Genomic DNA, 43,824 nt, shown 5'->3' with positions numbered 1-43,824 from the left:
TCGGGGCTGAACTTCTTGGGCATGTTCCGATTCTCCTTCAGTTGGATCGGAACGAAACCCAGGGCGCTTCAGTGAGAATACGTAGCCGGTTCGTTCGGTCTGGACGATCTCATCTCGAGAATCGGGGACCTACCTCTAGACCCGGAACTGGACCTGATTATGCAGACGCTGATCGTCATAGGGCGCCAATGGCTCTGCCGTAAAGCTCGAACAGGTGCGCCACGACGTCCTTCTCCTCCAGGCCGACCTCCAGCCCATACGCGCGCTCCACCGCATCGTCCAATGCGGCATGCGCAGAGGTTAGGGCCGGGAACATGAAGTCGAGATCCGGGTCGTACATCTGAGCGATTGTTGAGTCCGGGTACAAATCCCGAGCATTGAGAACATCCTGGGCTCGATCTGCAATGTGTGACTGTTGACTATCACTGGAAGAAGGCCATACAAATGTGTTGTATACGATGCCGCCCGAGTAACGGTAATCAGACTTGAGCCGACCCGCGACAGTGCGCATCCAGGCATTGTGAGCGCGAGAGTGCAGAATACCGAAATGATATAGGGTGGCATTGGGGACAAGCCGCACTAGGTTGCTCGCCAAATCCCCGGGCAGCAGATGCCCCAGCGGTATGTATTTACGGCGTTCCGAGGAAACTTCGGGAATCAAAACGGATTGACCGAGCGGGATGTTCTCTACGTGGAACCTAGTCGGCGTGGCGGCAATTTTCCTGGTTGGCGCGCTTCTGCTTGATGCGCGAAGATCTCGGACCGCATGAATCCTCTTGATAACCTCGGGGAGCTCCGAGAGCTCCGAGGGTGTAGCTTCACCGACCCACAAAACCCAGCGTTCAATGCCCTTAATGAACTCCTGAGACCCATACCACCTATGGAAGAACTGGGCAGCGCCTGGTTCCACGTCCAGGAACGCTTCTTTCTCTGCAGGGGTGAACAGGTAGTAACCACCATCAATCGGCTTGTTACCGATTCCAATGCGGGGGACATCGCTCAGCGGCTCAGATCTGCTCCACACGAACACGTCGGGGGCGTCCTTGAGGTAGGCATTGAGCTGAGCAGGGGCCTCCACCACAGCTTCGTCGTTAACTGTCGGGTGATGAAATAAACGTTTAACTCCACCTTGCTTGGAGAAACCGACGATTACCACATAGACAGCGGCTGCATCATTCGATTCGTTGTGCCACCGGAACGTATCGTGCGCGAAGTCGATTCGCACCCCGAGGTCGTAGATCGGGGACCACACGTTCGCCACTTGCTCCCCCTGGCAAATCGAATTGGTGGCAACAAACGCGGCCCGTATCGGCGAATCACCCATGTACCGAGCAGCCTTCATGAACCAGCCGGCTACGAAGTCAATATTTCCAGCGTTACGGGCGCCGTCGAAGACTGCGACCAGGTTGGCTTTCTGTTCCGGCGTCTGATACCGGGCACCCCGGAACGGCGGGTTTCCGATGAGATATGAGCATTCCCCCGACGGCAATACCGCTGACCAGTCCAGCGTCAGGGCATTGCCGGTTACGATCCGTGCACTGTCAGTGAGCGGAAGGTCCTCGATGGTCTGTGTAACGATGATCTGGGCCTCAGCGTTGGCCTGTAACTCGGCGATCCAAAGGGCGGTGGTAGCCACACTCACCGCAAAATCGTTGATTTCGATCCCGTAGAACTGATCCAAAGACACTTTGAGGGGAGAGTACTCGGTGTCCAGCACCAGCGAGGTCTGATAGTGGTTCAGCTCAGACAGGACCTTGTTCTCAAGGCGTCGCAGACTGATGTACGTCTCGGTGAGGAAGTTGCCGGATCCACATGCCGGGTCGAAGAAGGTTAGGCTTGCGATCTTGTTGTGGTACTGCTCCAATGCATTCCGTCGTTTTCGATCGGTTACTCCAGACAGTGCAACGATATCCTCTAACTCAGTCGTCAGATCGTTCAAGAACAACGGATCGATCACGCGATGAATGTTTTTGGGTGAGGTGTAGTGCATCCCCCCGCTACGTCGTGTCTCTGGATTGAGGGTCGACTCGAAGACCCCGCCGAAAATGGTCGGGGAAATTTGGGACCAGTTGGTACCGAGTGAGACGTCGTGAAGCAGCACTCGCACGATTTCGTCGCTGAAGCCCGGGATGTCCTCATCGGCCTCAAAGAGCCCACCGTTGACGTACGGGAATGCCTTGAGCTCATCGGATTCGTACGGATCCAAGTCCTCGGGCTTGGTTCTGAGATGAATGAACAGGTCCCGCAGCGCCGCTCTCACCTGCCGCGCTGGCAGGTCGTTGAGGTAATTGAAGAACGCATTCTTGGGGAACAAGCCTGCGTCCTCCGCGAACAGGCAGAACACGAGTCGGACGCACAAAACGTTGAGAGCATGACGGGACTCGGGGGAATCCGGGTCCACATATTGCTGCCGCAGCAACTCGTACAATTTACCGACGAGTTGCCCCGCATCCAGAGAAACCTGCTCTTCTCGGCCCTGGCGCGTACGGTGTGGGTCGGTCAGGAAGTCCAACAGATGGAGTTGTTCGGGCAGCTCCGCGAGAGTGAACTCGGTGTAGTTCTCAGCCGGCTTGACTTGATCCAGGTCATGAATCCGGAACCGTCCGAAGTCGGAGACGATGATGGTGTCGGGCCGCTGCGAGTTGGGTAGGGAATCGGCGTAGCGCTTCACCTGCTGGAAAGGTGTAACCATGCTCCCCTGGCGAGATTCTGGCTTATCCAGGTCCACACCGAGCGACTTCTGTTCGATCATCGTCTTGGCGTCGGGGATGATCACGTCGATGAAGCCGCGCTCGGACGTTGACTGTTCGAAACGTACTGCCGTGGTCACGTTCTTCATACCCACAACATCGCGCAAGAGTTCCAGCCAGAACGAGTGTGTATCGCCCTTCTCATACCCTCGGCCGGCCCAGGATTCCACGAACCGTTTCGCTGCCTGAACTCGGGCCCGTTCATTATTTGCCATGGGGATCTGCCAGCCTGTCGTCGGGTGAGCGATGACATGACACCCTCAGGTGGGACATTGCCACTCCGGGTATCAAGCATTCGCATGGACTATGCCACTGTATGCGGTCATCGGCGCGAGGGTGGACTGCTCATTACATAGGACGAGGCGGTTCCTCCCCCGCGTTAGACTGGCTCGGACTTACTCAACCCACCGGGAGTCCTCTGCACGCGGATCCACGGTCCCGGTGGGTGCCGCGGGTGATCGCTCACGGCACAGCCTCCTCGACTCCCCCGCCAGGTGCGAAACGGGGACACGGGATCCGCAGGTTCGAGGGCCTCACGTGGTGGGCGAGACCAGGTGCTTCCCGGCTGAGGGGTCGGCCGGCCGTACCCTGTGCGCGGTGGCCCGAGCCGCGCGACCGGGTGGGAGCGGCGTCGTCGCCAGCCCAGTGACACCTGGACGGGACGGCCGACCGTGAGCGACCCCAAGCCCGTGCACGCCACCCCCGGCGTCCTGCGCCGCGTGAGCGCGTGCGCCGGCGTGGTGCTCGCGCCCAATCCCGGGCCCATGACCCTGGACGGCACCAACACGTGGATCCTCTCCGCCCCGGGGGACGGCCCGGAGCACCCGAACTACGGCCACCACCCGTCCGCGCAGGGCCGGGGCGAGTGGCCCGGACCGGACGTCGTCGTCGTGGATCCCGGGCCCCTGGACGAGGCGCACCTGCAGGCGGTCGCGGCGACCGGGACCGTGGTGCTGATCCTCGTGACGCACCGCCACGCAGATCACACGGACGGCATCGACCGACTCCACGAGATCACCGGTGCGCCCGTGCGTGCGGCCCTGCCCGAGTTCTGCCGGGACAGCGGCGAGCCCCTGCGGGACGGCGACTGCATCCTGGCCGCGGGTGTGAGTATCCGCGTGCTGGCCACCCCGGGGCACACCTCCGACTCCGTGTGCTTCCGGTTGCCCCACGACGAGCCGGAGACGGTCATTACCGGGGACACCGTGCTGGGGCGCGGTTCCACCATGATCGACCACCCGGACGGTTCCCTGGGCGACTATCTGCGTTCCCTCGAACTGCTCGGGCAACGCTCGGGCGCCACGGTGCTACCCGCTCACGGCGCACCCCTGCCGGATCTGCAGGAGGTGTGCGAGGAACTCACGGAGCACCGGCTCGAACGCCTGGATCAGGTGCGGGAGATCGTCGCCGGACTCGGCCGCGACGCGAGCGTCGAGGCGATCACGGACGCCGTCTACGCCGACGTCCCCGCCGGGGTACGGCGCGCCGCGGAGCGCTCCATCGCCGCGCAGCTCGCCTACCTGGGGTACTGACCCGGGGGCACCTCGCCTACGTGGGCTCCCGAGCCGGGGGCACGACGACGCCGCTCGCGCCCTGCTACCGCGCGTTCGCCTCCTCGAGGGCGCGCGCGTCGTAGCCGGGTTCGCGGCGCTTGATCCAGCCGATCACCGCGTACGTGACCGGCATGATCACGACCTCCACGAGGACCTTGTAGACATAGCCCACCAGGACGTAGTTGAAGAACGCGGACCACGAGTCGATCCCGATGATGGGAGCGGCGATCGAGCAGAAGATCACGGTGTCCACGAGTTCGCCCACCATGGTGGAGGAGATCAGCCGCGCCCACAGGTGCTTCTCCTTGGTGCGTTCCTTGACCTTGACCATCACGTATGCGTTGAGCAGCTGACCCACCAGGTAACCCAGCAGGGAACCCGCCACGATCAGCGGAACCGGGCCCAGCACCGTCTCGAACGCGCTCTGGTTCTCGTAGAAGGGCGCCGGCGGCAGGATGATCACGATCCAGAACACCAGGGAGGAGAACGCCCCGAAGAAGAAGGACGTGATGATCGCCTTGCGTGCGGCCCGGAAACCGTAGACCTCGGAGACCACGTCCCCCAACACGTAGGCCAGTGGGAACAGGAAGAACCCGCCGTCCGTGATGATGGGGCCGAACTGCACGCCCTTGGTCGCGCCGATGTTGGAGAGCACCAGGATCACGCAGTACGCGGCCAGGATCACGTCGAAGTACGTCCGGGGGCGGCGCGCGAAGAGGGACTGCCGTTCGCCCTGCGCGAGCGCGGCGGTGCGGGAGGAGGAAGTGTGGGGCGGGGTGGCGTCAGACACGGGTGTCCTTGGGATGTACGGAAGGGTCAGGGACGTCGTCTGCCACCCGGCGTCGAGCCCAGTGTAACGGGGTGGTGCGCCGAGTCGCGGGCACGTCCCGCGCGGGAGCACAATAGCGTGCATGAGCGAAACCACACGTAACCAACCGCCCGTTGCCATGACCGTCGCGGGCTCCGAGGCCACCGGCGGTGCCGGGGCGCTCGCGGACATCAAGACCTTCACGTCCCTGGGAGTCTTCGGATCGCTCGCGCTGACGTGCATCGTGGCGTTCGATCCCGAGAACGACTGGGGCCACCGCCTCACGCCCGTGGACCAGCAGACCCTGGCGAACCAGCTGCAGACCATTTCCGCGGCGTACGACCTGGACGCCGTGAAGATCGGCATGCTGGGTTCCCCGGACACGATCCACACGGTCGCCACGGCCATGAAGGACCTCGCGCCCCGCCACCTGGTGCTGGACCCGGTGCTGATTTGCAAGGGCCAGGAACCGGGCGCCGCGCTGGACACCGATCAGGCGCTCAAGGCACAGATGCTGCCCCTGGCCACGTTCGTGACCCCCAACCACTTCGAGTCCCTGTCCCTATCCGGGATGGAGGAGATCAACGACGTGGAGGACCTCAAGGAGGCGGCCCAGCGCATCCACGACTCCTCCGGGGCCACCGTGCTGGCGAAGGGAGGCGTGCGGCTGTCCGGCCCGGACGCCGTGGACGTGTTCTACGACGGCTCCACGCTTGAGGTGCTGTCCGAACCCAAGGTGGGCGAGGTCCCGGTCTCGGGCGCCGGCTGCTCGTTGGCCGCGGCCGTCACCGCGGAGCTGGCCAAGGGCGCCTCCCCGCTCGACGCCGCCCGCACCGCCAAGAGTTTCGTCTCCGCCGGCATCCGGCACCGGCTGGGATCCCACCTGCCGTTCGACTCCCTGTGGCAGGGCGGGCTCGCTGCCGAGGCCTGACCGAACACCGGCGACGAAGTTCCTGAAAGCCCGCGGGGAATGCCCTGAAGTAAGGGGCATTCCCCGCGGTCATGCGGTGGAATGGGGGAAGAACACACACGGCCCGTCAGCGCCCCGTCCTTTTGCTGACAGAATCAGGTAAGGTGTCGTCATGCCCCGCATCACCGCTTCCAGTAATGCCGCCCAGCGCGAGCGCACGCAGCGTGCCGTTCTCGACGCGTTCGGGGACCTGCTGTACAGCAACGGGCTCACCGATCTGACCATGACCCAGGTGGCCAAGACCGCCGGGGTGGGGCGCACCGCGGTGTACAACTACTTCGCGGACATGGGCGAACTGCTCGTGGCCTACGCCCTGGACAAGACCGAGCGCTTCGTCTCGGACCTGCATCGAGAACTCGCCGCGGTGGAAAACCCCGTAGACCAGTTGGGTGTGTACGTGCGGTTCCAGATCGAGGACCTCAGCCGCCGGCACCTGCCTCCCGGCCAGGCCATGCGCACCGTGTTGTCCCCGGAGGACTTCGCCAAGCTCGGCGAGCACGTGCAGCAACTGCAGTCCCTCCTCGCGTCCATCCTGCAGCGCGCCATGGACGAGGGCTACCTCCCGGAGGGCGACACCGACGAGCTGTCCGACCTGGTCCACGGTTCCCTCACCTCCACCGCGGATCGCAGCAAGTCGGTGCAGAGCGAGCGCGCCCAGCGCGAACGCACCCTGGCCACGGTCCGGTTCATCCAGCGGGGTCTGGGCGCCCAGTTCGACGCCGACTCCCGCCCCGTGCGCCTGCCCTCGCAGCCGCCCGCGCTGAGCGCGGTCTCCTGATCCCGAGCCCGGCCCCTCCGTCGGGTCCGGTCGACTTGCCCAGACGCCTGCCGCCTGCTGCAGCACGGGGAGCCTTCAGCCCGGCCGACGACACCTACCCGCCACGTACGCCCCGGTTCTGCGGACCGGGGCGTACGGCTTTAGGGTGAATCCATGATTTTCAAGGCCGTGGGAGACGATCGCCCCTATCCGGACCACGGTCTGGTCACGCCCTCCGACTGGTCCAAGGTGGCCCCGCAGCAGGTCCGCCTGGGGGATCTGGTGACCACGACCTCCACCCTGAACCTGGCCACCCTCCTGGACTCGGACTGCACCTTCTACGGGGACCTCTTCCCCCACGTGGTGTCCTGGCGGGGAACCCTTTACCTCGAGGACGGTGTGCACCGGGCCCTGCGCACGGCCCTGCACCACCGTTCCGTGATCCATGCGCGGGTCCTGGAGCTCTGACCGCGCCGTCGCACGAGCCTTCGCGGCGCACGTAGCACGGACCACCAAATCTTCACTTTCCCGCCACGACCTGGTCGTTCGGCCTCCCTACCCTCGGGTCATCTCGTTCTGACCTGGAGGTTTGCCATGCGTCTGCGTTCTCGTACCGCTGTTGTCTCGGCCGCGGCACTGGCCGGAGTCCTCGCCGTGACCACCGTGGCACCGGCCGCGGCGGGGGAAGGCCCGCGAGCGGCGTCGTCGTCCAAAGGACACGAAAGCCGGGACAAGCACGGACTGCGCGTGGCCACGTACAACGCGTCCCTGAACCGGGGCGAGCAGGGGCAATTGCTGCGGGACCTGTCCACACCGGACAACCAGCAGGCCCGGAACATCGCCCAGGTCATCCAGGTCAACGACCCGGACATCGTGCTGCTCAACGAGTTCGACTACGTCCCGGGCGGACGCGCCGCGCGGGCGTTCCGCGACAACTACCTGGCGGTGAGCCAGAACGGCCACGCGCCCGTGGACTACCCCTACCACTACGTGGCACCGGTGAACACGGGCGTGCCGTCCGGTCTGGACCTCAACCAGGACGGCACGGTGGGCGGACCGGACGACGCCTGGGGCTTCGGGTTGTTCCCGGGCCAGTACGGCATGGTGATCTACTCCAAGTACCCGATCGCCCGGGATCGGGTCCGCACGTTCCAGCACTTCCGGTGGCAGGACATGCCCGGCAACCACCTGCCCACCGACTACTACACGCCGGAGCAGGCTGCGCAGCTGCGGCTGTCCTCCAAGTCCCACTGGGACGTCCCCGTGCGCGTGGGCCACAAGACCGTGCACGTGCTGGCCGCGCACCCCACGCCGCCTAGCTTCGACGGCCCCGAGGACCGTAACGGGCGCCGGAACAACGACGAGATCCGGTTCTGGGCCGATTACGTCACGGGCACCAAGTCGGCGCGCTACATCTACGACGACGCCGGGCGGCGCGGCGGTCTGCCCCGCGGCGAGCGCTTCGTGATCGTGGGCGACTACAACTCGGACCCGAACGACGGCGATTCCTTCCCGGGTGCCGCGCGGCAGCTGCTTGACAACTCCCGGGTGCGCGATCCGCAGCCCACGTCCACGGGCGCCGTGGTGGCGAGCGCGCGCCAGGGCGGCGCCAACCGGACGCACGTGACGCGCCCGGCACTCGACACCGCGGACTTCTCGGACGATCCCGCCCCCGGGAACCTACGGGTGGACTACGCGTTGCCGTCCAAGAACCTGCCCCTGCTCGACGCCGGTGTTTTCTGGCCCGCTCCGGGCCGGCCCGGTTCCGAGCTGACCGGTGAGTACCCGTTCCCGACTTCCGACCACCGCCTCGTGTGGGTGGACGTCAAGGTCCCGGGCAGGCGCTGATCCCCGCACGACGGCGCGTCGCGGGTCTTCGTGTGAAGCGCCGCCCGCTTCCGTCACCGACTGTCACGCACCCCCTGTTCCCACACCCCCCTGTTTTCGCATCCTCTGTTTGCGTAACCCCGCCCCGGGGCGTGCGATCCCGATCCCCCACCCGACAAACCCTCGACTGGAGACCCCTCATGCCCGTGACATCACCCCTGTTCAGCCTGCGGACCCGCATTGCGGCCATGTCCTCCGGCGCGCTCCTGCTGTGCGGCGGCCTGGCCGCAGCACCCGCGGTGGCCGCCCCCGCGCCTTCCGGTTCCACCGGGACCGTGTCGATCGCTCAGATCCAGGGCACCGGGGACGAGACGCCCCTGAAGGGCCAGACGGTCACCACCGAGCCCTCCGTCGTCACCGCCGTGTACCCGGGTGATCCGGGGACCCTGGGCGGATTCGTGATCCAGACCCCCGGAACCGGTGGGCACGTGGACACCTCCCGGGCCTCGAACGCCGTGTTCGTGTACACGGGCGCGACCCAGTCCACGGTCGCCGTGGGTGACCGGGTACAGGTCACGGGTGTGGCCGGGGAGTTCAAGGGCCTGACCCAGCTCGCGGGCAACGTGGAGGTCACTCCGGTGCGCGACAAGCTCCCCGCAGTGAAGCCCGTGACGAACAACTGGGCGTCCACCGCCGCGAACCGCGAGAACCTCGAATCCATGCTCTACCTGCCCAAGGAGAAGTTCCGGGTCTCGGACACCTATGGCGTGGGCCGCTACGGTGAGCTGGGCCTGTCCGCGGGCAAGGAGCTGCCCGCCCAACCCACTCAGGTGGCACGCCCGAACAGCCCCGAGGCGCGCGCCCAGGCACAGCGCAATGACGCCATCTCGGTCACGTTGGACGACGGCACCAACCGGGGCTTCGCGGCATCGCCCACCCAGGAGCCCCGCCAGGTCCCGTACCTGACCCCCGAGAACCCCGTGGCCGTGGGCGACACCGCGCGGATCACCGCCCCGGTGATCGTGGACTATCGCTTCGACAAGTGGCGCCTGCAGCCCACCGCCCCGGTGGTCCCGGGCAAGGAACCGGCCCGGTTCTCCGGCTCGGCGGACCCCAAGCCGGGGGTGGGTGGACAGGTGCGGATCGCGTCCTTCAACGTGCTGAACTACTTCACCACCGTGGGGCAGGACAAGGGCTGCCGCGGCGGGAACTACTCCACGGACGGCACGTACAACGTGGCGCAGGGCTGTGACGCGCGCGGGGCCTACGACCGCGCGGACTTCGAGCGCCAGCAGGCCAAGACGGTCTCGGCGATCAACAAGGTGGATGCCTCCGTGGTCGGGCTCATGGAGGTCGAGAACTCCGCGAAGCTCGGCGAGCCCAAGGACGAGGCGCTCGCCTCCCTGATCAAGGCGCTGAACAAGGCGGCCGGCTACACCAAGTGGGCCCACGTCCCCGTGGCGGATTCCGAGCTGCAGCCGGTCGCAGAGCAGGACTTCATCACCAACGCGATCATCTACCAGCCCCGCGAGGTCACGCAGGTGGGTCAGGCCCGGGCCCTCGGCTCCGAGGCCGTGGCCGGCGGCGCCTTCGAGAACGCGCGCACCCCGATCGCGGCCACGTTCACCGCGACCAAGGGCGGCGGCAAGCACGGCGCAGCACCCACCACGGTGGTGGTCAACCACTTCAAGTCCAAGGGCTCCGCTCCCCGCACCGGTCCCAACCGGGACACCGGTGACGGCCAGGGTGCCTGGAACGCGTCGCGCGTGGCGCAGGCGAGCGCCGTCGTCGACTGGATCCCCGAACTCACGGCCGCCGGGGGCTCCCAGGACGTGGCCGTGCTCGGCGACTTCAACTCGTACGCGCAGGAGGACCCCCTGCAGGAGTTCTACCGCGCCGGGTACGCACGGGCCGCCGATGAAGACTACACGTACGTGTTCGGGGGCCAGGTGGGTTCGCTCGACCACATGCTGATCTCACCGTCGCTCGCCAAGCGCATGACCGGCGCGGCCGCGTGGAACATCAACTCGGGCCAGTCGCCCTTGCTGCAGTACGCCCAGTACCGCACCACGGCCCTGGACTACTACGTCCCGAACGAGATCGCCTCCTCCGACCACGACCCGTTCATCGCCGGGTTCCGGGCGGGCACGAAGTAGCCCTACCCTCCGGTACGACGACGCCGCCCGGCCCGTTGCGCACGAACGCGGCCGGGCGGCGTCATGCTGCCAGCCCCCGCGACCTCGGAGGCGCGGGACTCCCCGGCCGCCACGGGTGGATCGGGGAACTCCGCGGACAGCAGCGACCCCATCGGCGGGATGGCCGCGGTGACCGGCTCGCTCACGACGGCCGAGACGTGCGAGCACATCGACGCGTTCCGGGCCAACATGCCGGGCGATGTGAGCAACGATCCCGCGGGTGCCCGCGGGGCCGTGGCGCGGCCGCGCTCAGCGGCACCGCAGGAGCTCAGCGGTAACCTGCGCGGCATGAAGCAGGTGCTGTGCAACTTCGAGAACGGCAACAACCCCATGCAAGCGGTCGAGGGCAAGATGACCGGGCTGACCAACCAGTGCCGGGGCCTCGCGAACCGGTGACGGATCCGCGCAGACATGTGCGATCGTAATTATTCGGCGGATATTACTCAGGGGTCATTCCTGTTCCTATGATGTGCTCACCCCCTTGATCGGTGAGTACCGCACGGGCCGGCGGAGCTGTCATCACACGCCCGCCACGAGGTTCCTCACCCTTAACTAAGGATCCGCGCATGTCCGCCGCAACCTCCATCCGCCGCTCGGTCACGACCGGGCTCATCGCATTGTTCCTCGCCTCCGGCACCGTTGCCGTGGGCTCCTCCGCACCGGCGGAGGCCGCCGTGGTCAAGCCGTGCAAGGCCAGCATGTCCGTGACGCAGCCCCGCCAGTACACCAAGACCTCCGTGAAGGTCTCCCAGGTGGGCGCACGCGCCAACGTCACCACCACGGCCAAGTACAAGACCACCACGACCAAGAAGACCGCGGTCGCCTCAACCAAGGGCACCGCCGTGACGACCTACTCGATCGGCCGGGCCACCCTGAACCGCAAGGTGGTCGTGGACGTCGTCGCCACCTCGGGCAAGACCACGTGGAAGTGCTCCACGTCGTTCACGCCGAAGCGCTGACGCCTCGGGTGGTGGGACCCTCTCTCCCCACCTCCGATGGTGAAAATTAAGTGGAGTAAGAGCAGCCTGGCGCACGCGAGGCTGCTCTTACTCCACGAGCAATTCGACACGAGGTTCGACGGGGGGCCCACCCCCACAGGCCAGAGTGCACAAACGAGAAATGCGCCCCGTGCTGACACGGGGCGCATTTCGTCGATCACAGCGCGGAGGATGGGGGATTTGAACCCCCGAGGGCGTTAACCCAACACGCGTTCCAGGCGTGCGCCATAGGCCGCTAGGCGAATCCTCCAAGCAAGCACGAGCCCCACATACGTGGGTAACGTGCGGCCATCAGCATAACGGAACTGGGCGGGCGGACGCGAATCGATGAAGTAAGTGAGCCGCCCGCGGCGGGCCCAGCGACGTCGTGAGCCCCCGAACTACCCCTTCACGGCCCCTCCGGTGAGACCGGAGACGATGTAGCGCTGCAGGAAAAGGAACAGCAGCACCACGGGGATCGCCGACAGGATGGCGCCTGCGGTGAACACTCCCCAGTTCTCACCGAACTGTACGGAGACGAATTGGTACAAGCCCACGGCCAAGGTGTACTTCTGCGGGTCCTGCAACACGATTTGAGCCAACAGGAAGTCCGAGAAGGACGCGATGAACGACAGCATGCCCACGACCACGAGGATGGGTGTGACCAGGGGAAGGATGATCGTCCAGTAGATCTGGGAGTGTGACGCGCCGTCCAGTGTCGCAGCTTCGTCCAGGTCACGCGGAATGGTGTTGAAGAAGCCGTACATCAAGAAGGTGTTCGCCCCCAACGCGCCCCCCAGGTAGACCGCGACCAGACCCATGCGGGAATTGAGCCCCAGGAACGGATACACCTCGGAAATACTGAAGAGCAACAAGAAGATTGCCACGAAGGCCAGCAACTGCGGGAACATCTGAATGATCAACAGGGACATCAGACCGCCCCTGCGGAACCTAAACCTGAACCGGGAGAAGGCGTATGCAGCTGCCGCGCCCATGAGAACCGTGCCCACAGCCGTGATGGACGAGATCAACATGGAGTTTCCGAACCATGTCAAGAACGGGTTCTGTGGATCGTTAAGAAGGTTTCGGTAGTTGGCGCCAGTGATCTCCGCGAAGAGGTCATTGGATCCCAACAAGGACCCCGTGGGCGACAACGAGGCCGATAGCGCGTAGACCAGGGGGAACAGGGCGAAGACGCACGCGATGACTGCGGCCACGTGTTTCCATCCCCCACGGGCGAACCGTTGTCCGGCACTGAGCCGTGACCGGGACCCTGGCTTCCTGGAGGCGACGTTCGAGACTCGTGATGTGGACATGTCAGTTGATCTCCTCGAGTGCCCTGCTGCGGCGGAAGGTCAGTGCCGAGACCACCGCCACCATGATGAAGATGAGGATCGACAGCGCGGAGGCAACTCCATAGTCGTTGGCACCGCCGGCGAAGGCGATCTTGTAGACGAACGAGATCAGGATGTCCGTGGCCCCCACTCCCGTCGTGGATTCTAAGTCCTGGGGCCCGCCGCCGGTGAGCAGATAGATGACATTGAAATTGTTGAAGTTCATGGCGAAGGAAGCGATCAGAAGGGGTCCCACAGCCACCATGAGCATCGGTAGGGTGATCGAGCGGAACTTCTGGACGACTCCCGCACCATCCATGTCCGCGGATTCATAGAGTTCCGACGGGATGGACTGGAGCGCGCCGGTGGTCACCAGGAACATGTAGGGGAACCCCAACCACAGGTTCACCAGCAACAGTGAAGCCTTGGCCAGCCACGGATTGTCCAACCACGGGATGTTCGCCCCGCCCAGCAGCACCTGGTTGATGTAACCGAAGTCGGCGTTGAGCAGCCCCGCCCAGATCAAGATGGAGAGGAACGCGGGGAAGGCGTAAGGCAAGAAGATGATGGCCCGGTAGACGTTACGGAACTTGAGGTTCTTGTCATTGAACAGCATGGCCAGAAACAGACCGAGGAAGAACGTCAGGGCCACCGAGAGGATCGCGAAGGCGAAGGTCCAGAGGGTGACGGAAACGAACGGCCCGCCAAGGATGGCGGGATCGAAAATGGCCGCGAAGTTGTCCAGCCCCACGAAAACCCGCCACCCGGGACGCAGCTCTTCTCCCGCCGGGCTGACGAAGGCTCCCTGCCCGTTGTCCGCGTACACGGTCCCGTCGTCCGAGACCATGGCATTGGCCTGCTCGTCGTAGACCAACGTGGGCGTATAGGGATACGCAGTGCGGCCGTCATCGGTGCGCAGCGCGCCGACGGCCGGATCATCGGAGACCGGGACTCGCAGGTCCATGACCGCTTCGTGCGCCGCGGTGACCTGCCCGTAATCGAGGATGTCGTAACCGGGGACCGCATCGATGGCACCGTTCGTCACGGTCGCACCCTCGACCGGGCTGAGCGCCTGGTGTGCGGAGCCGACGAGAACCCGGCCGTCCTGCACGGTCGCCAAAGCCAGGTCACCGTCCGCATTGAGCACCGAGACCGGATATTCCTGACCACCCGCCACCCGCTGTTCGTACGTACGGGTCAGCTGATTGACGGCCGCTTGTTTCGTGGAATTGTGACCATCACCGTAATTGGTGAACGCGGTGGCCGCGGTATAGAGGACCACGAAGATCTGGAAGACCAGTAGGAAGATCAGCCCGGGATAGAGGTACTTAGCCGGGAGCATCCTGCGGGTCGGTAGGAAGTACACGAGGTCCGCCGCGATCAGGGCCAGGAGCAGGAACACCAGGATGCCCCAGCTCTCGGCCGCCCATGCGGACAGGATGCCGAACAGCCCGAAGGCGTTGATCAGGGCCATGAGCACGAGCTTGATCACGAACCCCATGCCGAAGCCGCGCGAGTGGGAATGCCGGATGCTCGGAGGTGACTCCGGCCGGCCGTCACCTGCTGAGTCCCTCTCCGTCGGAGAGATCACTGGACGGGCGGGGGTCGTGCTCATTGGATCTGTCCTTCGATATTGGCGATCATGCGATCCCACAGCTCGATCGGGTCCCCGTTGCCGTTGACGATTCCGTTCTCGGTGGTTCCCCAGAAAGACCACACTGCGCCCATCGCGGGGATGGCGGGCATGGGCAGTGCCTTGGTGGCGTTCTCTGCGTAGGCGGAACGCAGCGGGTCACCCTGCATACCGTCAATGGCCACTTTGCTGGCCGGTGGCCGCCCCGTGCTCTTGTAGAGCGCAGTCTGTGATTCCGAGCGTGTCAGGTAGTTGGTCGCGAAGTCCTGCGCGGCCACGGGATTCGCCGCGTTCGCATTGACGAAGAACGCCTGGACTCCGGCGAACGGGCGTGCTTCCTTCCCACCCGCGGACGGGACGGGAAGAACGGTCACGTCCATACCCGCGGCTTCGATGTCGCCGAGCTCCCACGGGCCCGCGATGTGGAAGGCGGATTGCCCGGAGATGAAGGATTCTTTTGCGATGTCCGGTGTCATGGACGTCCTGAGGTCACCGCTGCGCCCCAGCTCCGCCAGGTAGCGGGCGAACTCGTGACCATTTTGTCCACCCATGGCCAGCGCGTTCGAGTACTCACCGTCCGCGCCCCGCTGGAACACTTCCACACCGAACGAGGTCTGAAGGGGGTAGAGGTGATAGGGATCCCCGGCATCGGGTGACTGGCTCACCGTGAAGGGGTATTTGATGCCGCGTTCGTCCATGAGCCGATGGCCCTCGGCGCGCAGTTCGTCGAAGGTCGCGGGATCATCAGTGGTCAAGGCATTGTTGCGCACCAGGGCCACGCTTTCCACGGCGTAGGGCACCCCGTAGCTGACTCCGTTGTAGACGACGGCGTCCCGCGCGTTCTTCGTGAATTCCTCACCCCGGTCCCCCAGCTCCACGGGGGCGACCACCCCGTTGGCCGCCAACTGTCCGAGGTTGTCGTGCGGTGACACGATGATGTCCGGAGCTTGACCCGTGGGGCTCTGGGAGATGAAGTTCGAGATGGCCTGGGCGTTGATCTCGCGCTCGATGAACCGGACGTTCACACCCGTGTCGGCCGTGTATTCCTGCGCGATCTCACGCAGCGCGGGGATCTCGTCGTCACCGGCCTGGATGGTGACCTCCCCCGGCCCTCCGCCCAGCCCCGCCACCCCTGTTGTGGGTACGCTCGAACACCCGGCCAGTAGCAGAGCGCAACCAGCCAGAGCGGCTGCCCACCGCGTGCGTCTCATGGGCTTGTCCTCATCTCTCGTTCGGGTCCGTCGTCCGGCACGCCCACCGGGTCGCACGGGGCTCACGAGGGCAACCGGTTTCCGGTCGCGGCATCGAAAAGGTGGATGCGCTCGGGATCGGGAGCGACCCACAGGGTGCTCCCGGCGCTCGGCGGCGTGCGGCCGTCCGTCCGAACCACGATGGGGCTGGCGCCCCCATCGGCCCCTTCCTCCTCGGAATCGATGGAGTGGTCCGCGGCGTGTGCGGACGGATCCACCCGTACCACCGACGTGGCGGCTGTCAGCGGGGCGAGTTGGCCGTACACGTATGCATCGGCGCCGAGTTCCTCAACGACCTCCACCGTGATCGGGACCCCCGTCCCTTCCGCTGCGGGTGACAGGTCCTCCGGGCGGATTCCGACGGTGACCTGATGATCGGTCACCGCCTCCTGCTGGGCGGAGGACAACTGCAGAGAAAGCGTGCCCAACTCCACATGATCGGCGGAAACCGGGGCTCGGAACAGGTTCATGGCCGGGGACCCGATGAAGCCCGCCACGAATTCGCTGTTCGGTCGGTCGTACAGGTTGCGAGGGGTGTCCACTTGCATGAGCACCCCGTCCTTGAGCACAGCCACCCGGTCACCCATGGTCATGGCCTCCACCTGATCGTGGGTCACGTACACCGTGGTCACACCCAGCCGACGGGTCAGGGACGCGATCTGGGTCCGCGTCTGGACACGCAGCTTGGCATCCAAGTTGGACAGTGGCTCGTCCATGAGAAACACCTGCGGTGAACGGACGATCGCGCGTCCCATGGCGACGCGCTGCCGCTGGCCACCGGAGAGCGCTTTCGGTTTGCGATCGAGATACTGCGTCAGGTCCAGGATCTTCGCGGCCTCTTCGACCCGACGATGCCGTTCCTCGGGACTCACCTTGGCGATCTTGAGCGCGAAGCCCATGTTCTCCGCCACCGTCATGTGCGGATAGAGGGCGTAGTTCTGGAAGACCATGGCGATGTCTCGATCACGGGACGGGACATCCGTAACATCACGGTCACCGATCAGGATCGTGCCGTCCGTGACCTCCTCGAGTCCGGCCAGCATGCGCAGAGTCGTCGATTTGCCGCATCCGGAGGGACCGACCAGGACCAGGAACTCCCCGTCCGCGACATCGAGGTTCAGATCGGTCACGGAGGGGCGCTCGGCGCCCGGGTACTGACACGTTATGTGGTCGAAGGTTACGGCGGCCATGGGCTGAGATTCCTTTCAGAGTCCCCGTCTCGGGGAGTTCCGACATGTCACGAGGAGACTGTCGGGCGTCACCACCAGAATGCGATAGTGACAGACCTCACCAATATAAGCGATTACATTCACAGGGGTGGTGATCAGCGTTTTGTTGCGATGACATGTCGGAAGGCAGGAGCAAGCGTTCCCAAAAAGACTGGCCAGGACCGCAGGTAGGGAGGGACCACACGTTGGTCCGAGACCCGTCCACCGTGGAGGGTTTTCGGGCCATAATTGGCGCATGCGGCGGTGGCGGCTCGCATCGCAGCTCATCCACCGCCCCACCACGTGCTCCATGAGGAACCACGCTGGTACTCGCCCCTCGATGCGGAGGCACGCCCATGATCGCCCGAGAACTGTCGGCACCGCGTCGGCAGCAGGGGCCACCCCGCTTGCAGGACGTGGCTCCCAAGGTGGGGATATCCACGGCGACCCTCTCGCGCGCACTCACGGGCCGGAGGCCCGTCTCCCCGGGGACGAAACGCCGCATTGAGGCCGCCGCCAAAGAACTCGGGTTCGTGGCGTCCTATCACGCATCGAGTCTCGCGAGCGGGCGCAGCCGGAATATCGGCGTCGTCCTGCCCTACGTGGATCGATGGTTCTTCGCCACAGTCCTCGACGGCATCGCGAGCACACTGACAGCAGCCGGGTACGACGCCGCCCTGTACAACTTGCAGGGCGAGACCTCCCGCCAGAGCGTGCTCATCGACTTCCTGCTCCGCAAACGCTTAGCCGCTGCCGCCGTGGTCTCGCTGTGATTGACGCCCAGGGAAACCGAACACTTGTTCTCCGCCGGTATTCCTTTGGTAGGGATCGGGGGTTCCCTCGAGGGTGCCCCCACGATCAGCGTGGACGATCTGGATGCGGGACTGCGCGCGACCAATCACTTGATCCAGTTGGGACACTGCCGTATCGCCTTTGTCGGGGGGCCTGCCGAGGCCGGCCGTTCGTTCCCCATGTCCAGTGATCGACGCCGCGGTTTCGAACGAGCGACGTCAACTGCGAGGCTGCCGATCCACGAGCGGAACCAACTCGTTTCGGACTTCACGTTCCTGGGGGCCTATCAGCGGATCAAGAATTTGCTCGCCGAGCCGGAGCAACGACCCACTGCCGTTTTCGCCGCGAGCGACGAAATGGCGACCGGTGCCATTCTCGCGGCGAGGGACCTGGGTCTCGATGTCCCTCGGGACCTGTCAGCCATCGGCATCGACGCCCATCCCATTGGTGGGACTTTCGGGCTGACTACCATCGACCGGCGAGCCCGCCGCCGGGGCACCCACGCCGCGCAACTGCTCCTGCGCCAGTTAGTTAGCCGGGGAACCGGTCACGGCGACCACGAACTGCATCGGGCCCACTTCATCGCACGATCCTGGACGGCACCGCCCGGTTCGAACTCCTCGCCGGCTTGAGCTAAAGTATGGGGCAGCCCCTCGTGTGGCGCCATCTCGTAAAACTCCCCCAGGACCGGAAGGTAGCAAGGGTATATGGGCTCTGGCGGGTGCACGGGGGGTCTTTTCGTACCCGGCTCCCCACCCCCGCGAGCGCGCTGTGCGCGTCCGGGTCCCCGGCTAAGGTTTCATACGTGACTACCGCCCTGTACCGCCGCTACCGCCCGGAGACCTTTCAGGATGTCATCGGTCAGGAACACGTGACCGAGCCCCTGATGACCGCGCTGCGCAAGAACAGGGTCAATCACGCCTATCTCTTCTCCGGTCCGCGCGGCTGCGGTAAGACCACGTCCGCGCGCATCCTGGCCCGCTGCCTCAACTGCGCGGAAGGGCCCACGGCCACACCGTGCGGTCACTGCGAGTCCTGCCAGGATCTGGCCCGGGACGGTGCCGGCTCACTGGACGTCATCGAGATGGACGCGGCCTCCCACGGCGGCGTGGATCATGCCCGTGACCTGCGGGAACGCGCCACGTTCGCCCCCGTCCGGGACCGCTACAAGATCTTCATCATCGACGAGGCCCACATGGTCACGCGGGAGGGCTTCAACGCCCTGCTGAAGATCGTGGAGGAACCGCCGGAGCACGTGAAGTTCATCTTCGCCACCACCGAGCCCTCCAAGGTGCTCACCACCATCCGCTCGCGCACGCACCACTACCCCTTCCGCCTCGTTCCCCCGGAACCGCTCATGCGCTACCTCGAGCAGCTGTGCCAGGAGGAGGGCGTCACCACCGAACCGGGCGTGCTGTCCCTCGTGGTGCGCGCCGGCGGCGGCTCGGTGCGTGATTCGCTCTCCGTCCTGGATCAGCTCATGGCCGGCTCCGAGGACGGCGGCATCACCTACGATCTCGCGGTCGCCCTGCTGGGCTACACGCACGCGGCCCTGCTCGACGACGTCGTGGACGCCTTCGCCGCCGGCGACGCCGCCACGGTCTTCGCGTCCGTGGACCGCGTCATCCAAACCGGGCAGGACCCCCGCCGTTTCGTGGAGGACCTGCTCGAACGCTTCCGCGACCTGGTGGTGGTCAACGCGGTCCCCGATTCCGCCGCGAACATCCTGCACGGGATGCCCACGGACCAGATCAACCGGTTGCGGAACCAGGCCACCCAGCTGGGCGCGGCCGAGCTCTCCCGCTCCGCGGACATCACCAACGAGGCCCTCAACGAGATGACCGGGGCCACCTCCCCGCAGTTGCACCTGGAACTGCTGTGCGCCCGCATCCTACTGCCCTCGGCGGATCACACAACGCGCGGCATCACGTCCCGGGTGGACCGTTTGGAACGCCGCCTGAGCATTCCTCGAGGCACCGGAATTCGTACGACGGCGCACGACGCCGCGTCGTCGTCCCCCGCGGTGGAACCGACCGCACGCGGAAGCCAGGAGCCCACATCTCCGGAGCAATCCGGCACCGCCGCGCCGGCACCCGCGTCGTACGACGCCCCCGCACCGGAATCCGCCGGGGTACCTTCCCCGATGCCACCCGAGCGCGACGACGCCGCGACGGACTCCATTGCCCCGTCGCAGCCCGTGCGCCCGGACGGGTCCGCCGCGGACGGCGCGGACGGTTCCGCAACGGGTCGCCCCGCGGAGGAGACCCCGGACGTCCAGGAACCCACGGACCCGCAGGACGAGTCCGAACAGCCCGAGGGCAGCAGCCACCCCGCCGCTGCGGATCCCGTTCCGGAAGGCGAGCGCGGCCCCGACGCCCAGCACCCGCCCGCGGACGGCACGACCGACACCCGCTCCCCCGCGTCACAGGACGCGGGAGCCGATGTCTCGGCACGCATGCAGCAACGGGAGACGTCGAACCAGTACGGGTCCCAGCGGCCTGACGACGACGCATCCCGCCAGTACGCGCAGGGGGAGCCTCGCCGTGACGTCGCGCCACACGATGACCACCAGCCGCAAGCCCCGCAGGCGTCCGAGGAGCAGGCCGCCCCGAGCGACGTCACCAGCGGTGAACTGGAACTGCTGCGTTCCTCGTGGCCCGAGATCGTGTCCGCGCTCGCGGAGATCCGCCGCGTGGCCTGGGCCATCACCGTGCGAGGAACGCCCATCTCGTTCGAGAACCGCACTCTGCGGATCGCGTTCGAGAACGACGGCGACCTCCTGAACTTCCCCCGCTTCGAGGCGGACGTCCGTAATGCCATCCAGAGCGTGGTGGGGTTGGATTGTGCAGTGGAAGCAGTGCGCCCCGGTGACACACGCGGCCGGCAGGACACCCCGGGTGCGGGTGGTCCGCCGTCGAACGCGGGCCGTGGCACCGGGCCCGGTCCCGGGCGGGACGGCGGCGGTGGACAGGGTTATCGGGGAGATCGCCCCGCGCCCCGGGGCGGCGGGCCCCAGAACGCTCAGGGATCCCGGCAGGATCGCGGATCGCAGCAGGACCGGGGTTATCAACGCGACAATTCCGCCTCGGAGCACGGCCAACAGTACGGCCCCGGACCCCGTCAGGGCTCGGACTCGCATGACGGCGCTGATGCTGGGTACGGATCCGGCTCACGGCGAGACACCGGTGCATCTCGCGGCGACGGACCCACCGGGCGGGACACCAGGCTGAACGCCTCGGGCCAGGCCGGATCCTCCGACCAACCGGACTATTTCCGCGAGCCGGAGGGCTTCGGGGTCAATCGTCGTCGGGGCAATCCTCCCGCGCCCGACCGTGAACCGACACCGGAACGCGAGTCGCGGTCCATGCCCGATTCCGCCTCTCGTTCCACATCCGGCACTGACCGGTCCTCCGTGCCCGCGTCCTCGTCGCACTCGGCGCCCGCATCCGCCCCGGACGACGACGAACCCGTCACCTCGTGGTCCGTGGCCTCCATTCCCCAACCGGGTTTCGCCGCACCGAGCGGCGGGGATTCCACGTCGAACACCGCCAATGCGGCGCCCACGCGTGATGATTCGGACCAGAATCCGGACACGTCCGATAGCTCCGTGGGCGACTCCTCCAGGGACGATGCCCACCGAGCGACGGATTCCCCGGCGGACGACCGCGCTGGCACCGGCGATTCCACCTCGGTTCCGTCTCGTGAGGGCTTGGGCAGTGACAGTGACTCCGCGGACGTCGGCGCGACCTCGTGGACCCCCGGTGCCCCCGCGTCGGATGGCCCCGGGTCGGATGTTCCCGCTTCCGATGACTCCGCGGCGTTCAAGTCCCACGATTCCGGGGCCGGGACGAGCGGACCCGATCTGTCCATGCGTGACGGTTCCATGCGGGATGGTTCCGTGCGCGACGGCTCCGTGCCCGAGGATCCCGCATCCGGTGCTCCTTCCTTCCGTGCCCCGCAGCCGCGGGATCGCGGCCCGGAGTACTGGAGCCCGGAGGAACCGCCGCCCCCACCGGAGGATGACCCCCCGGCGGACATGTACGACGAACCCGTGCCCCGAGCGCCGTCGCCCGCGAGGGATCGTAGGGCCCAGGGCGGGAACGGCCCCGGCGGCGACAACCCGGCGGGTCCCGGTCCCGACCACGGCGGGCGCGGGAACACCCGCCCCGGCGGCGTCGTCCCTCGCGAGAACGGCGACACCCGCCCCGGCGGGAACCGCCCGAGCTGGCGAGAGCGCCACGCGGAAGCGATTGCCGCGGCGGAACGGCGCTCCACCGACATCGCGCCCCCGACCTCGCGCAGCCCCGGCATGGAGGACGAGAACTTCGTCCCGGGCGCGGACGACGAATCCCTCGAGGACTCGTCCCTGTACGGGCGGGCGGCCATCGAGCGCATCCTGGGCGGCATGCTCATCGACGAGCACGCCCACGGAACGGATCAGTGACCGGGCCCATCGCCCGGCTGATCACGAACACGACAATGAAGGAGCACGGTGTACGAAGGACCGGTCCAGGACCTCATCGATGAGCTGGGGAGGTTGCCGGGTATCGGCCCCAAGTCCGCGCAGCGCATCGCCTTCCACCTGTTGGACGCGGACAAGGACGAGGTCCAGCAGCTCGTGGAGGCCATCACCACGGTGAAGACCTCGGTGTCGTTCTGCGTGATCTGCGGCAACGTCACAGAGCAGGAGGAGTGTGCGATCTGCCGGGACGCCCGCCGGGACCGCAGCGTGATCTGCGTGGTGGAGGAGTCTAAGGACGTCATGGCCATCGAACGCACCCGCAGCTACCGGGGGTTGTACCACGTGCTGGGCGGCGCGATCTCGCCGCTGCAGGGTGTGGGACCGGATCAGCTGCGCATCCGCGAACTGATGACCCGGTTGTCGGACGAGACAGTTCACGAGATCGTGCTGGCCATGGACCCCAACCTGGAGGGCGAGGCCACCTCCACGTACCTCACCAGGATGTTGAAAACGCTGGGTATCCGGGTCACCCGGCTGGCCTCGGGGCTGCCCGTGGGCGGTGACCTCGAATACGCCGACGAAGTCACGCTGGGCAGGGCCTTCGAGGGACGCACGGTGGTCTCCGAGGCCCGCTGAGGCCCGTAACATTCGCGTCCCTCTTTGTGTCCACGAATGTCCGCTCGACTCCGTGCGGCCACGGGTGAGCGGATAGCATGGATCACTGATCCCGCGAGACCGCCCGTGCGTTCGGGCCGGGTGCCTGCCTGTGAGAGGAATGTATGAGCCTCATTGTCCAGAAGTTCGGCGGTTCATCGGTCGCCGATGCCGACGGTGTCCGCCGGGTCGCCCGGCGAGTAGCCGAGACCAGGAACGCCGGCCACCAGGTGGTCGTGGTCGTCTCCGCGATGGGTGACACCACGGACGACCTCCTGGACCTCGCCGGTGAGGTGGCCCGCAAACCACCGGCTCGCGAGTTGGACATGCTGTTGACCTCCGGGGAACGCATCTCCATGGCCCTGTTGGCCATGGCCATCTCCGACCTCGGCGTTCCCGCGCAGTCCTTCACCGGATCCCAGGCCGGAATGATCACGGACGGCGCCCACGGTGCGGCCAAGCTCGTGGAGGTCAGCCCCCTCCGAGTGCGTGAGGCGCTCGACCACGGCAACGTCGCGATCATTGCCGGGTTCCAGGGCGTCAACCGCTCCTCCAAGGACATCACCACGCTGGGCCGCGGCGGTTCGGACACCACCGCCGTGGCGCTCGCCGCCGCCCTGGACGCGGACGTGTGTGAGATCTACTCGGACGTGGACGGCGTCTACACCGCGGACCCCCGCATCGTCCCCACCGCCCAGAAACTGGACCGGGTCTCCTCCGAGGAGATGCTTGAGCTCGCCGCCAACGGCGCCAAGATCCTGCACCTGCGCTGCGTGGAGTACGCCCGCCGCTTCAACGTGCCGTTGCACGTCCGTTCGTCTTTCAGTCACAACGAGGGCACCATGGTCATCCCCAGCCCGCACGAGAACCTCACGCCGCAGAAGGAGATCCCCTTGGAACAGCCGCTGATCGCCGGCATCGCTCATGATCGCAGCCAGGCCAAGATCACCATCGTGGGGGTCCCCGACCGCCCCGGGATCGCCGCGCGGATCTTCCGGTTGCTGGCCGACTCCAAGGTGGACGTGGACATGATCGTCCAGAACGTCTCCACCGGCGAGAACCCGCTCACCGATGTGTCCTTCACCCTGGCCGAGTCCCAGGGTGACCTGGCCATGAACCTGCTGCGTGCCGCCGAAGAGAAGATCGGCTATGCGAGCCTGGACTACGACGACGAGGTGGGCAAGCTCTCCCTCGTGGGCGCCGGTATGAAGACCAACACCGGCGTGGCGTTCACGTTCTTCGAGGCGCTCGCGGAGAGCGACATCAACGTGGACATGATCTCCACCTCCGAGGTCCGGATCTCGATCATCACGTCCATCGCCAAGCTCGACGAGGCCGTCCGGGCCGTGCACACGGCGTTCGGTCTGGACTCGGACGAGACCGCCACGGTGTACGGGGGTACGGGACGCTGACCCCGGCTTCATCCATGAGTTCTGATTCGGACCCGTCCGAGGATCCCCGGCTCGCCGAGATCATCGACTTCCTGGGTGGTTCGGACGAATCCGCCGTCGAGGATCCGCTGTCCCTGGCGGACCAGCTGTGCTTCTCGCTGTCCGTGGCGTCACGCAGGGTCGCGCACAGCTACCGCCCCGTGCTGGAGCCCCTGGGACTGACGCTGCCCCAGTACCTCGTGATGCTCGCGCTGTGGGATACCAACCCGCGCACGGTGAAGGACCTGGGCGAGCAGCTCATGCAAGATTCGGCAACGCTCTCGCCCCTGCTCAAACGCTTGGAGGCCCGCGGTTACCTCACGCGGGAACGCGATCCGCACAACGAGCGGGCCCTGGCCGTAACTCTCACGGAGGAGGGCGCGCGTCTGCAGGACGGGGCGCAGGCCGTGCAACCGGAGATGATGCGCCGGTTGCGGTTGTCCCCTCAACAGGTCCGGTTGCTGAACTGCGGGATGCAGCGGTTGATCGACAACACCCAGGACGCCGAGAGTGCATGAGGCGCTGACCCGGGAGGAGTGGTCACGCCGGGCGCACGCGCACGCGGAGCGGGTGGCGCCCCACACCCGGCCGTTCCTGGACCGGCGGTCCCGCGGGGAAAAGCATCCCGTGGAGGACTTCCTGTTCACGTACTACACGCTGTCCCCGGCCCAGTTCACGCGGTGGCACCCTGCGCCCGGCGTCATCCTCTTGGATGCCCCGGAGCGCGCGGGCTGGAAGCACTACCGTCCCGCGACGACCGCGGAGCTCGAGGCGGCGGGCGTGGGGGAGGGCATGAGCGGCGTCGTCGTCGCGGTGGAGGAATTCGTGGCCGAGCGGGGCACCGCGGTGCGGTTCACCCGCGAGATCCTCGCGAACACCCTGGCCAGGAGCGGGACGTTCGACTGCTTCGGGCTGCATGAGTGGGCCATGGCCTACCGCGCGCAGAGCAACGGTGTGCGCCACGAGGACGCGCCGTTGCGGTTGGGGGCGTCCGGGACGGACGACGTGGTGGAGGCCCACCGGATCCGCTGCTCGCACTTCGACGCGTTCCGTTTCTTCCAGCCCCAGGCCGTGGAACGCAACGAGCTGCAGCCCACGCGCGAGTCACAGCGCCGCATGGAACAGCCGGGGTGCCTGCACGCGAGCATGGACCTGTACAAGTGGGCCTACAAGTTGTTGCCCGCGGTGGATTCGGACCTGCTCGCGGACTGCTTCGACCTCGCGTGGGACGTGCGCGTGACCGACATGGAGGCCTCCCCCTACGACCTCACGGAATGGGGGTACGAGCCCGTGCGGATCGAGACGCCCGAGGGCAAGGCCGAGTACGTCCGGCGCCAGCGCGCCTTCGCGCAGCGGGGTAATCGGCTGCGAGAGCGCTTGGCGGCGGCCGTCGAGCGGCTCCTGGACGGGGTCGACGACGCCGCGGTGCCCGTCCGCGCGGCCGGGCATGATGGCGCGACGAGGCAGTCCGGAGCGGGCGGGCACATCGGCGCTATGGCGCAGACCGGAGCAGTCGGACGGGACGGCGCGAGCGGCGTCGTCATGCAGGGCCGAACCGCTCGGACCCGCGGAGACCGTTCATGAGGCCCGGGGAAACCGCCCACGGATGGGAACGGATCACCGTGGTCTCCGCGGTGGCGGAACCCCTCGACTTCGTGACGGCCCGCTCGAGCGCGGGCCCGGTGCTCGTGACCCGGGATGCCGACGGGGCGCTGCACGTGCTGTCCAACACGTGCCCACACCAGCAGGCCACGGTGTGCCGGGAGGCCGCGGGGCGCGCCGAGAGCTTCGAGTGTCCCAACCACTACTGGGTGTTCGGCCCGGACGGCCGGTTCCTGGGCTCGCGACTGGCCATGGCCGCCGGTCGGCAGCTGCCGCACGACCCGGCCAAGGACCTCCCCGCGGCCGCCGTGGATGTAGTGGACGGCTGGGTGGTGGCGCGCTTCGACTGAGCGGACCTCGGCGTTCGTCGTCCCCTGCTGCAGCGCGTCCTACTCGAGCGCCTCCTGCTCGAGTGCCACGGCAGCGTTGAGCAGGGCCAGATGGCTGAGGGCCTGCGGGAAGTTACCCAGGAACGAGTTGTCCTCCGGGTCGATCATCTCGGTGAACAATCCCACGTCATTGGCGAGGGGAAGCACGCGGCCCATGAGCTCCTCGGCCTCGTCGCGGCGGCCCACCGTGGCCAGCGCCGCCACGGTCCAGAACGAGCACGCCACGAACGCTCCCTCCTCTTTCTCCATGCCGCTGTAGCGGTACATGAGCGGACCGCGGCCCAGCTCCTCCCGAACGGCGTCGATGGTCGAGGACATGCGGGGACCACGATCGAACCCGGTCATCGCATGCAGCAACACGGACACGTCCAGCTCGTCGGTTCCCGGGTACCAGACGTACGCGCCCCGTTCTTCGCTCCAGCCCTCGGTCTCGATCCACTCCCGGATCCGTTCCCGTTCCGAGCGCCACCGGTCCACGCACCCGGGGATGTGACCGGCCTCGGCCAGTTTCACGGCCCGGTCCAGGCCGTGCCAACACCCCAGCTTGGAGCTCGTGTAGTGCCGGTGCTCAGGCAGTTCCCACATCCCGGAGTCGGGGCGGCGCCACAGGTCGCACACCGCGTCCGCGAGGTCGGCGAACATCCGGGCGGTGGCGGTGTCCAACACGTTGCCGCCGCCCACGTAGAGGTGCGCGATGTCGAAGACGTCCCCGTACACGCCCAACTGCAACTGGTCCGCGGCGTCGTTGCCCGAGACCACGGGGCCGATCCCCCGCCACCCGGGGGCGTCGTACTCGGTCATCTCGGAGGCGGGGACCTCGCCGTCGAAGCGGTTAAGGACGTGCAGGTCGGGGGTCTGTGCCCGGGCCCGGCGCAGGATCGTGGACACCTGCGCGTGCACGTCCTCCTGCTCCCCCAGTCGCAACAGCGAGTGCAGGGTGTAGGTGGCGTCACGGATCCACGCGAAGCGATAATCGAAGTTCTTGGTGCCCTCCCTGTTCTCGGGAAGGGACGTGGTCGCCGCGGCCGCCACGGACCCCGACGGGCTGTGGCTGAGCAGTTTGAGCGCGAGGGCGCTGCGTTCGACCTCCGCGCGGTAGGGACCGTCATAGTCGAGCAGATCACGCCATCGGCGCCACGTGTCCCGGGTCATGGCCACGTTCTTGCGGATCTCACGGGGCGAGGGCAGGCGCAAGGGCTCATCGTGCGTGGCGACCACCGCGAGCAGGTGCTCGGAATCGGGGCGCGTGGTGAACCGCCCGGAGATCTGCTGGGTCCCCACCTGCGGTTCCCCCGCATCGTCGGTGCGGACCCCCATGCCCACCCGGTTCGTGCGCAGCACGGGCTCCCCCGCGATCATCTCGACCCACGGGGAGACGGTGTTGAACATGGTGCCCGGGGCCACCCGCCACACCATGGCCACGTTCCCGGTCACACCGTCCACCGAGCGGGCCAGTTCGTTCCACGGCAATTGCCCCGTGGACCCCATGTTGAGGGAATCGGTGACCCGCACGGTCCCCGAGGCCGTGGAGAACGTGGTGGTCAGGATGTTGGTCCCGGGGACGTACTCCCGGGTGACCTCGAACTCCTCCTCCGGGCGCAGCTCGATACACCCGCCGTGCTCGGCGTCGAGCAGCTTGGCGAACGGCGGCGCGGAGTCCAGGTCCGGGACGGGGTACCAGTCCACGGATCCGTCCTGGGCCACCAGCGCCACGGTGCGCCCGTTACCCAGGGCTGCGTAGGAACGCAGGTCCACGTAGCCGTCCCGGCGCCGGGTCACCTTGTTCAGGGACTCGGCGGGGTCGGGGGTTGCGTTCACGGGGCTCGTTTCTCTCGTGGGGCGGGACGGGAGGACGGCGGATCGCGCCGCGGGAACGGCACGACCCGCCATCCGGAGGACTCGCTGACGTCAGCGCGGCCGGGTCACAGGATCGGGCTGCCGCCAGTGACGGCGATCCTCGCCCCGGAAACGTAACTACCGTCGTCGGACGCGAGCAACACGTACACCGGGGCCAGTTCTGCGGGCTGGCCGGCGCGCCCGAGGGGCTCCGCGTCCCCGAAACTCTCGAGCTGCTCCGCGGGAATGGTCGAAGGGATCAACGGTGTCCAGACGGGCCCGGGGGCCACGCTATTGACGCGGATCCCGCGCTCCCCGAGCAACTGCGCGAGACTGGCCGAGAAGTTGGCGATCGCCGCCTTGGTCGCCGCGTACGGCGCCAGGGTGGGGACCGGCATGTCCGAATTGACCGACGAACTGCCGATGATCGCCGATCCCGGCGCCATGTGCGGCACGGCGGCCTTGGCCAGGTAGAAGTACGCCCCCACGTTGAGCTTGAAGGTGTGCTCCCACTCCTCGTCGGGGATCTCCTCGAGGCTCTCGCGCGTCATCTGGTAGGCGGCGTTGCTCACGAGCACGTCCACCTTGCCGAACTCCTCCACGGCCTTCGCGATCACGGCACGACAGTGCGCCGCTTCGGACAGGTCCCCGGGGACCAGGACGGCCTTGCGTCCCGCCTCCTCGATGTAGCGGGCGACGTCGCGGGCGTCCCGTTCCTCCTCGGGCAGGTAGGTGATCAGCACGTCCGCGCCCTCGCGGGCGTAGGCGATAGCCACCGCTCGGCCGATCCCGGAGTCACCACCGGTGACAACCGCGGCCTTGCCCTCGAGCTTGCCCGATCCGCGGTAGCTGTCCTCACCGCAATCGGGGACAGGGTTCATCTCGGCCTGCAGTCCGGGGGCCTCTTGCTGTTGTTCAGGGAATCCCATGACAGTGTCCTCTCTGGTGGAGCGGGTCCGGGCGAGCTCTCGCGCTTCACCGACCCGGTGACCGGGAGGGCTCCCGGGCGGGCCGACGCTCAGCACACTTTCCATCGTAGGGGACGCCCGTGTCCGGAAACATCCCCTGCGGGCCGCGCACGGCAGCTCTGCCGTCTGCCCGCGGCCCACCCGCGGGCCGATAGGATGGGCGAGGATTGGCCCGTAAGCGCAGGAGTAGTGGAAATGGCCCGTATCGTCGTTGACGTCATGCCCAAACCGGAAATCCTTGACCCGCAGGGCAAGGCGATCGCGAATGAGTTGCCCCGGATCGGGCTCAGCGGTTTCACGGAGGTGCGCCAGGGCCGCCGGTTCGAACTCACGGTCGAGGGCGAAGCGGACGAGCAGGTGCTCGCCCAGGCCCGCGAAGCCGCGGAGAAGCTACTGTCCAACCCGGTGATCGAGGACGTCGTGAACGTCTCCGTGGCCCCCGAGGAGGACTGAGCGTGGCCCAGAACCTCACGGCCGAGCAGACGCCCCTCGTGGCGGACCTCTCCGAACCCGCCACCGATTCTCGACTCGCGGACGTGCGGGTGGGTGTCGTGACCTTCCCGGGCACGCTCGACGACCGCGACGCCGCTCGCGCCGTCGAGATCGCCGGCGGCACCGCGGTGCCGCTGTGGTACGCAGACAAGGACCTCAACGGTGTGGACGCCGTGATCCTGCCCGGTGGCTTCTCCTACGGGGACTACCTGCGCGCCGGTGCGATCGCCCGCTTCGCCCCCCTCATGGACAGGATCGTGGACGCTGCCAATGCCCGGGAGGGCATGCCGGTGCTGGGGATCTGCAACGGTTTTCAGGTACTCACCGAGGCCCACCTGCTGCCGGGGTCCATGATCAAGAACGAACAGCTCAAGTTCATCTGTCGGGACCAGGCGCTGCGCGTGGAGAACACGGACACTGCGTGGACCGGGCGATTCGAGCAGGGCCAGACCATCGTGGTGCCGCTGAAGAACCAGGACGGGCAGTACGTCGCGGATCAGCGCACCCTGGACGAGTTAGAGGCCGAGCACCGGGTGGTCTTCCGCTACGCGGGCGGCAACCCCAACGGTTCCCGCAACGACATCGCCGGGATCACCAACGCGCGGGGCAACGTGGTAGGACTCATGCCCCACCCCGAGCACGCCGTGGAACCGGGCTTCGGCGCCGATCTTTCCGGCTCCGGTCCGGTCCAGATGCGCCAGGGAACAGACGGGCTGGACGTCTTCGTCTCCGCCCTGGAACACCTATTGCGCTGACCCGTCCACGCCGCGCTCGCCCGCAGCGAGGACCGCGGCGTCCCATCCGTTCGTCATCGGGCCAGTTCGGGGAACCGCACCCGGCCCACACCATGCCTCCGCGTGAGCGCCCGCCCGGCACCGCACGCCCCATCGTTCGCAAAGGGATCTAGTAGTCGTCATGAGCGAAACCCACTTCAACCTGGACACCGTGGAGCACGCCGCCTCCACCCCGGACACCGAGCTGCCCTGGGCGGAACTGGGGCTGAACGAGACCGAGTTCGAGCGCATCAAGGAGATCCTGGGCCGCCGCCCCACCGCGGCGGAACTGGCCATGTACTCCGTGATGTGGTCTGAGCACTGCTCGTACAAGTCCTCCAAGGTGCACCTGCGCCAGTTCGGGGACAAGGTCACGGACGAGATGCGCAAGAACCTCATGGTGGGCATCGGTGAGAACGCCGGCGTCACGGACATCGGGGACGGTTGGGCCGTGACCTTCAAGATCGAGTCCCATAATCACCCGTCCTACGTGGAGCCCTATCAGGGTGCGGCCACGGGCGTGGGCGGGATCGTGCGGGACATCATCTCCATGGGTGCCCGCCCGGTGGCCGTGATGGACCCGTTGCGTTTCGGCGCGATCGACCACCCGGACACCCAGCGTGTGGTGCACGGGATCGTGGCCGGCGTGGGCGGCTACGGCAATTCGCTGGGGTTGCCGAACATCGGCGGAGAGGTGGAGTTCGACCCGTGCTACCAGGGCAACCCCCTGGTCAACGCGCTCGCCGTGGGCGTGATGCGCCACGAGGACATCCGCTTGGCGAACGCGTCCGGGACGGGCAACAAGGTGGTGCTCTTCGGCGCGCGCACCGGCGGGGACGGGATCGGCGGCGCCTCGGTGCTCGCGTCCGAGTCCTTCGACGACTCCAAGCCCTCCAAACGCCCCGCGGTGCAGGTGGGTGACCCCTTCGCGGAGAAGGTGCTCATCGAGTACTGCCTGGAACTGTTCAAGGGCTCGCTCGTGGAGGGCATCCAGGACCTCGGTGCGGCGGGCATCTCGTGTGCCACGTCCGAGCTCGCGTCCAACGGTGACGGCGGCATGCGCGTGGACCTCACCGAGGTCCTGCTGCGCGATCCGTCCCTGACCCCGGGCGAGATCCTGATGTCCGAGTCGCAGGAACGCATGATGGCCGTGGTCACCCCCGAGAAGGTCGCGGGCTTCGAGGCCGTGATGGCCAAGTGGGACGTGGAGTACTCGTGGATCGGCGAGGTCACGGACACCGGCCGCCTGGTCATCGACTACCAGGGTGAGGTCATCGTGGACGTGGACCCCCGCACCGTGGCCCACGACGGTCCCGTGTACGAACGCCCCTACGCGCGCCCCGAATCCCAGGACGCCCTGCAGGCAGCCCACTTCACGGGCTCCCCGGAAGACGCCGCCCGCCCGTCCGGCGCGGAGCTCGGCCCTGCGCTCGTGGAACTGATGGCCTCCCCGAACCTGTGCTCCAAGGACTGGGTCACCGACCAGTACGACCGCTACGTTCAGGGCAACACCGCCATGGCCATGCCGGATGACGCCGGCGTGATCCGCGTGGACGAGCGCACCAACCTGGGCGTGGCCCTTTCCACGGACTCGAACGGCCGCTACACCCGCCTGAACCCGTACCAGGGCGCCCAGTTGGCGCTCGCCCAGGCTTACCGCAACGTGGCCACCGCGGGCGCGCGCCCCGTGGCCGTGTCCGACTGCCTGAACTTCGGTTCCCCCGAGGACCCGGACATCATGTGGCAGTTCGCGGAGGCCGTGCGCGGCCTCTCGGACGGGTGCCAGACCGTGGGTGTGCCCGTGACCGGCGGTAACGTCTCCCTCTACAACCAGACCGGCGGCGTGGCCATCAACCCCACCCCGGTGATTGCCATGATGGGCGTGTTCGACGACGTCACGCGCCGCACGCCCTCGGGCTGGAGTGAGGATGGCCAGGCGATCTACCTGCTCGGCGAGACCGCGGACGAGCTGGACGGCTCCGAGTGGGCGCGCGTGCGCGGCCACCTGGGTGGGTTGCCCCCGCGCGTGGACCTGGCCCGCGAGCGCGTCCTGGGTGACATGCTCATCAACATGTCCCGGGACGGCATGATCGACGCCGCGCACGACGTCGCGGAAGGCGGCCTCGGGGCCACGCTCGCCGAGATGGCGTTGCGCTTCGGCGTGGGCGCCCGGATCGGCCTCGGTGAGGTCGCCGAGCGGGACGGCGTGGACCTGTTCACGCTGTTGTTCTCCGAGACGCAGGGCCGCGCCGTCGTGGCCGTGCCGCGCTCGGAGGAGGTGCGCTTCCAGGACATGTGCACCGTGCGCCGCTACCCGTTCGCGCGGATCGGCGTGGTGGACACCGAGGCCGGGGCCCTGGACTTCCAGGGCGAGTTCACGGTGGCGCTGGACGAGCTGAAGACCGCCCACGCATCAACCCTGCCCCGTCACTTCGGCTGACGGGCCGGGGCCAGAGCACGAGAACCCTCGGAGGGAGCCATGTTGGACGATATGCCGCGGCCGGTTCCGCCGCAGCCGTTGCGCACGCAGCGGTTGGAGCTGCGCGCGTTCACACCGGACGAACTCGAGGCCGTGGCCGGGGGCTCACGACTGCCCGAGTTCGCGCCGGGTTTCCCCACCCCCGAGAACGAGGACTGGGCCCGGGAGGCGATCGAGGCCGGTGAGCACTTCTTCACGGAGAGCGACTGCGCCCTGCTCGTCGTGATCCGGCTCAGCTCGGGGCAGGTCATTGGCGCCGCGGGGTTCGCGGGACCCGCCATGGACCACGAACTGGAGGTCAAGGGGTCCATCGTCCCGGAGCACCAGAACCAGGGGCTGGCCACCGAGGCCTTGCGCGCGCTCGTGGACCGCGCATTCGAGGACCCCGGGATCCGTGCGGTGCACGGCTCCGTCCCGGCCGACCACGAACCGGCACGCCGGGTGCTCGTGCGCTGCGGGTTCGTGAAACGACCCTCCGAGGGCTCGGAGGACACCTACTACCTGCGACGCCCCTGACGAACGGTCACGGATGTACCCCTGGATACCCTTCGACCTGCTCCCCGCGGACACCCTGCCGGAGTGGATCCTCATCATCCTGGCGGTCCTGGACCTGCTCCTGAAGATCCTGGCCCTGGGCTGGATCCCCCATCAGCGCCGTCCGTCCGTGGCGCTCGCGTGGTTGCTCGCCATCTTCCTGATGCCGTACGCGGGGCTCCTGTTGTTCGTGGTGATCGGCTCCACCCGGTTACCGCGTAAACGCATGGCCAAGCAGGCCCGGATGAACCACGTGATCCAGGAGAACACCCCCGAGCGCCTCCCGCTGGGGCCCGAGCTCACCGAGTACCCGGAATGGGTGCGCACCACCGCGGAGCTGAACCAGAACCTGGGTGCCCTGCCCATGGTGGGCGGTAACGACTTCGAGATTCTCACCGACAATCACGATTCCATGGCCCGGATGGCCCGGGACGTGGACCGCGCCACGGACTACGTGCACTTCGAGTTCTACATCGTGGCCGTGGACCAGGTCTCCCGTGAGCTGCTCGATGCCCTGATCCGCGCCCACGAACGAGGTGTGCGCGTGCGGATCCTGATCGACCACGTGGGGTCCCTGGGTTACCCGGGGTATGCGGAACTGGTCCGCCAGTTCAACCGTTCCGGGGTGCCGTGGCGGCGCATGCTTCCCATCCGCCCGTGGCGTGGTGAGTGGCAGCGCCCGGACCTGCGCAACCACCGCAAGATCCTGGTGGTGGACGGCCAGGTGGCCTACACGGGCTCACAGAACATCATCCACCGCTCCTACAACAAGAAGAAGAACCTGCGGAAGGGCCTCGAGTGGAAGGACCTCATGGTCCGGGGCACGGGATCCGTAGTCACCGAGTTGAACGCGGTGTTCGTCTCGGACTGGTACTCGGAAACCGACGACCTCTTGCTGGACGAGACCCCTGCCGCACTCGAGCACACGGCCGGGCCCATGTACGCCCAGGTGGTGCCGTCCGGGCCCGGGTTCGAGACCGAGAACAACCTGCGCCTGTTCAACCACCTGATCTACAACGCCAATCACCGCGTAGTGATCTCCAGCCCGTACTTCGTCCCGGACGAGTCCCTGCTCCACGCCATCACCACGGAGGCCCAGGCGGGCGTACGGGTGCAGTTGTTCGTGGGTGAGACCTCGGACCAGTTCCTCGCGCAGCACGCCCAGAACTCGTACTACTCCGAACTCGCGCGCGCCGGGGTGGAGATCTACCGCTACAGCTCCCCCACCGTGCTGCACGCCAAGTTCGTGCTCGTGGACGACATCGTCTCCGTGATCGGTTCCTCCAACATGGACGAGCGTTCCTTCGCGCTGGACCTTGAGGTCTCCGTCCTGATCGTGGACGAGTCGTTCCGCACCCGGATGGAGGACGTCGTGGGGCAGTTCCGCGCCAACTCCACCCTCTTGGACCTGGACGCCTGGGAGAAACGCTCGCTGGGGCGCAAGTTCGTGGAGAACGTCTGCCGCCTTACTTCCGGCCTGCTCTGACGCGCCCCGGACGACGACGCCGCGGGGCCGGGCGCGGCGTCGTCCGTCCCCTCGGTGCCGCCCACCCGGGGCGGGCGCGAGTGTCCGTTCCTCGCCCGGGTGCGCGAACGCCGTCGCCGCCCGCAGAGATCGGGGTGGCGACGGCGTCGTCGTGCACGGTGGGCACGGGGCCCGGTGCGGATCAGCCCGCTACGAGCACCGCGCGGCCGTTGAACGTGCGGTTGCGCAGGCCGTCCAGCGCGGAGTTGACCTCCTGTGCGGTGAGCGGGAGCTCCGTGATCGGCGGCTTGGGCAGATCCGTGTCCTGGGCGAGCTTCACGAGCTCCTTGAGCTCGGGCAGGCTGCCCACGAAGTTGCCGCGAATGTTCAGCAGGTTGAACGCGGTGAGCGCGGTGGGGAACTGGTACTGGCCCCCGAACAGGCCCACGCTGACCAGGGTCCCGCCGTTGGCCATGGCGAAGAGCGCGGCGTTGGAGGTGTCCCCGTTGTTGACGAGGTCGATGGCCGCGGCAATCTTCTCCCCGCCGGCCCGGACGATGTCGCCCACGAGGTCCTCGCCGCCCACGGCCACCGTGGCGGACGCGCCCACCGCCTGGGCGTTCTTCAGCGCGGCCTCGCTCATGTCCACGGCCACGATGTTCTCGTGCCCCAGGGCCTTGAGCACCGCAATGGTCATCAGCCCTACACCGCCCGCGCCGATCACGGCCACGGGCTTATCCGCGGGCAGCGGCATGATCTTCTTGACCGCTGAGTAGGAGGTCAGGCCGGAGCAGGCGAGCGTGGCGCCGAAGGACGGGTCGATGTCGCCCAGCGGCACCAGGTAGCGCTCGTCCGGCACGTGGACCTCCTCCGCGTAGCCGCCGCGGCGCTGCACCGAGAGGTTGCGCTTCTTCCCGCTGCAGTAGTTCTCGCGGTCCTCCGAACAGGCCTGGCACTCGCCGCAACCGATCCACGGGAACACGATGTACTTGGTGTCCCCGGGCGTCACCGTGGCGTCCGGTCCCGCGGCCACGACCTCCCCCACGATCTCGTGCCCGAGCACCACGGGGTACTGCGCGCCCGCCGCGGTCAGTTCGTAGCGCCCGGCGTTGCCGAGGTCGAAGTACCCGTCCTGGCAGTGCACGTCCGAGTGGCAGACCCCCGAGTTGGTCACGCGGATCATGACCGCGGAGCCTTCCAGTTCGGGCCGTTCCACCTCGAGTTCCTGGGCTGCTCCACCCGGCTCCGTGTGCGCGAAAACCTTCATGTTTACTCCTTCGTAGCGTGTGTGGAAATCGCCTTACCATGTAATCTGTGTCACCACTCTAGGCCGCCGGGGCGAGTTGTCCACGGGTCCGTGCCCGTCGCATCGGGGGACGACGACGCCGCGTGCGCGCCCCGCGCGGTCGCGGCAAGCGCCACACGACGTCCGGTCACACTGCATGGCCCCGGGTGCCACCGCGATAGGCTCACCGGCGATGACTTCCCACCCCGGTACCGCCGCCGTGCCCGCAGGCACCCCCACCTTTTTTCACCGCCGGGACCGGACGTCATGAGGGAGCGCAACGTCATGGCCTGGTTGTTCCTGGCCGGGGCCGTGCTCCTGGAGGTCACCGCGACGCTCAGCATCAAGGCGGCTCTGGAACAACCCGCCCTGTACGCCGTGGTGGTGCTGGGGTACGCCGGGGCCTTCACATGTCTCACGCTGGTGCTGCGCCGCGGGATGCCCCTGGGGGTCGCCTACGGGATCTGGGCCGCCTCCGGCGTCGCGCTCACCGCCATGTTGTCCTCGGTGATCTTCCACGAACCCGTCACGGTCCTCATGGGCACCGGCCTGGCGCTGATCATGGGCGGCGTGCTGTGCGTCGAGATCGGTGCACAGAAGGCCCATACACAAGACGAAGGGGCGGCGTGATGGCCTGGGTCTTCCTCATCGGTGCCGTCGTCTGCGAGGTCTGCGCCACGCTCTGCCTCCGCGTGGCCGCCGCGGGCCGTCGGCGGTGGTTCATCGGCGTGGTGATCGGCTACGTCATTGCGTTCTCCCTGCTGGTCAACGCGTTGGCGCGCGGCATGGCACTGGGCGTGGCCTATGGCATCTGGGCCGCCGCCGGGGTGGCCCTCACGGCCGTGCTGAGCCGCATCCTGTTCAAGGAACCGCTCACCCGGGTCATGGCGCTGGGGATCCTGCTGATCGCCGCCGGCGTGCTGCTCGTGGAGCTCGGGGCGAGTCACTGACCCGCAGCCTGGCCGCCCGCACCGGCCGCTCTCCGTTCCGGCGAAGGCCTCCCGCGAGCGCCACGTCGTGACCCCTCCTTACGCCCGCCGCGCCGTCGACGACGCCGCTGACGCGCCCCGGTTTCAGGCGCGGGGTTCTGGAGCCGACTCTTGCGCGGCCCGCCGAGCGGCGCGGTTGGCCGGCCCCACGGCGGACACCAGCACCGCGACCTGCAGCAGCACGCCCACCAGCCCGGCGACGATGCCCCATTCGGGCCGCCCCAGAACGAGCAACACGATCGCCGCCACCACGGCACACACGGCCACGGGAACGGACCACCGCACCCTCGGAAGGGCCGCGGCGTGACCTGCGGACCACGCGGCGTCGGACGCGCGCGTGTACCGGGTCCGGATGCCCACGGTCCCGTTGCGATCGAGCGAGCCGGCGGCCGCCGCCCTGACGGTCACCACGGTCACGACACACACCAGGACCGTGCTGAACGACAGCATGATCACTCCGAGCAGGTCCTCGTCCACGGTTCCCTCCGGGTCACGGGCATTTCCTCCACCCTACGACGGGCATGTGCACCCCCCGGGCCCACTAGTGTTCTGGCCATGAGCTCACTCACGCCCGAAGAAGACGCCAGGCCCGAGCCGCCCCAGCATGCTGATGAGGTCACGACCCTCATGGGCTTCCTGGATTTCTTGCGCGCCACGGTCGCGTGGAAGACGGACGGCTTGACGAGTGCTGAGCTGCAGCGTCGACCTCTGCCCTCGACCATGACCCTGGGCGGGTTGCTGAAGCACTTGGCGTTCGTCGAGGACTACTGGTTCTGCTACGTCCTCCTGGGCCAGGAGCCGTGCGCCCCGTGGAATGACATCGACTGGGCCGACGACCCCGACTGGGATTGGAACTCGGCCGCTGCGAACAGCCCCGAGGAACTGCGGTCCATGTGGGCCTCCGCCGTGGAGACGTCCCGTGAGCAGTGGGACAGGTTCGCCGCCCGCACGGATCATCCGCTGGACGGGATGGTCGCTCGTTCCACGGCCGAGGACCCGGATGCCCGCTGGACCCAAGGGGACATGAACGCCCGCTGGGTCCTGACGCACATGATCGAGGAATATGCGCGGCACTGCGGCCACGCCGACCTGTTGCGCGAGAGCATCGACGGTTCCGTGGGGGAATGACCGCCCATCAGGTCACCGTGTCGCCAAGAGGTGGCACTCGGGGAAGCGATGTTCTGCGTCCGGGCGACTGACGGTGCGCCAGGCCTCCGTGAACCCGGCGTGCTTCATGTGATCCGCCATCACGTCCGGGTGCCAACGCCACGCCGGGGCCACGGCGTGATCGAACGAGACCACGGCTCGCCCTCCGTCGAGTGCTTGGAACGCCACCATGACCACCCCTCCGGGTGCCATCATGTCCGCCCAGGAGTCCAGGATGCTGGGAACCTGCGCGGGTGGGACGTGGATGAGACTGAACCGTGCAAGAACGCCGGCCACGCGGCGGTCGGGCCCCACCGCACCACCCCACGACGTGGGATTCGCATCGCCGGCTTCGAAGGTGACCTCCGGGTGAGATCCGCGCGCGATACCCAGCATGGATTCGGACGGGTCCACCCCCACCACGTGCAGACCCCGCTCGGACAGCGCGGCCGTGACTTGCCCCGTGCCGCACCCCACATCCACCACGGGGCCGGGCGCCCCTGCCGCGATGACGTGATCCGCGAAGGCCTCCACCGCGCGCCGTTCGAGCGCCGTCTGGAAGGGAGCGGGAAAAGCCTTGTCGTAGTCGTTCGCCAAGTGGTCGTAGCCGGGTTGCACGCGTTCCACTCTCACACGGGGGTCCCGCCCTGGCAACGGGCGGGGAAGCCGACGACGACGCCGCCCTGCCGGACCTGCGGGACCGAGCGCGAGCGGCGTCGTCGTCGGAGGGAGGTGTCAGCCCACCAACTCGCGGGACGGCGTGTCCGCGACGGAGGGCTCGCCCACGAACGCGCCGCGGTACTTCGCGGCGGGGTGGGTGTCCTTGACCCGCGGCTGGCCCTCGCCGTAGAGGGACTCTCGCAGGGTGTTGCCCTCGTACTCGGTGCGGTAGCGACCGCGCGCCTGCAGCTCGGGGACCACGTACTCCACGAAGTCCTCGAAGGAACCGGGACTCACGTGGTAGGCCAGGTTGATGCCGTCCAGGCCGCCCTCGTCCACCCAGGTCTCGAGCTGATCCGCGACGGTCTGCGCGGAGCCCACGAGGACCGCACCCATCCCACCCAGGGCGCAGTGCTTGGCGATCTCCTCGCGCGTCCACTGCTTGTCCTTGGACTGCAGCGTGAACGGGGTCAGGAAGGACTGGATGGAGTCGGTCTTGATGTAGTTCAGGGCCTCGTCCTCGTCGAACTGGGACAGGTCCACGCCGGACCACCCGCCGATGATCGCCTGGGAGGCCTCCAGGTCCACGTACTGCAGGTAGTCGCGGTACTTCTCCTGGGCCTCCTCGTCCGTGTCCGCGACGACCACGGAGAGCATCGCGTAGATCTTGACGTCGTCACGGCTGCGGCCCTCGGCCTGAGCCCGGTCGCGGATCTTGTCAGTCACGAAACGCGTGAGGTCCGGGCGCAACCCGCCGATGAACACGGCTTCCGCGTGCTTACCCGCGAACGCCTGCCCGCGCGAGGACGCGCCAGCCTGGAAGATTAGCGGTGTGCGCTGCGGGGACGGTGCCGTGAGCCCCGCTCCGGGAACCGTGAAGTGCTCCCCGCTGTGCCGGATGGGATGGACCTTGGTGGGATCCGCGTAGACACCCGTCTCACGGTTCTGAACCACAGCGTCCTCCTCCCACGAGCCCTCCCAAAGCTTGTAGCACACGTCCAGGAACTCCTCCGCGATCTCGTAGCGCGTATCGTGCTCAATCTGGCGCGGCAGGCCCTGGTTCTCCGCAGCGGACGGAAGGTAGGAGGTCACCACGTTGAATCCCACGCGGCCCTTGGTGAGGTGATCCAGTGTGGCGTACTTGCGGGCCAGGGTGTAGGGCTGCTCGTAGGTCACCGCGCTCGTCACGCCGAAGCCCAGGTGCTCGGTCACGGCGGCCATGGCCGAGACCTGCATGAACGGGTCGTTGACCGGGACCTGGGCCCCGTCACGCACGGCCGGAGCCGCGGAGTTCTTGTAGATGTCGTAGATGCCCACCACGTCCGCAAGAAACAGGGCGTCGACCTTGCCCCGCTCCAGCAGCTTGGCCAGCTCCGTCCAGTACTCGATGGTGTTGTACTCGGTGGCCCGGGACCGCGGGTGGCGCCACAACCCGAAGCTCTGGTGATCCACGCAGGTCATGTCGAACGCGTTGACGGAAATCCGTTTGCTCATCTCGGTCAGCCCCTCAGCAGGAACACGACCCGCGCCCCGTGCACCACCTACGGCGGCCTACCTTGCGGGTCCAGCGCGCTTGTGTGGCGCCGTACTTGCCGCATGCGGTGTGTCATGCGGCCCGATCCTCACCTGGGGCACCCCGCTACGGGAGAGGGTTGCCGTCCGACAAGCCAGGGCTAAACGTCGGCACTCGTGATCGTTGTGGCATCGATCCTAACGGGGATCCCCGGTCCTCGGAAACACCTCGGGTTACGGCACGTCACGACGGCGCCCCGGCGCGTCACACGATTTGCACCCGCGGGCTCCCGGCCCGTTCAATGGTGGGGTTCCCATCCGGAGCGGCTGAGAGACCTGGCTCGTTGACGTCGCAGCAACCAGCCCCACGCGGGCAAGGTGCTAATGCCAGGAACGATGGAGTTGATGAATTGAGCCATATCCTCACGCGCCCGGAATCTGCCGTCGACGCCGCGGCGGTCACTTTCGACCGGGTCGGCAAGTCCTTCCCCGCACACCACGGAGCGCATGTCCACGAGGTCCTGAGGGACGTGACCTTCACGGTGCGTCCGGGCGAGATCGTCTCCGTCCTGGGCCCCTCGGGGTGCGGCAAGTCCACCCTGCTACGCGCCGTGGCCGGGCTCGGCACGGCGAGCGAGGGCGAAGTCCGGATTGACGACTCGGTGGTGCGCGAGATCGACCCGCGCTGCGCCGTCGGCTTCCAGGAACCGCGGTTGCTGCCGTGGCGCAGCGTGGCGCGCAACGTGGCACTGGGTCTGCCCCACGGGACTCCCGCCCGGGAAGGGAAGCGGCGGGTGGCGCAGCTGTTGGAGCTCGTCGGCCTGTCCCACCACGCGAATCACCGTCCCTCGGAGATCTCCGGGGGCATGGCACAGCGCGCATCCCTCGCCCGGGCCCTGGCACGGAACCCGCGGGTCCTGCTGTTGGACGAGCCCTTCGGGGCCCTGGACGCCCTGACCCGGATCAGGATGCAGGATCTGCTGCTGGACGTGCACCGCGCCGATCCCACGACCGTGCTCATGGTCACCCACGACGTCGAGGAAGCCCTGGTGCTCTCCGATCACGTGGTGGTGCTCGCGCGGGAAACGGCCACGGGCCCCGCGACCATCGCCGAGATCATCTCCCCCGAGCTGGCCCGCCCGCGCTCCCGCGAGGACAGTGAGATCACCGCGCTGCGCGCCCACCTGTTGGCCCTGCTCGGCGTGGAGCGCTGAGCGCATGGCGCAGTTGTCCCGACGCCGCGCACTGCAGGCACTCGGCCTGTCCGCGCTGGCGCTGCCCCTGAGCGGATGCGTCATGGAGGGCGAAGGTCCGGGCCGCGGTGTGGCCGGCGGTTCCGCGCACGAGATCTACCTGGACTACGCGACCTACAACCCGCTGTCCCTGATCATCAAGGCCAAGGGCTGGCTCGAGAAGGTCGCCGAGGCCCACGGCCAGACCGTGACGTGGGTGTACTCGGCCGGTTCCAACAAGGCCAACGAGTCGCTACGCGCCGGGGTCGTGGACGTGGGCTCCACGGCAGGTTCCGCCGCACTGCTCGCGCGTGCCAACCGCTCGCCGATCAGGACGATCGACCTGTTCTCACAGCCCGAGTGGTCCGCGCTCGTGCGCACCCCGGACTCCCCCGTGCGCGCCGTGGCGGATCTCGCGGGCACGTCCGTGGCCGCGACGAAGGGCACGGATCCGTACTTCTTCCTTCTGCAGTCCCTCGGCGCGGCGGGCATGAGCGCCCAGGACGTCACCGTGGTGAACCTGCAGCACGCGGACGGGCGCACCGCGCTGGACACCGGTCAGGTGGCCGCATGGTCCGGACTGGACCCCGTGATGGCCGCCGCGGAGAAGGCGGGGGACGTGCTGTTCCACCGGCAGTTGGAGTTCAACACGTACGGGTTCCTCAACGCGCGGGAGGTGTTCCTGCAGCTGAACCCCACGGGTGCGCAGGACGTGGTGAACACGTACGCCTACGCGCGGCAGTGGGCGCTGCAGCACCCGGAGGAGGGGATCGCGATCCTCGCGGAAGGCGCGAGCATCGATCGCGACACCGCCCGGCGGGTCTGGCAGCGCACCCACCTGGACATCGACCCCGTTCCGGGCCCCGAACAGCTCGCGGTGCTCGAGCGGGTCGGGCCCATCCTGGTGGAATCCGGGGACGTCTCCTCGCAGCAGGACGTGGACGAGGCGCTCGCGAACATCGTGGAGCAGCACTACGCACAACACGCCGATGCGGCCGCCGTGGCCCAGGTGATCGAAGGGAAGCAGTCCTCATGAGCACTCACGACACCTCCTCCGCCGCACCGCGGTCCTCGGACGGCGCGTCCCGCGAAGCACCGGGCGGCACGTCCTCCGAAGCAGCTGGCGTCACTGCGGTGGCCACACTGTCCGACGACGACGGACGCCACGGGGCGGGCGTGGTGGCGCCCGGCGACGTCGCAGCCCCATCAGACACCCCTGCCGCGGCGGATTCCCGCACGCGTCCCAGCGCGCTGCGCACTCCTTGGGCCCTGGGGCTGATCGGGATCGTCCTGCCCGTGCTGCTGGTGCTCGTGTGGCACACCCTCTCCACGAACGGGACCTTCTCCCCCGTGCAGTTGCCGCGCCCGTCCGCGGTGCTCGCCGCGGGATGGGAGCTGCTGCGCAGCGGTGACCTGTGGTTGCACGTGGGGATCTCCACGCAGCGCGTGATCGTGGGCTTCCTGATCGGCAGTGGGCTCGGGCTGTTGCTCGGCGCGTTGCTGGGGCTCTCCCCGTGGGCGCGGGCCATCGGCTCGCCCACGATCGGCGCGCTGCGCGCCGTGCCGTCCCTGGCGTGGGTGCCGCTGCTATTGCTGTGGATCGGGATCGGGGAGAACTCCAAGGTGACCCTGGTGGCGATCGGCGCCTTCTTCCCGGTGTACACCACGGTGTCCGCCGCGCTGCGCCACGTGGACCGGCACCTGATCGAAGCCGCACGGTCCTTCGGGCTGCGCGGGGTCAAGCTCTTCACCACCGTGCAGTTGCCCGCAGTGCTACCCTCCGTGATCTCCGGGCTGCGCCTGGCCCTGGCCCAGGCGTGGTTGTTCCTGGTGGCCGCGGAACTATTGGGCTCCTCCATGGG

Annotated in this window: 39 protein-coding genes, 1 tRNA gene, 1 other RNA gene and 2 riboswitches (1 of these 43 cut by a window edge); of the genes, 28 read left to right on the top strand and 13 right to left on the bottom strand. The window is 67.4% G+C overall.

What is annotated here, in order from left to right; translation table 11 throughout:
- Positions 1-175: 175 nt before the first annotated feature.
- Positions 176-2,965 carry a class I SAM-dependent DNA methyltransferase gene (locus RF646_RS10820; protein ID WP_368835958.1) on the bottom strand — a complete coding sequence of 930 codons (2,790 nt, stop codon included), beginning with the start codon at positions 2,963-2,965 and terminating at the stop codon, positions 176-178.
- A gap of 474 nt (positions 2,966-3,439) precedes the next feature.
- Here RF646_RS10820 and RF646_RS10815 point away from each other — a divergent pair, with 474 nt between their 5' ends.
- A complete protein-coding gene (locus RF646_RS10815) occupies positions 3,440-4,282 on the top strand; it encodes an MBL fold metallo-hydrolase (protein ID WP_290657949.1) in 843 nt (280 codons plus the stop codon).
- A gap of 64 nt (positions 4,283-4,346) precedes the next feature.
- Here RF646_RS10815 and RF646_RS10810 read toward each other — a convergent pair whose 3' ends face one another.
- Positions 4,347-4,988 carry a queuosine precursor transporter gene (locus RF646_RS10810; RefSeq protein WP_368835960.1) on the bottom strand — a complete coding sequence of 214 codons (642 nt, stop codon included), beginning with the start codon at positions 4,986-4,988 and terminating at the stop codon, positions 4,347-4,349.
- A 226-nt stretch (positions 4,989-5,214) separates the two neighbouring features.
- On the opposite strand from RF646_RS10810, the gene RF646_RS10805 reads away from it, so the two are divergent.
- From RF646_RS10805 to RF646_RS10775, 7 genes are all read left to right on the top strand, one after another.
- Positions 5,215-6,042, top strand: a complete 828-nt coding sequence (locus RF646_RS10805) for a hydroxymethylpyrimidine/phosphomethylpyrimidine kinase (RefSeq protein WP_368835957.1) — start codon at positions 5,215-5,217, stop codon at positions 6,040-6,042.
- 151 nt (positions 6,043-6,193) lie between these two features.
- A complete protein-coding gene (locus tag RF646_RS10800; RefSeq protein ID WP_064846550.1) occupies positions 6,194-6,859 on the top strand; it encodes a TetR/AcrR family transcriptional regulator in 666 nt (221 codons plus the stop codon).
- Positions 6,860-7,012: 153 nt separating this feature from the next.
- Positions 7,013-7,306, top strand: coding sequence for a type II toxin-antitoxin system VapB family antitoxin (locus RF646_RS10795; protein WP_098053504.1), 294 nt, complete (start codon positions 7,013-7,015; stop codon positions 7,304-7,306).
- 126 nt (positions 7,307-7,432) lie between these two features.
- Positions 7,433-8,686 carry an endonuclease/exonuclease/phosphatase family protein gene (locus tag RF646_RS10790; protein WP_368835956.1) on the top strand — a complete coding sequence of 418 codons (1,254 nt, stop codon included), beginning with the start codon at positions 7,433-7,435 and terminating at the stop codon, positions 8,684-8,686.
- Positions 8,687-8,865: 179 nt separating this feature from the next.
- The gene (locus RF646_RS10785) at positions 8,866-10,821 is read left to right on the top strand and encodes an ExeM/NucH family extracellular endonuclease (RefSeq protein ID WP_368835955.1); all 1,956 of its coding nucleotides are present in this window, start codon (positions 8,866-8,868) and stop codon (positions 10,819-10,821) included.
- 63 nt (positions 10,822-10,884) lie between these two features.
- Complete coding sequence (locus tag RF646_RS10780) at positions 10,885-11,256, top strand: hypothetical protein (protein WP_144997122.1); 372 nt, start codon at positions 10,885-10,887, stop codon at positions 11,254-11,256.
- Between the two features lie 170 nt (positions 11,257-11,426).
- A complete protein-coding gene (locus tag RF646_RS10775) occupies positions 11,427-11,819 on the top strand; it encodes a hypothetical protein (protein WP_085108731.1) in 393 nt (130 codons plus the stop codon).
- 204 nt (positions 11,820-12,023) lie between these two features.
- On the opposite strand, the gene RF646_RS10770 is transcribed toward RF646_RS10775, so the two are convergent.
- From RF646_RS10770 to RF646_RS10750, 5 genes are all read right to left on the bottom strand, one after another.
- Positions 12,024-12,108 (bottom strand) — tRNA-Ser (locus tag RF646_RS10770).
- Between the two features lie 130 nt (positions 12,109-12,238).
- Positions 12,239-13,153, bottom strand: coding sequence for a sugar ABC transporter permease (locus RF646_RS10765; protein ID WP_144997120.1), 915 nt, complete (start codon positions 13,151-13,153; stop codon positions 12,239-12,241).
- Position 13,154: 1 nt separating this feature from the next.
- Positions 13,155-14,672 (bottom strand): ABC transporter permease subunit, encoded by a 1,518-nt coding sequence (locus RF646_RS10760; protein WP_260850453.1) that lies wholly within the window; start codon positions 14,670-14,672, stop codon positions 13,155-13,157.
- A 110-nt stretch (positions 14,673-14,782) separates the two neighbouring features.
- Positions 14,783-16,015 carry an extracellular solute-binding protein gene (locus RF646_RS10755; RefSeq protein ID WP_368835954.1) on the bottom strand — a complete coding sequence of 411 codons (1,233 nt, stop codon included), beginning with the start codon at positions 16,013-16,015 and terminating at the stop codon, positions 14,783-14,785.
- Positions 16,016-16,077: 62 nt separating this feature from the next.
- Positions 16,078-17,244: an ABC transporter ATP-binding protein gene (locus tag RF646_RS10750; protein ID WP_368835953.1), complete on the bottom strand. Its 1,167-nt coding sequence runs from the start codon at positions 17,242-17,244 to the stop codon at positions 16,078-16,080.
- A 374-nt stretch (positions 17,245-17,618) separates the two neighbouring features.
- On the opposite strand from RF646_RS10750, the gene RF646_RS10745 reads away from it, so the two are divergent.
- The 9 genes from RF646_RS10745 (at position 17,619) to RF646_RS10705 (ending at position 26,552) form a co-directional block, all read left to right on the top strand.
- A complete protein-coding gene (locus tag RF646_RS10745) occupies positions 17,619-18,035 on the top strand; it encodes a LacI family DNA-binding transcriptional regulator (RefSeq protein WP_085108741.1) in 417 nt (138 codons plus the stop codon).
- On the top strand, positions 18,036-18,686 hold the full coding sequence (locus tag RF646_RS10740; protein ID WP_368835952.1) for a substrate-binding domain-containing protein: 651 nt from the start codon (positions 18,036-18,038) through the stop codon (positions 18,684-18,686).
- Positions 18,687-18,698: 12 nt separating this feature from the next.
- An RNA gene (gene ffs, locus RF646_RS10735) (signal recognition particle sRNA small type) lies at positions 18,699-18,795 on the top strand.
- 64 nt (positions 18,796-18,859) lie between these two features.
- Positions 18,860-22,498 carry a DNA polymerase III subunit gamma and tau gene (locus tag RF646_RS10730; protein WP_368835951.1) on the top strand — a complete coding sequence of 1,213 codons (3,639 nt, stop codon included), beginning with the start codon at positions 18,860-18,862 and terminating at the stop codon, positions 22,496-22,498.
- A 48-nt stretch (positions 22,499-22,546) separates the two neighbouring features.
- Positions 22,547-23,152 carry a recombination mediator RecR gene (gene recR, locus RF646_RS10725; RefSeq protein ID WP_368835950.1) on the top strand — a complete coding sequence of 202 codons (606 nt, stop codon included), beginning with the start codon at positions 22,547-22,549 and terminating at the stop codon, positions 23,150-23,152.
- 143 nt (positions 23,153-23,295) lie between these two features.
- Positions 23,296-24,582, top strand: a complete 1,287-nt coding sequence (locus RF646_RS10720; RefSeq protein WP_162228592.1) for an aspartate kinase — start codon at positions 23,296-23,298, stop codon at positions 24,580-24,582.
- A gap of 14 nt (positions 24,583-24,596) precedes the next feature.
- Positions 24,597-25,118: a MarR family winged helix-turn-helix transcriptional regulator gene (locus tag RF646_RS10715; protein ID WP_206069175.1), complete on the top strand. Its 522-nt coding sequence runs from the start codon at positions 24,597-24,599 to the stop codon at positions 25,116-25,118.
- Positions 25,111-26,184, top strand: coding sequence for a 3-methyladenine DNA glycosylase (locus tag RF646_RS10710; protein WP_368835949.1), 1,074 nt, complete (start codon positions 25,111-25,113; stop codon positions 26,182-26,184). Before RF646_RS10715 ends, RF646_RS10710 begins: the two co-directional genes overlap by 8 nt.
- On the top strand, positions 26,181-26,552 hold the full coding sequence (locus RF646_RS10705) for a Rieske 2Fe-2S domain-containing protein (RefSeq protein ID WP_085107873.1): 372 nt from the start codon (positions 26,181-26,183) through the stop codon (positions 26,550-26,552). The genes RF646_RS10710 and RF646_RS10705 overlap by 4 nt, the downstream gene beginning before the upstream one ends.
- Positions 26,553-26,591: 39 nt before the next feature.
- Here RF646_RS10705 and RF646_RS10700 read toward each other — a convergent pair whose 3' ends face one another.
- Both RF646_RS10700 and RF646_RS10695 read right to left on the bottom strand, forming a co-directional pair.
- On the bottom strand, positions 26,592-28,409 hold the full coding sequence (locus tag RF646_RS10700) for a glycoside hydrolase family 15 protein (RefSeq protein WP_368835948.1): 1,818 nt from the start codon (positions 28,407-28,409) through the stop codon (positions 26,592-26,594).
- 104 nt (positions 28,410-28,513) lie between these two features.
- The gene (locus RF646_RS10695; protein ID WP_064846535.1) at positions 28,514-29,356 is read right to left on the bottom strand and encodes an SDR family oxidoreductase; all 843 of its coding nucleotides are present in this window, start codon (positions 29,354-29,356) and stop codon (positions 28,514-28,516) included.
- Positions 29,357-29,590: 234 nt separating this feature from the next.
- On the opposite strand from RF646_RS10695, the gene purS reads away from it, so the two are divergent.
- The 5 genes from purS (at position 29,591) to cls (ending at position 35,159) form a co-directional block, all read left to right on the top strand.
- Entirely contained in the window at positions 29,591-29,848 is a 258-nt protein-coding gene (gene purS / locus RF646_RS10690) for a phosphoribosylformylglycinamidine synthase subunit PurS (protein WP_035960791.1), read from the top strand.
- Between the two features lie 2 nt (positions 29,849-29,850).
- Positions 29,851-30,642, top strand: a complete 792-nt coding sequence (gene purQ, locus RF646_RS10685) for a phosphoribosylformylglycinamidine synthase subunit PurQ (protein WP_064846534.1) — start codon at positions 29,851-29,853, stop codon at positions 30,640-30,642.
- A gap of 160 nt (positions 30,643-30,802) precedes the next feature.
- On the top strand, positions 30,803-33,100 hold the full coding sequence (purL, locus tag RF646_RS10680) for a phosphoribosylformylglycinamidine synthase subunit PurL (protein ID WP_368835947.1): 2,298 nt from the start codon (positions 30,803-30,805) through the stop codon (positions 33,098-33,100).
- Between the two features lie 39 nt (positions 33,101-33,139).
- Positions 33,140-33,655: a GNAT family N-acetyltransferase gene (locus RF646_RS10675; protein WP_035960795.1), complete on the top strand. Its 516-nt coding sequence runs from the start codon at positions 33,140-33,142 to the stop codon at positions 33,653-33,655.
- Between the two features lie 13 nt (positions 33,656-33,668).
- On the top strand, positions 33,669-35,159 hold the full coding sequence (gene cls, locus RF646_RS10670; RefSeq protein ID WP_368835946.1) for a cardiolipin synthase: 1,491 nt from the start codon (positions 33,669-33,671) through the stop codon (positions 35,157-35,159).
- A 181-nt stretch (positions 35,160-35,340) separates the two neighbouring features.
- On the opposite strand, the gene RF646_RS10665 is transcribed toward cls, so the two are convergent.
- The gene (locus RF646_RS10665; RefSeq protein WP_312797531.1) at positions 35,341-36,405 is read right to left on the bottom strand and encodes an alcohol dehydrogenase; all 1,065 of its coding nucleotides are present in this window, start codon (positions 36,403-36,405) and stop codon (positions 35,341-35,343) included.
- A gap of 285 nt (positions 36,406-36,690) precedes the next feature.
- Here RF646_RS10665 and RF646_RS10660 point away from each other — a divergent pair, with 285 nt between their 5' ends.
- Positions 36,691-37,053, top strand: a complete 363-nt coding sequence (locus tag RF646_RS10660) for a multidrug efflux SMR transporter (protein WP_368835945.1) — start codon at positions 36,691-36,693, stop codon at positions 37,051-37,053.
- Complete coding sequence (locus tag RF646_RS10655) at positions 37,053-37,373, top strand: multidrug efflux SMR transporter (RefSeq protein ID WP_368835944.1); 321 nt, start codon at positions 37,053-37,055, stop codon at positions 37,371-37,373. The genes RF646_RS10660 and RF646_RS10655 overlap by 1 nt, the downstream gene beginning before the upstream one ends.
- A gap of 123 nt (positions 37,374-37,496) precedes the next feature.
- Here the strand turns inward: RF646_RS10655 and RF646_RS10650 are convergent, their stop codons facing one another.
- Positions 37,497-37,889: an SdpI family protein gene (locus tag RF646_RS10650; RefSeq protein WP_368835943.1), complete on the bottom strand. Its 393-nt coding sequence runs from the start codon at positions 37,887-37,889 to the stop codon at positions 37,497-37,499.
- A gap of 78 nt (positions 37,890-37,967) precedes the next feature.
- On the opposite strand from RF646_RS10650, the gene RF646_RS10645 reads away from it, so the two are divergent.
- Entirely contained in the window at positions 37,968-38,540 is a 573-nt protein-coding gene (locus RF646_RS10645) for a DinB family protein (RefSeq protein WP_368835942.1), read from the top strand.
- Between the two features lie 12 nt (positions 38,541-38,552).
- Here RF646_RS10645 and RF646_RS10640 read toward each other — a convergent pair whose 3' ends face one another.
- Both RF646_RS10640 and RF646_RS10635 read right to left on the bottom strand, forming a co-directional pair.
- Positions 38,553-39,185 (bottom strand): class I SAM-dependent methyltransferase, encoded by a 633-nt coding sequence (locus tag RF646_RS10640; protein WP_156960869.1) that lies wholly within the window; start codon positions 39,183-39,185, stop codon positions 38,553-38,555.
- A 108-nt stretch (positions 39,186-39,293) separates the two neighbouring features.
- On the bottom strand, positions 39,294-40,721 hold the full coding sequence (locus tag RF646_RS10635; RefSeq protein ID WP_035960802.1) for an LLM class flavin-dependent oxidoreductase: 1,428 nt from the start codon (positions 40,719-40,721) through the stop codon (positions 39,294-39,296).
- Between the two features lie 77 nt (positions 40,722-40,798).
- Positions 40,799-40,913, bottom strand: a riboswitch (SAM riboswitch).
- Between the two features lie 128 nt (positions 40,914-41,041).
- A riboswitch (SAM riboswitch) is annotated at positions 41,042-41,133 on the top strand.
- A 7-nt stretch (positions 41,134-41,140) separates the two neighbouring features.
- On the opposite strand from RF646_RS10635, the gene RF646_RS10630 reads away from it, so the two are divergent.
- The 3 genes in view from RF646_RS10630 to RF646_RS10620 are tightly spaced (at most 4 nt apart) and all read left to right on the top strand, a layout consistent with a single transcriptional unit that may run on beyond the window.
- Complete coding sequence (locus RF646_RS10630; protein ID WP_085107891.1) at positions 41,141-41,944, top strand: ABC transporter ATP-binding protein; 804 nt, start codon at positions 41,141-41,143, stop codon at positions 41,942-41,944.
- Between the two features lie 4 nt (positions 41,945-41,948).
- A complete protein-coding gene (locus RF646_RS10625) occupies positions 41,949-42,998 on the top strand; it encodes an aliphatic sulfonate ABC transporter substrate-binding protein (protein WP_367401739.1) in 1,050 nt (349 codons plus the stop codon).
- Positions 42,995-43,824 carry the 5' portion of an ABC transporter permease gene (locus RF646_RS10620; protein WP_260849410.1) on the top strand. Its footprint extends 160 nt past the window's final position, so the window shows 830 of its 990 coding nt (coding positions 1-830); the start codon lies at positions 42,995-42,997; the stop codon falls past the right edge of the window. The genes RF646_RS10625 and RF646_RS10620 overlap by 4 nt, the downstream gene beginning before the upstream one ends.

Origin of the sequence: Kocuria sp. CPCC 205261 (genome assembly GCF_040981025.1) — a bacterium.
Classification (GTDB): domain Bacteria; phylum Actinomycetota; class Actinomycetes; order Actinomycetales; family Micrococcaceae; genus Kocuria; species Kocuria marina.
This window is presented reverse-complemented; position numbering and strand designations above follow the sequence as displayed.

Coding starts and splice junctions, on each gene's coding strand:
- RF646_RS10820 (WP_368835958.1), bottom strand. CDS start 2,965: ATGGCAAATAATGAACGGGCCCGAGTTCAGGCAGCGAAACGGTTCGTG.
- RF646_RS10805 (WP_368835957.1), top strand. CDS start 5,215: ATGAGCGAAACCACACGTAACCAACCGCCCGTTGCCATGACCGTCGCG.
- RF646_RS10800 (WP_064846550.1), top strand. CDS start 6,194: ATGCCCCGCATCACCGCTTCCAGTAATGCCGCCCAGCGCGAGCGCACG.
- RF646_RS10795 (WP_098053504.1), top strand. CDS start 7,013: ATGATTTTCAAGGCCGTGGGAGACGATCGCCCCTATCCGGACCACGGT.
- RF646_RS10790 (WP_368835956.1), top strand. CDS start 7,433: ATGCGTCTGCGTTCTCGTACCGCTGTTGTCTCGGCCGCGGCACTGGCC.
- RF646_RS10785 (WP_368835955.1), top strand. CDS start 8,866: ATGCCCGTGACATCACCCCTGTTCAGCCTGCGGACCCGCATTGCGGCC.
- RF646_RS10780 (WP_144997122.1), top strand. CDS start 10,885: ATGCTGCCAGCCCCCGCGACCTCGGAGGCGCGGGACTCCCCGGCCGCC.
- RF646_RS10775 (WP_085108731.1), top strand. CDS start 11,427: ATGTCCGCCGCAACCTCCATCCGCCGCTCGGTCACGACCGGGCTCATC.
- RF646_RS10765 (WP_144997120.1), bottom strand. CDS start 13,153: ATGTCCACATCACGAGTCTCGAACGTCGCCTCCAGGAAGCCAGGGTCC.
- RF646_RS10760 (WP_260850453.1), bottom strand. CDS start 14,672: ATGGGGTTCGTGATCAAGCTCGTGCTCATGGCCCTGATCAACGCCTTC.
- RF646_RS10755 (WP_368835954.1), bottom strand. CDS start 16,015: ATGAGACGCACGCGGTGGGCAGCCGCTCTGGCTGGTTGCGCTCTGCTA.
- RF646_RS10750 (WP_368835953.1), bottom strand. CDS start 17,244: ATGGCCGCCGTAACCTTCGACCACATAACGTGTCAGTACCCGGGCGCC.
- RF646_RS10745 (WP_085108741.1), top strand. CDS start 17,619: ATGATCGCCCGAGAACTGTCGGCACCGCGTCGGCAGCAGGGGCCACCC.
- RF646_RS10720 (WP_162228592.1), top strand. CDS start 23,296: ATGAGCCTCATTGTCCAGAAGTTCGGCGGTTCATCGGTCGCCGATGCC.
- RF646_RS10715 (WP_206069175.1), top strand. CDS start 24,597: ATGAGTTCTGATTCGGACCCGTCCGAGGATCCCCGGCTCGCCGAGATC.
- RF646_RS10705 (WP_085107873.1), top strand. CDS start 26,181: ATGAGGCCCGGGGAAACCGCCCACGGATGGGAACGGATCACCGTGGTC.
- RF646_RS10695 (WP_064846535.1), bottom strand. CDS start 29,356: ATGGGATTCCCTGAACAACAGCAAGAGGCCCCCGGACTGCAGGCCGAG.
- purS (WP_035960791.1), top strand. CDS start 29,591: ATGGCCCGTATCGTCGTTGACGTCATGCCCAAACCGGAAATCCTTGAC.
- purL (WP_368835947.1), top strand. CDS start 30,803: ATGAGCGAAACCCACTTCAACCTGGACACCGTGGAGCACGCCGCCTCC.
- RF646_RS10675 (WP_035960795.1), top strand. CDS start 33,140: ATGTTGGACGATATGCCGCGGCCGGTTCCGCCGCAGCCGTTGCGCACG.
- cls (WP_368835946.1), top strand. CDS start 33,669: ATGTACCCCTGGATACCCTTCGACCTGCTCCCCGCGGACACCCTGCCG.
- RF646_RS10665 (WP_312797531.1), bottom strand. CDS start 36,405: ATGAAGGTTTTCGCGCACACGGAGCCGGGTGGAGCAGCCCAGGAACTC.
- RF646_RS10660 (WP_368835945.1), top strand. CDS start 36,691: ATGAGGGAGCGCAACGTCATGGCCTGGTTGTTCCTGGCCGGGGCCGTG.
- RF646_RS10655 (WP_368835944.1), top strand. CDS start 37,053: ATGGCCTGGGTCTTCCTCATCGGTGCCGTCGTCTGCGAGGTCTGCGCC.
- RF646_RS10645 (WP_368835942.1), top strand. CDS start 37,968: ATGAGCTCACTCACGCCCGAAGAAGACGCCAGGCCCGAGCCGCCCCAG.
- RF646_RS10625 (WP_367401739.1), top strand. CDS start 41,949: ATGGCGCAGTTGTCCCGACGCCGCGCACTGCAGGCACTCGGCCTGTCC.